This window comes from Ruegeria sp. O6 (genome assembly GCF_056535045.1).
This window is the reverse complement of the sequence record NZ_JBQERM010000006.1, coordinates 54,008-109,222: the sequence shown is the minus strand read 5'-3', so window position 1 is coordinate 109,222 and position 55,215 is coordinate 54,008. Positions and strand designations below refer to the sequence as shown.

General features: G+C 58.5%; 56 protein-coding genes and 2 pseudogenes (1 of these 58 running past the window's edge). 25 read left to right on the top strand and 33 right to left on the bottom strand.

The window, feature by feature from the left end; translation table 11 throughout:
- Window positions 1-200 precede the first annotated feature (200 nt).
- Entirely contained in the window at window positions 201-860 is a 660-nt protein-coding gene (gph, locus tag ACR0DY_RS10135) for a phosphoglycolate phosphatase (RefSeq protein WP_480482160.1), read from the top strand.
- 327 nt (window positions 861-1,187) lie between these two features.
- Window positions 1,188-2,891: a SulP family inorganic anion transporter gene (locus ACR0DY_RS10130; RefSeq protein WP_480482162.1), complete on the top strand. Its 1,704-nt coding sequence runs from the start codon at window positions 1,188-1,190 to the stop codon at window positions 2,889-2,891.
- A 17-nt stretch (window positions 2,892-2,908) separates the two neighbouring features.
- Here the strand turns inward: ACR0DY_RS10130 and ACR0DY_RS10125 are convergent.
- The 4 genes and pseudogenes from ACR0DY_RS10125 to ACR0DY_RS10110 form a co-directional block, all read right to left on the bottom strand.
- A pseudogene (locus tag ACR0DY_RS10125) lies at window positions 2,909-3,082 on the bottom strand (D-lactate dehydrogenase); the annotation flags it as partial.
- 22 nt (window positions 3,083-3,104) lie between these two features.
- Window positions 3,105-3,557, bottom strand: a pseudogene (locus ACR0DY_RS10120) (integrase core domain-containing protein); the annotation flags it as partial.
- A gap of 113 nt (window positions 3,558-3,670) precedes the next feature.
- Window positions 3,671-4,237: a tetratricopeptide repeat protein gene (locus ACR0DY_RS10115; protein ID WP_480482164.1), complete on the bottom strand. Its 567-nt coding sequence runs from the start codon at window positions 4,235-4,237 to the stop codon at window positions 3,671-3,673.
- A 30-nt stretch (window positions 4,238-4,267) separates the two neighbouring features.
- Window positions 4,268-4,750 (bottom strand): Lrp/AsnC family transcriptional regulator, encoded by a 483-nt coding sequence (locus tag ACR0DY_RS10110; RefSeq protein WP_480482166.1) that lies wholly within the window; start codon window positions 4,748-4,750, stop codon window positions 4,268-4,270.
- A 108-nt stretch (window positions 4,751-4,858) separates the two neighbouring features.
- Between ACR0DY_RS10110 and putA the strand changes: the two genes are divergently transcribed.
- Window positions 4,859-8,257, top strand: coding sequence for a bifunctional proline dehydrogenase/L-glutamate gamma-semialdehyde dehydrogenase PutA (gene putA / locus ACR0DY_RS10105; protein ID WP_480898199.1), 3,399 nt, complete (start codon window positions 4,859-4,861; stop codon window positions 8,255-8,257).
- A 42-nt stretch (window positions 8,258-8,299) separates the two neighbouring features.
- Window positions 8,300-9,043 carry a rhomboid family intramembrane serine protease gene (locus ACR0DY_RS10100; RefSeq protein ID WP_480519086.1) on the top strand — a complete coding sequence of 248 codons (744 nt, stop codon included), beginning with the start codon at window positions 8,300-8,302 and terminating at the stop codon, window positions 9,041-9,043.
- An 18-nt stretch (window positions 9,044-9,061) separates the two neighbouring features.
- Here the strand turns inward: ACR0DY_RS10100 and ACR0DY_RS10095 are convergent, their stop codons facing one another.
- Together ACR0DY_RS10095 and ACR0DY_RS10090 are read right to left on the bottom strand one after the other, a co-directional pair.
- The gene (locus ACR0DY_RS10095) at window positions 9,062-9,847 is read right to left on the bottom strand and encodes an inositol monophosphatase family protein (protein WP_480482172.1); all 786 of its coding nucleotides are present in this window, start codon (window positions 9,845-9,847) and stop codon (window positions 9,062-9,064) included.
- 98 nt (window positions 9,848-9,945) lie between these two features.
- A complete protein-coding gene (locus ACR0DY_RS10090) occupies window positions 9,946-10,851 on the bottom strand; it encodes a LysR family transcriptional regulator (protein ID WP_480482174.1) in 906 nt (301 codons plus the stop codon).
- A gap of 94 nt (window positions 10,852-10,945) precedes the next feature.
- On the opposite strand from ACR0DY_RS10090, the gene metF reads away from it, so the two are divergent.
- Window positions 10,946-11,812 carry a methylenetetrahydrofolate reductase [NAD(P)H] gene (gene metF, locus ACR0DY_RS10085; RefSeq protein WP_480482176.1) on the top strand — a complete coding sequence of 289 codons (867 nt, stop codon included), beginning with the start codon at window positions 10,946-10,948 and terminating at the stop codon, window positions 11,810-11,812.
- 229 nt (window positions 11,813-12,041) lie between these two features.
- Window positions 12,042-12,707 carry a DnaJ domain-containing protein gene (locus ACR0DY_RS10080; RefSeq protein ID WP_480482178.1) on the top strand — a complete coding sequence of 222 codons (666 nt, stop codon included), beginning with the start codon at window positions 12,042-12,044 and terminating at the stop codon, window positions 12,705-12,707.
- Between the two features lie 49 nt (window positions 12,708-12,756).
- Here the strand turns inward: ACR0DY_RS10080 and ACR0DY_RS10075 are convergent, their stop codons facing one another.
- A complete protein-coding gene (locus tag ACR0DY_RS10075; RefSeq protein ID WP_480482180.1) occupies window positions 12,757-13,275 on the bottom strand; it encodes a YHS domain-containing (seleno)protein in 519 nt (172 codons plus the stop codon).
- 248 nt (window positions 13,276-13,523) lie between these two features.
- On the opposite strand from ACR0DY_RS10075, the gene yghU reads away from it, so the two are divergent.
- The gene (gene yghU, locus ACR0DY_RS10070; RefSeq protein WP_480482182.1) at window positions 13,524-14,402 is read left to right on the top strand and encodes a glutathione-dependent disulfide-bond oxidoreductase; all 879 of its coding nucleotides are present in this window, start codon (window positions 13,524-13,526) and stop codon (window positions 14,400-14,402) included.
- Between the two features lie 59 nt (window positions 14,403-14,461).
- Here the strand turns inward: yghU and ACR0DY_RS10065 are convergent, their stop codons facing one another.
- Window positions 14,462-15,250, bottom strand: coding sequence for an SseB family protein (locus ACR0DY_RS10065; protein WP_480487630.1), 789 nt, complete (start codon window positions 15,248-15,250; stop codon window positions 14,462-14,464).
- A complete protein-coding gene (locus ACR0DY_RS10060; protein ID WP_480487628.1) occupies window positions 15,243-15,830 on the bottom strand; it encodes a uracil-DNA glycosylase family protein in 588 nt (195 codons plus the stop codon). The genes ACR0DY_RS10065 and ACR0DY_RS10060 overlap by 8 nt, the downstream gene beginning before the upstream one ends.
- 249 nt (window positions 15,831-16,079) lie before the next feature.
- Here ACR0DY_RS10060 and ACR0DY_RS10055 point away from each other — a divergent pair, with 249 nt between their 5' ends.
- Genes ACR0DY_RS10055 through ACR0DY_RS10040 form a run of 4 tightly spaced genes read left to right on the top strand, consistent with a single transcriptional unit; the run spans window position 16,080 to window position 20,651 of the window.
- Window positions 16,080-16,739, top strand: a complete 660-nt coding sequence (locus ACR0DY_RS10055) for an ABC transporter ATP-binding protein (RefSeq protein ID WP_209504732.1) — start codon at window positions 16,080-16,082, stop codon at window positions 16,737-16,739.
- Entirely contained in the window at window positions 16,717-18,300 is a 1,584-nt protein-coding gene (locus ACR0DY_RS10050; protein ID WP_480539274.1) for a capsule biosynthesis protein, read from the top strand. The genes ACR0DY_RS10055 and ACR0DY_RS10050 overlap by 23 nt, the downstream gene beginning before the upstream one ends.
- Window positions 18,301-18,305: 5 nt before the next feature.
- On the top strand, window positions 18,306-19,139 hold the full coding sequence (kdsA, locus tag ACR0DY_RS10045; RefSeq protein WP_480546123.1) for a 3-deoxy-8-phosphooctulonate synthase: 834 nt from the start codon (window positions 18,306-18,308) through the stop codon (window positions 19,137-19,139).
- A gap of 15 nt (window positions 19,140-19,154) precedes the next feature.
- A complete protein-coding gene (locus ACR0DY_RS10040; RefSeq protein WP_480487623.1) occupies window positions 19,155-20,651 on the top strand; it encodes a phosphomannomutase/phosphoglucomutase in 1,497 nt (498 codons plus the stop codon).
- A gap of 47 nt (window positions 20,652-20,698) precedes the next feature.
- Here ACR0DY_RS10040 and ACR0DY_RS10035 read toward each other — a convergent pair whose 3' ends face one another.
- On the bottom strand, window positions 20,699-22,654 hold the full coding sequence (locus ACR0DY_RS10035; protein WP_480898196.1) for an AsmA family protein: 1,956 nt from the start codon (window positions 22,652-22,654) through the stop codon (window positions 20,699-20,701).
- Window positions 22,655-22,749: 95 nt separating this feature from the next.
- On the opposite strand from ACR0DY_RS10035, the gene rimO reads away from it, so the two are divergent.
- Window positions 22,750-24,138: a 30S ribosomal protein S12 methylthiotransferase RimO gene (gene rimO, locus ACR0DY_RS10030; protein WP_480546125.1), complete on the top strand. Its 1,389-nt coding sequence runs from the start codon at window positions 22,750-22,752 to the stop codon at window positions 24,136-24,138.
- Between the two features lie 137 nt (window positions 24,139-24,275).
- On the opposite strand, the gene ACR0DY_RS10025 is transcribed toward rimO, so the two are convergent.
- Window positions 24,276-24,464, bottom strand: a complete 189-nt coding sequence (locus tag ACR0DY_RS10025) for a hypothetical protein (RefSeq protein ID WP_209504738.1) — start codon at window positions 24,462-24,464, stop codon at window positions 24,276-24,278.
- Between the two features lie 226 nt (window positions 24,465-24,690).
- On the opposite strand from ACR0DY_RS10025, the gene ACR0DY_RS10020 reads away from it, so the two are divergent.
- A complete protein-coding gene (locus ACR0DY_RS10020; protein ID WP_480539280.1) occupies window positions 24,691-24,933 on the top strand; it encodes a CDGSH iron-sulfur domain-containing protein in 243 nt (80 codons plus the stop codon).
- Here ACR0DY_RS10020 and ACR0DY_RS10015 read toward each other — a convergent pair whose 3' ends face one another.
- The 5 genes from ACR0DY_RS10015 to ACR0DY_RS09995 all read right to left on the bottom strand — a co-directional run bounded on the left by ACR0DY_RS10015 (window position 24,934) and on the right by ACR0DY_RS09995 (window position 26,870).
- Window positions 24,934-25,194 (bottom strand): DUF6455 family protein, encoded by a 261-nt coding sequence (locus ACR0DY_RS10015; RefSeq protein WP_480539282.1) that lies wholly within the window; start codon window positions 25,192-25,194, stop codon window positions 24,934-24,936.
- Entirely contained in the window at window positions 25,194-25,463 is a 270-nt protein-coding gene (locus ACR0DY_RS10010) for a DUF6455 family protein (protein ID WP_267366459.1), read from the bottom strand. Before ACR0DY_RS10010 ends, ACR0DY_RS10015 begins: the two co-directional genes overlap by 1 nt.
- Before the next feature lie 14 nt (window positions 25,464-25,477).
- On the bottom strand, window positions 25,478-25,729 hold the full coding sequence (locus ACR0DY_RS10005) for a DUF6455 family protein (protein WP_267366457.1): 252 nt from the start codon (window positions 25,727-25,729) through the stop codon (window positions 25,478-25,480).
- Window positions 25,730-25,797: 68 nt separating this feature from the next.
- Window positions 25,798-26,166 carry a YigZ family protein gene (locus tag ACR0DY_RS10000; protein ID WP_480546126.1) on the bottom strand — a complete coding sequence of 123 codons (369 nt, stop codon included), beginning with the start codon at window positions 26,164-26,166 and terminating at the stop codon, window positions 25,798-25,800.
- Window positions 26,163-26,870 (bottom strand): M48 family metallopeptidase, encoded by a 708-nt coding sequence (locus tag ACR0DY_RS09995; protein WP_480487611.1) that lies wholly within the window; start codon window positions 26,868-26,870, stop codon window positions 26,163-26,165. Before ACR0DY_RS09995 ends, ACR0DY_RS10000 begins: the two co-directional genes overlap by 4 nt.
- 121 nt (window positions 26,871-26,991) lie before the next feature.
- Here ACR0DY_RS09995 and ACR0DY_RS09990 point away from each other — a divergent pair, with 121 nt between their 5' ends.
- Window positions 26,992-27,231 (top strand): hypothetical protein, encoded by a 240-nt coding sequence (locus ACR0DY_RS09990; RefSeq protein WP_480487736.1) that lies wholly within the window; start codon window positions 26,992-26,994, stop codon window positions 27,229-27,231.
- Here the strand turns inward: ACR0DY_RS09990 and ACR0DY_RS09985 are convergent.
- A complete protein-coding gene (locus tag ACR0DY_RS09985; protein WP_480487609.1) occupies window positions 27,228-27,503 on the bottom strand; it encodes a DUF167 domain-containing protein in 276 nt (91 codons plus the stop codon). The genes ACR0DY_RS09990 and ACR0DY_RS09985 overlap by 4 nt on opposite strands.
- Window positions 27,504-27,637: 134 nt before the next feature.
- Between ACR0DY_RS09985 and ACR0DY_RS09980 the strand changes: the two genes are divergently transcribed.
- Both ACR0DY_RS09980 and ACR0DY_RS09975 read left to right on the top strand, forming a co-directional pair.
- Window positions 27,638-28,216, top strand: coding sequence for a nitroreductase family protein (locus ACR0DY_RS09980; protein WP_480487608.1), 579 nt, complete (start codon window positions 27,638-27,640; stop codon window positions 28,214-28,216).
- A complete protein-coding gene (locus ACR0DY_RS09975; protein ID WP_209504748.1) occupies window positions 28,213-28,911 on the top strand; it encodes an EI24 domain-containing protein in 699 nt (232 codons plus the stop codon). The genes ACR0DY_RS09980 and ACR0DY_RS09975 overlap by 4 nt, the downstream gene beginning before the upstream one ends.
- A gap of 6 nt (window positions 28,912-28,917) precedes the next feature.
- Here the strand turns inward: ACR0DY_RS09975 and ACR0DY_RS09970 are convergent, their stop codons facing one another.
- Together ACR0DY_RS09970 and mce are read right to left on the bottom strand one after the other, a co-directional pair.
- Window positions 28,918-29,190: a DUF1467 family protein gene (locus tag ACR0DY_RS09970; protein WP_480487606.1), complete on the bottom strand. Its 273-nt coding sequence runs from the start codon at window positions 29,188-29,190 to the stop codon at window positions 28,918-28,920.
- 24 nt (window positions 29,191-29,214) lie between these two features.
- Window positions 29,215-29,619, bottom strand: coding sequence for a methylmalonyl-CoA epimerase (mce, locus tag ACR0DY_RS09965; RefSeq protein ID WP_170346086.1), 405 nt, complete (start codon window positions 29,617-29,619; stop codon window positions 29,215-29,217).
- A 136-nt stretch (window positions 29,620-29,755) separates the two neighbouring features.
- On the opposite strand from mce, the gene ACR0DY_RS09960 reads away from it, so the two are divergent.
- Entirely contained in the window at window positions 29,756-30,475 is a 720-nt protein-coding gene (locus tag ACR0DY_RS09960; RefSeq protein WP_480546127.1) for a response regulator, read from the top strand.
- Window positions 30,476-30,655: 180 nt separating this feature from the next.
- Here the strand turns inward: ACR0DY_RS09960 and aspS are convergent, their stop codons facing one another.
- The 4 genes from aspS to ACR0DY_RS09940 all read right to left on the bottom strand — a co-directional run bounded on the left by aspS (window position 30,656) and on the right by ACR0DY_RS09940 (window position 34,908).
- Window positions 30,656-32,431: an aspartate--tRNA ligase gene (gene aspS, locus ACR0DY_RS09955; RefSeq protein ID WP_480546128.1), complete on the bottom strand. Its 1,776-nt coding sequence runs from the start codon at window positions 32,429-32,431 to the stop codon at window positions 30,656-30,658.
- Between the two features lie 79 nt (window positions 32,432-32,510).
- Window positions 32,511-33,182 (bottom strand): CPBP family intramembrane glutamic endopeptidase, encoded by a 672-nt coding sequence (locus tag ACR0DY_RS09950; RefSeq protein ID WP_480482216.1) that lies wholly within the window; start codon window positions 33,180-33,182, stop codon window positions 32,511-32,513.
- Window positions 33,179-33,826 (bottom strand): aminotransferase class IV family protein, encoded by a 648-nt coding sequence (locus tag ACR0DY_RS09945; RefSeq protein WP_480482218.1) that lies wholly within the window; start codon window positions 33,824-33,826, stop codon window positions 33,179-33,181. Before ACR0DY_RS09945 ends, ACR0DY_RS09950 begins: the two co-directional genes overlap by 4 nt.
- Window positions 33,781-34,908: an aminodeoxychorismate synthase component I gene (locus tag ACR0DY_RS09940; protein WP_480546129.1), complete on the bottom strand. Its 1,128-nt coding sequence runs from the start codon at window positions 34,906-34,908 to the stop codon at window positions 33,781-33,783. The genes ACR0DY_RS09945 and ACR0DY_RS09940 overlap by 46 nt, the downstream gene beginning before the upstream one ends.
- Before the next feature lie 178 nt (window positions 34,909-35,086).
- On the opposite strand from ACR0DY_RS09940, the gene carB reads away from it, so the two are divergent.
- The gene (carB, locus tag ACR0DY_RS09935) at window positions 35,087-38,440 is read left to right on the top strand and encodes a carbamoyl-phosphate synthase large subunit (protein ID WP_480546130.1); all 3,354 of its coding nucleotides are present in this window, start codon (window positions 35,087-35,089) and stop codon (window positions 38,438-38,440) included.
- A gap of 65 nt (window positions 38,441-38,505) precedes the next feature.
- Here carB and ACR0DY_RS09930 read toward each other — a convergent pair whose 3' ends face one another.
- From ACR0DY_RS09930 to ACR0DY_RS09920, 3 genes are read right to left on the bottom strand one after another with little or no spacing between them, the layout of a single operon-like run.
- Entirely contained in the window at window positions 38,506-41,553 is a 3,048-nt protein-coding gene (locus ACR0DY_RS09930; RefSeq protein ID WP_480898191.1) for an efflux RND transporter permease subunit, read from the bottom strand.
- An 11-nt stretch (window positions 41,554-41,564) separates the two neighbouring features.
- The gene (locus ACR0DY_RS09925) at window positions 41,565-42,602 is read right to left on the bottom strand and encodes an efflux RND transporter periplasmic adaptor subunit (protein WP_480505940.1); all 1,038 of its coding nucleotides are present in this window, start codon (window positions 42,600-42,602) and stop codon (window positions 41,565-41,567) included.
- On the bottom strand, window positions 42,599-43,066 hold the full coding sequence (locus ACR0DY_RS09920; protein WP_480831313.1) for a MarR family winged helix-turn-helix transcriptional regulator: 468 nt from the start codon (window positions 43,064-43,066) through the stop codon (window positions 42,599-42,601). The genes ACR0DY_RS09925 and ACR0DY_RS09920 overlap by 4 nt, the downstream gene beginning before the upstream one ends.
- Window positions 43,067-43,225: 159 nt before the next feature.
- Here ACR0DY_RS09920 and ACR0DY_RS09915 point away from each other — a divergent pair, with 159 nt between their 5' ends.
- Entirely contained in the window at window positions 43,226-44,350 is a 1,125-nt protein-coding gene (locus ACR0DY_RS09915) for a beta-ketoacyl-ACP synthase III (protein ID WP_480557788.1), read from the top strand.
- Window positions 44,351-44,376: 26 nt separating this feature from the next.
- Here the strand turns inward: ACR0DY_RS09915 and ACR0DY_RS09910 are convergent, their stop codons facing one another.
- Both ACR0DY_RS09910 and ACR0DY_RS09905 read right to left on the bottom strand, forming a co-directional pair.
- Window positions 44,377-46,179, bottom strand: a complete 1,803-nt coding sequence (locus ACR0DY_RS09910; protein WP_480546134.1) for a hypothetical protein — start codon at window positions 46,177-46,179, stop codon at window positions 44,377-44,379.
- Between the two features lie 159 nt (window positions 46,180-46,338).
- A complete protein-coding gene (locus ACR0DY_RS09905) occupies window positions 46,339-46,800 on the bottom strand; it encodes a hypothetical protein (protein WP_480475505.1) in 462 nt (153 codons plus the stop codon).
- Between the two features lie 355 nt (window positions 46,801-47,155).
- Here ACR0DY_RS09905 and ACR0DY_RS09900 point away from each other — a divergent pair, with 355 nt between their 5' ends.
- On the top strand, window positions 47,156-47,734 hold the full coding sequence (locus ACR0DY_RS09900; RefSeq protein WP_480475503.1) for a thymidine kinase: 579 nt from the start codon (window positions 47,156-47,158) through the stop codon (window positions 47,732-47,734).
- On the opposite strand, the gene ACR0DY_RS09895 is transcribed toward ACR0DY_RS09900, so the two are convergent.
- The 5 genes from ACR0DY_RS09895 to ACR0DY_RS09875 form a co-directional block, all read right to left on the bottom strand.
- On the bottom strand, window positions 47,731-48,681 hold the full coding sequence (locus ACR0DY_RS09895) for a 2-hydroxyacid dehydrogenase (protein ID WP_480546135.1): 951 nt from the start codon (window positions 48,679-48,681) through the stop codon (window positions 47,731-47,733). The two genes, ACR0DY_RS09900 and ACR0DY_RS09895, sit on opposite strands and share 4 nt — an antisense overlap.
- Window positions 48,681-49,019 (bottom strand): tRNA-binding protein, encoded by a 339-nt coding sequence (locus tag ACR0DY_RS09890; protein ID WP_209504763.1) that lies wholly within the window; start codon window positions 49,017-49,019, stop codon window positions 48,681-48,683. Before ACR0DY_RS09890 ends, ACR0DY_RS09895 begins: the two co-directional genes overlap by 1 nt.
- Window positions 49,012-49,827, bottom strand: a complete 816-nt coding sequence (gene proC / locus ACR0DY_RS09885; RefSeq protein ID WP_480505932.1) for a pyrroline-5-carboxylate reductase — start codon at window positions 49,825-49,827, stop codon at window positions 49,012-49,014. The genes ACR0DY_RS09890 and proC overlap by 8 nt, the downstream gene beginning before the upstream one ends.
- 39 nt (window positions 49,828-49,866) lie before the next feature.
- Window positions 49,867-50,367, bottom strand: a complete 501-nt coding sequence (locus tag ACR0DY_RS09880) for a type III secretion system chaperone family protein (RefSeq protein ID WP_209598027.1) — start codon at window positions 50,365-50,367, stop codon at window positions 49,867-49,869.
- 321 nt (window positions 50,368-50,688) lie between these two features.
- Window positions 50,689-50,937: an accessory factor UbiK family protein gene (locus tag ACR0DY_RS09875; RefSeq protein WP_050604795.1), complete on the bottom strand. Its 249-nt coding sequence runs from the start codon at window positions 50,935-50,937 to the stop codon at window positions 50,689-50,691.
- Between the two features lie 97 nt (window positions 50,938-51,034).
- On the opposite strand from ACR0DY_RS09875, the gene lgt reads away from it, so the two are divergent.
- The 5 genes from lgt to ACR0DY_RS09850 all read left to right on the top strand — a co-directional run.
- Window positions 51,035-51,925: a prolipoprotein diacylglyceryl transferase gene (gene lgt / locus ACR0DY_RS09870; RefSeq protein ID WP_480546136.1), complete on the top strand. Its 891-nt coding sequence runs from the start codon at window positions 51,035-51,037 to the stop codon at window positions 51,923-51,925.
- A complete protein-coding gene (locus ACR0DY_RS09865) occupies window positions 51,922-52,989 on the top strand; it encodes a class I SAM-dependent methyltransferase (RefSeq protein ID WP_480546137.1) in 1,068 nt (355 codons plus the stop codon). Before lgt ends, ACR0DY_RS09865 begins: the two co-directional genes overlap by 4 nt.
- On the top strand, window positions 52,986-53,744 hold the full coding sequence (gene pgeF, locus ACR0DY_RS09860) for a peptidoglycan editing factor PgeF (protein ID WP_480546138.1): 759 nt from the start codon (window positions 52,986-52,988) through the stop codon (window positions 53,742-53,744). The genes ACR0DY_RS09865 and pgeF overlap by 4 nt, the downstream gene beginning before the upstream one ends.
- A gap of 270 nt (window positions 53,745-54,014) precedes the next feature.
- Window positions 54,015-54,143, top strand: coding sequence for a hypothetical protein (locus tag ACR0DY_RS09855; protein WP_267362961.1), 129 nt, complete (start codon window positions 54,015-54,017; stop codon window positions 54,141-54,143).
- A 330-nt stretch (window positions 54,144-54,473) separates the two neighbouring features.
- Window positions 54,474-55,215: the 5' portion of a Hint domain-containing protein gene (locus tag ACR0DY_RS09850; protein ID WP_267362963.1), read on the top strand. It continues 41 nt past the right edge of the window; the window shows 742 of its 783 coding nt (coding positions 1-742); it begins with the start codon at window positions 54,474-54,476; its stop codon lies off the right edge, out of view.

Sequence of the window (55,215 nt, the reverse complement as noted above, 5' to 3'; positions counted from 1 at the left end):
GAGTCGGCATGGTGCCATACCTGTTGCGTTTCGTTTTATCTGGCTGACCCGAGAGGGTTGGCTTTCCGTTCCTGTCATTAAATCTGATTATTTTAGTAAGGAATGTCAAGCGCTGTTTCAAATCAGGCGTCATTGAGCCGATTGCGCCCCTGAAAACGACGGGTTAAGACTTGGGGCGGGTATTGAAAGGCAAGCAAAACGTGACCGCAGCAGTTGTTTTTGATCTGGATGGAACGTTGGTCGACAGCGTCGGGGACCTGGCAGCAGCGGCCAATAAAACGCTGAACGGTCTGGGTCACGATCCTGTGCCCGTTGATGTGATCAGAGGGTTTGTTGGCAATGGCCTTCCCAAACTGGTCGAGCGTTTGATGCGACACTGTGATTTGCCCATGGATCGCCACGCGGAACTGACCCAACAGACACTGAAGCATTACAATGCGGCGGTCAGTGCAACGACAGTGCCTTATCCCGGGGTTCTGGAGGCCCTGGAAACACTGAAACAGATGGGTTGCGTTCTTGGTATCTGCACCAACAAACCCGAAGCACCCGCACGTCACGTGCTGGAGGCGCTCAACTTATCCCGGTTCTTCGACGTTGTTTTCGGCGGTGATACATTGCCAATTCGCAAACCGGATCCGGGCCACCTGCTGGAAAGCTTCAAAGCACTTGGGACCTCGGGCACACGCTTGTATGTGGGTGACAGCGAGGTCGACGCAGAAACAGCTGTAAACGCCAGGATACCGTTTCTGCTGTTCACGGAAGGGTACCGCAAAACCCCGGTGGCCAATATACCGCACACCGTTGCTTACAGTGCGTCCGAAACACTGCCGACACTCGTGACCAAATTGATCCAAAACTAAGTAAGTTCACTCGACACGAGTCATAAAACGAATGACTTGGGCTTTCGCAAACCCCAAAAAGTTAAGAGGGGCCGGCCGAGGGGGTGTGACCAGCCCCTCATCGGGGAAAGTAAATACCGTGTTTGTGTGTGGTAAGTACGGTAGGTCATGTTTACCCCTGATCGGCAGTTTGCGAAATTGGGGGATTCCCGTAGTTCGGCGAAAATAACTGAAAAACTGGAAAAAGAGGCACGTCAGACCACACAATTTACCTGTGATAATTTGCCTGTAAGATAGCCCGACGGTTCGAACATTCGGTTCGCTGGTTGAATGGGTATAGGGTAACCCATGAAAAAACAGGACAGAAATCAGAGAGCGGCGCGTCTGCAAATCCTGCAGGGCATTCTGCCTGTTGACCGCGCGCGCCTTCCGGCGGAAATGCTGGCTGGTCTGAGTTTTGCCTGCCTCGCGATCCCCGAAGTCATGGGTTACACCAAAATCGCCGGCACTCCGGTCATGTCCGGGCTGTATACGATCCTGATTCCCATGGCTCTGTTTGCGCTGTTCGGATCGTCCCGACACCTTGTTGTCGGTGCCGATTCGGCGACAGCAGCCATCACCGCCTCGGGACTGGCGGGCTTGGCGATGTCCGGAACGTCTGAGTATCTGGCACTGGCGTCCTTGCTGGCGCTTATGGCTGCCATGCTTTTGATTGCCGCGCGTGTCATCGGGCTGGGGTTTCTGGCTGATTTTCTGTCCAGAACGGTATTGGTCGGCTTTCTGACCGGCGTGGGCATTCAGGTTGCAACGGGTCAAATCCCCGGATTGTTGGGCATCGAATCCGCTGGGCACGGAACACTTGCAAGGTTGAAGGACGTTTACTTCAACATATCCAACGTCAACTGGCCAACCGTGATCGTCTCATCAGCCGTGTTAGGCATTGTCCTGGGATGCACAAGACTGTCGCGCAAAATCCCGGGGCCATTGGTTGCCATTGTCGGGGTGATCCTGTGCAGTTGGGCCTTTTCATTCAACATTTCCGGAATCTCGGTGTTGGGAGAGGTTGTCGGCGGTTTGCCCTCGTTCTCGATCCCGGACGTGCAGTGGAGCTGGACCTTGTTCAAACAATTGCTCCCCACGGCCTTGTCTATCTTCGTTGTTATTCTGGCACAAAGCGCCGCAACATCACGGGCATACGCCTCGAGATATGATGAGACTTTCAACGAAAACACGGACCTGATCGGACTGGGTCTTGCGAACTTCGGAGCCGCATTCACGGGGACATTCGTGGTCAATGGCAGCCCCACAAAGACCGAGATGGTCGCCAGCGCCGGAGGGCGCAGCCAGGTGGCGCAACTGACAACAGTGGTAATAGTCCTGTTGGTTATCCTGTTTCTGACCAAGCCTTTAGCCTATCTTCCCACAGCAGCACTTTCGGCCATCGTTTTCCTGATCGGTCTCAAGCTGATCGACCTGCACGGAATGGCAACAATTTACAGGCAGGCCCGGTCCGAGTTCTGGGTTGCCACGGCAACCGCCACCGTGGTTGTTCTGGTTGGTGTCGAGCAAGGCGTCATTTTTGCCATGGTCCTGTCTTTGGTCGACCACACACGCCGGGGATACCACCCAAAGAATTCGGTAGTATTGCGTACCGAGTCCGGTGGCTGGCGTTCAAAGGGATTGGAAGCACCAAACCAATTCGAGCCCGGTCTGGTAATCTACCGGTTTTCCCACGGCATGTACTACGCGAACATGCAGATATTCACCGAGGAAGTCACAACAATCGTTCAGAACGCAGACGGAAAACTGACATGGTTCTGCATCGACGCCTCGGCAATTGACGTTGTCGATTTCACAGCCGGGTTCACGTTGCGCAGTATCGCCAATTTCCTGCAATCCAAGGGGATACGGCTGGTTTTCACGCTGGTCGAGCCAGACGTGAAAGCCGAGTTGGATCGCTACGGTGTAACAGAACTGGTTGGCGAAACTGCGTTCTATGAAAACGGCAAAGCTCTGCTGGATGCCTATCACATGCGCCCAAGTCCCATCTGACATTGTCACCGGTAGGTTCACGCCTTGGACATCTTCCCGACCCCCGGATTGAAAGAGTTGGTCGGATCACAGGATTTGTAATGCGCCGCCAAATCGGGTTTGGCTTTGTACAAGTGGCCCACATTGTGTTCGGCAGGATATTCAAAAAGGGTCAGCATAGCCGCCTTCAGCGCCTTCGGCGGCGTGCCCCTATCGGGTGGTCCGGTTTGTTTGTTACTGCACCGTGGGCCTCTGGTCTATTGGGACGATTATTTCGGGCGCAGGCCGGCGGTAGCCCAACGCGCTGTGCGGCCTGACGGAGTGATAGTGGACACGACATTGCTCAATCAGGATTTGCGCCTTCCTTAGGCTGTAGAAGATTTCACCGTTGAGCAGCTCATCCCGGAACCGGGCGTTGAAGCTTATGCAATGGCCGTTCTCCTAGGGTGATCCCGGCTCGATTTAAGCCGTCTTCGCCCCGACAGCTGTGATCCACCCTCGCAGCTTCTGGGCGACAAATCCCGGCCCATTGTCGGATCTTATGTATTCCGGCGGGCCGCGGAGGATGAACAGGTCAGCCAATGCATTCAGCGCATCGGTTGAGTTGAACTTGCGATCGACACGGATCATCAGCCCCTCGTTGGTGTATTCGCCAATGATGCTCAGCGTTCGATAGACGCGCCCATCAGCCAGAAGTCATGCCATTGGATAGCCAGTGAACAACTCGGGTGGGTCCAACACGACCAGTTTGCTTGCAAATAGGTTCGGTTTCCCATTGCGGTTCTTTCGAAAACCCGGCGTCAGATATCTTGACCGGGCGGTTCCAAAAGACCGCCGGGTTCCAACAATGCCCGCTCTGACAGCCATGGGTTAAGTTCTAGCGCTTCGGCAAGTGCCGCGCGCGCGTCGTCAAGGCGCTTCAGACCCAACAGTGACAAGGCGCGCCCGCTCAGCGCACCTATATGGTTCGGCGACAACTCGATCGTGACATTCAGATCCTGCAAGGCAGCAGCGAAGTCTTGTCGAAGATAGTTCACAAACGCACGCTGATTGTAGCCTTCGGCGTAGTTCGGGCAGTATTCGACAAGCTGGTCAAGCTCGTCCAACGCGCCCGGTAAATCCCAGGCCTCCCGCCGCGCCATTCCTCGGTCCAGCAAGCCTTGTGCACGCGCATCTGGCGCATCGGTCCAAAGCTCCCACATCTGGTTGGAAATAGCGCGCGCATCACTTTGCGATTCTGCCTTCTGAACCTGATTGATTAGCGCATCCACACCTTCTGAATGATCCGGAGAATCAGGGCAGGACTGGGCGTGCGCCGCGCAGGACAAGGCAACAACAGCAAGAGCGGCGAGGAAAGCGTGTATCATGTACCAAGGATGGCTCGTAATCCCGATCCGTCAAGCCTGATGCTCGAACCCACCCAAACTGCCGGTTTCCTTAACCGCCTCCATCGCCACAAAGGTCGAGGTGCTGGCGACATGCGGCAAGGATGAAATCTTTTCGGCCAGAACACGACGATACTCTGACATGGTGGCTGTGCGGACCTTCAACAAATAGTCGAAATTCGAAGCGATCATATGGGCTTGCTCGACCTCGGCAGTTTTTCGGACAGCCGCGTTGAACTCGGCCAGTGCCTTTTCGCGGGTATCGGTCAGACGCACCTCGACAAAGGCAACGTGGTCCAGCCCCAGTCTGATCGGATCCAGCATCGCCCGGTATCCCTTGATCACCCCGCTTGCTTCAAGCCGTTTCAGGCGCGCCTGTGTCGGTGATTTCGACAGACCGATTTCGCGTGCAAGATCGGCGACCGAAATGCGCCCATCCTCGGCCAGAATTCTCAGAATCGACCGGTCAAACCGGTCCAGGTCGGGAAAGTTCATTTGCGCTGCCTTCTGGCGAAATTTCAGGTATTCCGCCTTCAATTACCGTAAACTCAGGCGATTGTCCTGAGTTTTCGCAGTTATATTGGCACAAAGACCGGAGGACCCATGTCTCATACCCTGCGTACATTAATCGACACCTCAACCTATGCTGACCAGTCGGCGATCCTTGAAACCCTGATCTCTCAGGCCAGCCTGAGCGCCACGGACCGCGGCGCCATCAGCGCCGCTGCCGCGCAGCTTGTGCGCGACATCCGATCCAGCACGTCTCCGAGGTTGATGGAGGTGTTTTTGGCCGAATACGGCCTGTCCACCGACGAAGGCGTCGCCCTGATGTGCCTGGCCGAGGCGCTGTTGCGCGTGCCGGATGCCGACACGATTGACGCGTTGATTGAAGACAAAATCGCCCCTTCGGATTGGGGTAAGCATCTTGGGCACTCGTCTTCATCCTTGGTGAACGCCTCAACCTGGGCACTGATGCTGACGGGCAAGGTTCTGGACGAAGGCAAGACCTCGCCTGTTGGCGCCCTGCGCGGGGCCATCAAGCGATTGGGGGAACCCGTGATCCGTACCGCCGTGTCGCGGGCGATGAAGGAAATGGGGCGGCAATTCGTGTTGGGTGAATCCATTCACGCTGCGATGGAACGCGCGCGCGGGATGGAAAGCAAGGGATATACCTACTCTTACGACATGCTGGGAGAGGCCGCGCGAACCGAGGCGGACGCCGCGCGTTATCACCTGTCGTATTCACGCGCCATCTCGGCCATCGCCGAAGCCTGCACCCATGATGATATCCGCGCCAACCCCGGCATTTCGGTCAAGTTGTCGGCCCTGCACCCCCGCTATGAACTGGCACAAGAAAAGCGGGTGATGGATGAACTGGTTCCACGCCTGCGGGCGCTGGCCCTTTTGGCTAAGGCCGCTGGCATGGGGCTAAACGTCGACGCCGAAGAGGCGGATCGCCTGTCTTTGTCATTGCAGGTGATTGAGGCGGTGATGTCCGATCCGGCTCTGGCCGGCTGGGAGGGGTTTGGCATCGTGGTTCAGGCCTATGGGCCACGCGCTTCGCTGGTTCTGGACACGCTCTATGACATGGCTGAACGCCACGATCGCAAGCTGATGGTGCGTCTGGTCAAAGGCGCCTATTGGGACACCGAGATCAAACGCGCGCAGGTCGAAGGCGTGGATGGCTTTCCCGTCTTCACGCACAAGGCGGTCACGGACGTGTCCTATATCGCCAATGCGCGCAAATTGCTGGGCATGACAAACCGGATCTATCCGCAATTCGCCACCCACAACGCCCATACAGTCAGCGCCATCCTGCACATGGCCGAAGGTCAGCCTTTTGAGTTCCAGCGCCTGCATGGCATGGGCGAGACATTGCATCAGCTTGTGATGAACAGGCAGAAAACGCGCTGTCGCATCTACGCACCGGTTGGTGCGCATCGTGACTTGCTGGCCTACCTTGTGCGGCGTCTGCTGGAAAACGGGGCAAACTCATCCTTCGTCAACCAGATTGTCGACGAAAACGTCCCGCCGGAAGTGGTTGCCGCAGATCCGTTTGTTACTGTTCAAACGCCCCCACCCCCTTTGCCCACCGGCCCCGAACTGTTCCAGCCGGATCGCCCCAATTCCATGGGATTCGATCTTCACCACACTCCGACGCTGGACAAGGTTGATGCAGCGCGGGACCAGTTCCGTGCATATCACTGGTATGCACAGCCCTTGCTGGCTGACGCTGCAAAACCCCGGGCGGATGAGCCGGTAGTCAACCCGGCAAATCCTGCCGACAAACCAGGTGCGGTCGCCTCGGCAAGTGACGCGGATGTTGAACTGGCGCTGGCTTCGGCAAAGCCGTGGCAGGCCCCGGCAGCCGAACGTGCCCGCATCCTGAACTCTGCTGCCGATCTTTATGAATCGCATTACGGCGAGTTGTTCGCCCTGCTGGCGCGCGAGGCTGGCAAATCGCTGCCTGACGCCGTGGCGGAACTGCGTGAGGCGGTGGATTTCCTGCGCTACTACGCCGCCAACATACCTGATGCCGAGCCCGCTGGCGTATTCACCTGCATCAGCCCTTGGAACTTCCCGCTGGCGATTTTCTCAGGGCAGATATCGGCAGCTTTGGCGACCGGGAACGCCGTTTTGGCCAAGCCTGCGCCGCAAACACCCCTGATCGCACACCGCGCCGTTCAATTGCTGCATGAGGCCGGTGTGCCGCGCGACGCGCTGCAATTGCTGCCGGGTGGTCCGACCGTGGGCGCGGCGCTGACATCGGATGCGCGCGTTTCTGGCGTGGCCTTCACCGGCTCGACAACGACCGCTCTCAGAATCCGGTCGGCAATGGCTGGGGCCATGCGCCCCGGCACGCCGCTGATCGCAGAAACTGGCGGCCTGAACGCTATGATCGTCGACAGCACCGCACTTCCCGAACAGGCCGTGCAATCGATCATTGAAAGCGCTTTTCAGTCCGCGGGTCAGCGGTGTTCGGCACTGCGATGCCTGTACCTGCAACAGGATATCGCAGATGACGTGCTGACCATGCTCAAAGGGGCAATGGATGCCCTGCGCATCGGGGACCCCTGGCTGATCTCTACCGATTGCGGCCCGGTGATCGACGCGCAGGCCCGGCAGGTCATCGCTGATCACGTCGCCACGGCACGGGCCGAAGGGCGCGTTCTGAAAGAGCTGCCGCTACCACCCGAAGGTATCTTTGTTGCCCCCACGTTGATCGAAATCTCGGGCATTGCCGCGCTGGAGCGCGAAATATTTGGCCCCGTATTGCACGTGGCAAGGTTCAAAGCGCAGGAGATCGACAAGGTCATCGCGGATATCAACGCCACCGGATACGGGCTGACCTTTGGCCTGCAAACCCGGATCGACGACCGGGTGCAGCATGTGACCGAAGCAATCCATGCCGGAAACATCTATGTAAACCGCAATCAGATCGGTGCCATCGTTGGCTCCCAACCTTTTGGCGGTGAAGGGCTGTCAGGCACCGGCCCGAAGGCGGGCGGCCCGAATTACATGGCCAGGTTCTGTGCACCGGATCGACAAACCACAGATGAGAATTGGAAAAACTTAGCAGACCTACCTGCCCCTCAAGGCCAGCCTGCCCCAATCCAAACCCGTTCTCTGCCCGGCCCAACCGGAGAATCGAACCGGCTAAGCGAATATCCCCGCGCGCCTCTTCTGTGCATGGGGCCGGGGGAAGCAGCAGCGCGCGCGCAGGCTGACGCCGTACAGGCGCTGGGTGGAACGGCCATTCAGGCAACCGGAATGCTTGACCTTCATCGGTTGGAGAACCTGACCGATATCTCTGGTGTCCTTTGGTGGGGCGACGCTGAAACCGCGCACCAGATCGAACAGCATCTGGCCCGCCGGGACGGCCCCATTCTGCCCCTGATTCCCGGCAGACCCGACCGCGCGCGCGTGTTGGGTGAGCGCCATGTGTGTGTCGATACGACCGCAGCTGGCGGAAACGCTGCGTTGTTGGGAGGTGCGGCATAAGCTTGCCTTGACGCTGGGCGCGCAAAAGCCCAGCGTCACCTCATGTTTCCGATACGTGACCATAACCCCTCGGGGCGCACGCCTTATGTTGTCTACGTCTTATTGGCGGCCAACATCCTGATCTTCCTCAGCTATGTGGGGATCATGAATGATGCGCCACTTATCAACCGGCTGTTCTTCGACTATGCCATCATCCCGGCGCGGGTCAGCGACGGGGTTGGTCTGGAAACCCTTGTGACGTCCATGTTCCTGCATGGGGGATGGATGCATCTGGCCGGGAACATGCTGTTCTTGTGGATATTCGGCGACAATCTGGAAGACGAAATGGGCCATCTACCCTTTTTGCTGTTCTACCTGGTCGCAGGTATCGGCGCAGGTCTGATCCATGTGGTTACAGGGCCGGACTCTCAGGTGCCTACCGTCGGCGCCTCGGGCGCGATTGCGGGTGTCATGGGGGGATACCTGCTGCTGTTTCCCAAGGCGCGTGTCGATATTCTGCTGATCCTGGTTGTCTATTTCAGGGTCTTTACCATCCCCGCCTTCATCATGCTGGGCGTATGGCTAGCGATACAGTTCTTTGGCAGCGTCACCAGCAACCCGGACGAAGGCGGTATCGCCTACTGGGCCCATACCGGCGGGTTTGCCGTGGGGTTGATCCTATGCGTACCATTGTGGCTGCGGCGCGGTGGAGTGCAATTCTGGAACCGCACGCACGGGCACCCGCCCCACCCAGAGACAAAGTACAAGCTGTCGCAGTCTCGTATACCGCGCGTTCCGCGTCGATAAAGCTGGGCTAAGGGGCGATCAGCCCCGGATGACTTTGGCGAATTGATCAAAGATCGGTTCATTCGAACAGATCACTTCACCATCTTCCAGCGCGTTACCCTCGGGGTTCAGGGCCTGGACGAAGCCGCCCGCCTCTTTCACGATGATGATACCGGCGGCGACATCCCACGCGTTCAGGCGGCGTTCCCAGAAGCCTTCGTACCGGCCCGCAGCCACATATGCCATGTCAAGCGCCGCAGCACCCCAACGGCGCACACCGGCGCAAGCGGGCATCAGACGCGCCAAATCCTGCAGGGTTGCAGGCAGGTCAGAACGACCCCCAAAGGGCAGGCCGGTTGCAAAGATCGATTCTATCATGCGGTGACGCCCCGACACTCGAATTCGGGTGTCGTTCATCCACGCGCCCTCGCCTTTTTCGGCAAAGAATATCTCATCCTTGGCGGCGTCATAGATCACGCCGGCTACGATCTTGCCTTTGTGCTCCAGCGCGATGGAAATCGCCCAGTGCGGCAGGCCATGCAGAAAATTGGTGGTGCCGTCCAACGGGTCAACGATCCAGCGGCGGGTCGGGTCTTCTCCGTCGATGGAGCCACCCTCTTCAGCCAGCCAGCCATAGGTCGGGCGTGCGCCCAGCAACTCGTCCTTCAGGATGGCTTCGGCCGCGATATCGGCCTTAGACACAAAGTCACCAGCGCCTTTCATCGACACCTGCAGATTCTCGACTTCACGAAAGTCCTTGACCAAAGAACGCCCCGCCTTGCGCGCGGCCTTGATCATGATGTTGAGATTTGCACTGCCAACCATTGTAAAAAGGCTCCTGTCCGGTCAAACCGCGCGTATACTGCCGCAAGGCTTCCTTGCCAAGAGGAATGATGTGCATAACAGACCCGCAGAAAACGCCTCTACCGGGATTGCAGCTTGCGCGCCTCTTCGCGGGCCAGTTTCACCAGTTCCTGCACATAGGGCTTGTCCAGATCTTCTGATCGGACCGCTGCATAAAGGCGACGCGTGATCCCCTCTTTGGTCAGGGGGCGGGTCACATAGTCCGAGTTGTATTTGACCTCGCGCACGACCCAATCCGGCAGAACCGAGATGCCTCGGTTTGAGGCCACCAGAAGCAGGATGACAGCTGTCAGTTCCACCTGCCTGATTGAGGCGGGTTCGACCCGTGCAGGGATCAACAATTGGCTGAACACATCCAGACGTGTGCGTTCCACCGGGTAGGTGATCAGGGTCTGGCCTCGGAAATCCTCAGCCTCGACATAGGCTTTTTCCGCCAGTGGATGGGCTGATGCAGCGACAAAGACGGGGTTGTAGTCAAACAGCTCCACAAACTCGACACCCGGCAGGTCTTCGGGATCGGATGAGACCACCAGATCAACCTCTTCCTTCTGCAAGGCTGGCAGGGCGTCGAAGGCCAGACCGGGTCGGATATCGACATCCACGTCGCCCCAGGATTTCCTGAAGGATTCAAGAACCGGAAACAGCCATTCGAAACACGCGTGGCATTCGATGGCGATATGCATCCGCCCGGTACGCCCGTCCCGCAGCGATGAAAACTCATTCTGTGCCGCCTCGACCTGCGGCAGGATCTGTTCGGCCAACCGCAGCAGGCGCAAACCGGCGGCTGACAGCTTCATCGGCTTTGAACGTCGCAGAAACAGCTCGACCCCGGCCTGATCCTCCAACCCTTTGATCTGATGACTCAATGCGGATTGAGTGATGTTCAACTGGTCGGCAGCACGTGCCAACCCACCGCATTCATGGATCGCCTTGATGGTACGCAGGTGCCGGAATTCAATGTGCATCTCAAGTATCGTTCATGTTGTTGTTGAATAATATGAGTTTGTCTCACAATGCCCGTCATGGCACAAGATAGTCAGTTGATCCAGTGAGGCAGCCATGTCCAAACCCGAAATTTCATTCGAGTTCTTTCCGCCCAAGACTCTGGAGGCTTCTTTCCGCCTTTGGGATACGGTCCAGACATTGGCACCGCTGGAGCCCCGTTTTGTTTCCGTCACCTACGGTGCAGGCGGTACGACCCGGGAACTGACGCGCGACGCGGTCGCAACCCTGCATAAATCCTCTGGCCTGAACGTCGCTGCGCATCTGACCTGTGTTGACGCTTCGCGGCAGGAAACGCTGGAAATCGCCGACACATTCGCACGTGCGGGCGTGCAGGACATCGTGGCCCTGCGGGGCGACCCGCCGAAAGGGCATGATCGGTTCGTACCGCACCCCGAAGGCTTTAACAGTTCGATTGAGTTGATTGAGGCGCTGGCTGAAACCGAAATGTTCAGCATCCGTGTCGGGGCTTATCCTGACAAGCACCCTGAAGCTGCGGACATGTCAGCAGACGTGGATTGGCTGAAGGCCAAACTTGACGCGGGCGCTGACGAAGCGCTGACGCAATTCTTCTTCGAGGCCGAAACCTTCTTCCGTTTCCGTGACGCCTGCGCCAAGGCAGGTATCGACAAACCGATCGTGCCGGGCATTCTGCCTATTGAAAACTGGGCAGGTGCGCGCAAGTTCGCCAAAAGCTGCGGCACGCATATTCCCGATTGGGTCGAACACGCCTTTGAAAAGGCCGTGCGCGACGGGCGTGAGGATCTGCTGGCAACTGCGATCTGCACCGAGTTGTGCTCGGACCTGATCGAAGGTGGCGTGGACAAGCTGCATTTCTATACCCTGAACCGCCCGGAATTGACGCGCGATGTGTGCTTTGCCCTTGGGATCACGCCGCAGGTCGATCTTCAAAACGTCGCCTGACAACTGAAAAATCCAATGATTCGCCCGGGTTACTAACTTGTCCGGGCGTTTTCCTTTTCTTGTGCGTGACCTGTATCACAGTTACATCCGTGAATTCACGCCTTTGCGGAACAATGGATTCTTCGCATCGCGATTGTTGTCAGCTTCCCTCTCAATCAACAGTGAAATTTGACAAAACCATGCCCTCGGCAACACTAGGGGTGTGTAGTTTTTAATGAGTGTTTTGAGTATGGAACCTGTCGATAAGGTCAGGGCACGCACGGATGCCCTGGCAGATCTGGGCCTGAACCCGTCTGCCAATTCCAGTGAAATACGAGAGGCGTGGCGTCACATCGCCTTTCACACGCATCCTGATCACAAGGAAGGCGACAGTTCCGGGTTTTCACGCGCCAAGGCAGCCTATGATTTTCTGCGCAAAGAAGGGCTGGCGACAAAGGGCGGTGCCGCTGCTGGCCCGCCACAACCACGTCGGGCACGGTTGAAGAAACGAATCATCGAGCTTCCGCAGGAGGATATTGCCGCATGCGAGGCGATGCTGAATCCCGGGCAGGCGCTGTCGCATATGAACAGTCAGACTGGTATTCAACCCAAATGCGGCAGTGATGTTGCTGACCATGTTCCCGACGCGGTCGGATGCTATGGGCGGCACCTGACTTACTTTGTCACGACACCGGTCAATCAGGGCGCAAATCGTGTGGCTTTGCCAACGACCGTTCTGACCAGTGCGCGGCACACCACAGCGGAAATCCTGAGCTTTCAATCCAGCGATACGGGCGCCGGGGAAGTTGTCATTCCCGATACTATCCGCGAAAGCAAGTTTCCGGGTGCCAAGAGCGTCAGGATCCGGTTTGACGCGGATCAGGCGATACGGGATCAATTCTGGCTTGCAGGCTGAACGAAAAAGCCCGGCTGGTTAAGCCGGGCTTTGTGCATTTGCGGCCAGGTCAGTTTTTCACCGGACCTTCCGAGGTAAATTTCGGGATCACGCTGGTCGAGGCGTCAGACGGCTCGATACCCGGCCAGTTGCCTTCAGCAAGGTTGATGTTGCCCGGAATGTCTTCTTCGAAGAACCCGACGACCACATCCGTGATGTTGAGATACAGCTTGTCGTCAACGATCCGCCACAAGTTCGGGTTTGCCGGAACCTTGCCACCGCGCGACACGCCATAGGCGCAGTGCCCATCATATTGCGGCGCATAATAGGCCGGGTTTTCCAGAAATTTGTCGCGGTTTTCCTCGGACGAGAATGCCCAGGTTGCACCATTGTATTCGGCAGTAATGCTGGCATTGCCACGCACGCCTTCGTTCTGTGGCTGACCTACCGGTACCTGATCCAGGTTGCGATAGGCGACAACATCATACCCCGAGACGGCAAACCCTGTGCCGTCAATATATTGCGGCCCGGCAAATGCCGGAACGGCCAGGGCCATGGCCGCAGCAAAGGTCAAAGCAAAGCGTTTCATGTAGTTTATCCTTTTCGTTCCAGCGGTATCGGTGACGCCGTGATGGCAGGTCTGGCAAAACAATATGCGATTCCCATTCTGTTCGTAGCCCTCCTCGCGCCGCTGTGACCCCTCTCGAGCAAACGTGAGAGTTTGGTCGCGGATTATTACAAATTATGCCGGAAAAGCTGGGTTGGACTCGGCGGATTGCAACACTACCTGTAAGACTGCATCGAACGCGGCCCGGACAAAGGCATGAAAGGCAAGAAATGAGCGACCAATCTTCGTATACCCCACCAGCAGTCTGGACATGGGACAGTGAAAGTGGCGGACAGTTCGCCAACATTAACCGACCTATTGCCGGAGCAACCCATGACAAGGACTTGCCGGTTGGACGTCACCCTTTGCAGTTGTATTCCCTTGCCACGCCCAACGGTGTCAAAGTCACGGTAATGCTGGAAGAGTTGCTGGCATTGGGTCACGAAGGTGCTGAATACAACGCCTGGCTGATCAACATCGGCGATGGCGACCAGTTCGGTTCAGGGTTTGTCGAGGCCAACCCAAACTCGAAAATTCCGGCCCTTTGGGATCGCTCTGGCGACAAGCCGGTTCGGGTGTTTGAAAGTGCCTCGATCCTGTTTCATCTGGCTGAGAAGTTTGGAGAGTTTCTGCCCGCGTCCGGGCCGGAACGGACCGAAGTCATGAACTGGCTATTCTGGCAAATGGGCAGCGCCCCTTATCTGGGCGGCGGGTTTGGCCATTTCTACGCCTACGCGCCCGAAAAGTGGGAATACCCGATCAACCGCTTTGCGATGGAGGCAAAACGCCAGCTGGACGTTCTGGACAGGGAACTGGCGAACAAGACCTATATCGCGGGCGAGGAATATACGATTGCCGACATGGCGATCTGGCCGTGGTACGGTCAACTGGTTCTGGGCCGTCTGTATAGCGCGGCAGAGTTCCTTGACGCGGAATCCTACAAGAACGTGGTGCGCTGGGCCAAGGCGATTGACGCACGGCCTGCGGTTCAGCGTGGCCGTATGGTCAACCGCGCCTTTGGCGAGCCGCACACGCAGCTTCACGAGCGTCACGACGCCAGTGATTTCGAAACACGTACGCAGGACAAACTGGAAGCTGCTGCGGAATAGCAGAGTCCCATCCTAGTGACACGCGGTGCATTGTGCGCCGCGTGTTTGCGTTTTGGCCGTTACTTCAGAATTGGCGGTTTCGCGGGATTGCTGCCCGGAACCTCGCGCACCAGATCTGCAACCTGCGGTTCGGGCAGGTCAAAGCGAAGCCCCGTCTTCGCCAGCAGCGCGGCAGCGGCGTCATCTGTGGCAAAGAACCCGACATCCATCGCCCCCGCTTCGATCCCCGAAAACGTCAACGCCTCTGAAGCTGCCTTGGCCAGCGCTGGCTCGGCCCCCTCGACCGCACCGACAAACCCCAGCAAATGACCCTGAGCGCCCGCCTCGGATTTCGTGGCGACCAGATAGGCTGCACTGGCAAGCCCACCAGCAGTTGCCAGTTTTGCATCAAGGGCGGTCAACAGGCTGTCCGGCAAACCGGCGGGAGGCATGAACTCGGCCAGCTTTTCCTCGACCTCTTTGGGGCCATGCTGCAACGTTTCGGCCAGCCAGCCCAAGGCCTCGGCAGGCACCAGCATGGATGATGGCGCAGTTTCCAGGTTCAGGCCCAGCCCGATACCCTGCCCTGCCAGCATCCCCGACAACACGCGCCCCGACAGCGCAACATAAGGCACGGGCCGCCCGGCAAACCGCGCCAATCGTTCCTCGCGGTCGAAAGCCAACACAAAGCGCCCGTCGGCCACATCGAACACTTCGGGCGAGATGTTTTCGCCCACCGCTTCTTCGGTCAGCATCAAGAACAGCTCACTATCAGCAAGCCGTTCAAAAAACTGCAGACGGGCAGCATCGTTCTGCGGATCTGCCAGCATCGCGGCATGCGCCGTGTCCAACGCTGTGGTTTCAGTCATTCAGCACCTCTTGGACCCGCGCGCGCAGAACCGGCAGCAGTTCTGCCTCGAACCACGGGTTTTTCTTTACCCATGCCGTATTCCGCCAGGACGGATGAGGCAAGGCAAAGACCCGCGGCGCATGGTCCTGCCAGTTCCGAACGGTGTCCGTCACCGACCCCCGCGCACCCAGATGATATTTATGCGCATGACTACCGACCAACACCGTCAACGGCACCTGCCCCAGTTCCTGCATCACCCTGTCATGCCAGGTTTTACCGCATATCGCGGGCGGAGGAAGGTCCGCGCCGCGGGCATCATAGCCGGGGAAACAGAATGCCATGGGCACAATCGACACGAGGTCACGATCATAAAAAACAGGTTCATTGACCCCAAGCCATTGGCGAAGCCTGTCGCCTGACGGGTCTGTAAAGGGCCGCCCTGACTCGTGCACGCGCGCACCCGGTGCCTGCCCCGCGACCAGGATGGGTGTTCCGCGCCGAAACCAAACCACCGGGCGGGGTTCATGGGCTGTTTTGGTTTGCGCAAAGGACGCGGCGCACAGGCGGCACGCACGGATTTCGCCATCTAAATCTTTCATCTTGTTGCAAAACCTCCCAAAGCTGCTTTGCAAGGATCGGGTGTGAAACCACATAATAATGGTGCGGTAGATTTCTAGAAGTGCAGCGGAATTGCCGACAACCGATCAGTTGTTTGAGGGGTCGGCAGCAATGCATTGAACATTTGTTTCATAATTCGACATAATGTAGCCAACATGGAACGGTAAAAACCATCCTTTCTGACCGCCTGAAAGCGCGGCGACACAACGGAAACGAGCAGCAGGCCCCGAATGCTAGAGTTCGACAATGTCAGCAAGTCCTTCTGGACCGGGACGCGCCGCAAGGTGATCCTGGACCGGGTCTCGTTCCGTGTCGAACTGGGCACGTCGCTGGGCGTTCTGGCCCCGAATGGTACTGGCAAAACCACGCTGATCAACATGATGGCCGGTCTGGAAAAACCCGACGAGGGTGTGATCCGCCGCGAATGCCGGGTCTCGTTCCCCATGGGTTTCACCGGGGGTGTAACCGGCAAGTTGTCGGCGCTTGAGAACGCGCGATACATCGCCAAGATTTACGGCATGGACCCGGACTATGTTGAGGCGTATTGCAAATGGCTCTGCGGTTTGGGTGAATATTTCGAACAGCCGCTGTCCACCTATTCTTCGGGGATGCGGTCACGATTCACGTTTTCTTTGATGCTGGCGCTGGATTTCGACATGTATCTTGTCGATGAAGGGATGCCAGCGTCTACAGATGTTGAATTCAACGAAAAAGCAGGGGCGATCCTGAAGGAAAGGTTGCGCACCACGACATTGGTGATCGTGTCGCACAGCCCGACTGTTTTGGAAAAATTCGCTCAGCAGGCCGCCGTTCTGCTGGACGGGCAATTGTACATGTTTGACTCCTTGGAAGAGGCAAAGCAGCTATATGACTACGAAACCCAAGGTTAGAAAGTACAACTGGCGCAGCAATCGACAGGTGGACGATTCGGCCGAGGCGCGAGCGGATGCAATCTCGCGCATACGGGGCGCGACGCAAGGTCAGGCGCCGGCGGCCGAGGCCCAGCCAGGCACGCAAATTGACGACATCAAGCGCGAAGGCCTGACAGGCCGCCAGTTGCGTATTGCGCGTAAACTCGCGCAGAAACACGGACTGGCAGCAACATCGGACTATGATGCGGTGCGCTTGCTGCGCAAGAAAGGCATTGATCCGTTTCAGCGCACGAACCTTCTTGATCTTGCCGCGGCAAAGCCCTCGGCACAGGGCGACAGTTCGAAGGTCAAAGACAAGATCAGCATTCAGTTGCCGCAATCCGTAGGCGCAAGCACGCCAAACCTTCCGGGACCCGAGCTCAGCCCGGCTGAGCGGCGGAACCTTGAAATCGGTCAGATTCAGAAGGACATCGCGCGCCGACGCAGGCGTAAACTGTTTGGCCTGTTCGCGCGTCTGGCCGCCTTTGTGTTTCTGCCGACCTTTGTTGTGGGGTTCTATTTCTATCGCATCGCCACCCCGATGTATGCCAGCGATTCCGAGTTTCTGATCCTGCAAGCCGATGGCGGGCCGGGTTCCATCGGCGGGCTGCTTGCCGGGACGCAATTCGCCACCACGCAGGATTCAATCTCGGTTCAATCTTTCCTGGAATCGAAAGAGGCCTTGTTGCTGCTGGATCGAGACGCCGGTTTTTCTGATGTCTTCAAGCAGGAAGTGATTGATCCGATTCAAAGGCTATCACCCGACGCCACGCTGGAAGACGCATACAAGCTGTTCAAACGCATGATTACAATCGGGTATGATCCAACCGAAGGGGTCATCCGGATGGAGGTTGTTGCACCAGACGCACAGACCTCGACCGAGTTCTCGGAGCGTTTGATTTCTTACGCCGAAGCCCGGGTGAATGCCCTGTCCGGCAAGAAGCGCGAAGACCAGATGCGCGACGCATTGGAAAGCTTTGAAGCGGCGCAGGAGGCGCGGCGGCAGGCGCAGGAGGAATTGATCGAACTTCAGCTTCAAGGGGCGGTACTGGACCCCGAGAATGTCATTGCCAGCCTCCGCGCCCGCATCAACGAGATCGAGATATTGGTGCAGGACAAAGAGCTTGAACTTGCCGCCCTGCAAGACAACCTGCGTCCGAACAAAGCCAAGGTCGACGGCGTCAAGGCTGACATTGCCCGGCTTGAAAAGGTGCTGGAACAACTAAATGCCGAGATGCAGGATGCTTCCGATGGCGAAAATTCGCTGGCGCGGTTGAGCGTGCGCATCCAGATCGCTCAGGCGGATCTGGCGGCACGGGACATGATGCTGCAAACGGCAATGCAGCAAATGGAATCGACCCGATCCGAAGCTAACCGGCAGGTGCGTTACCTGACCGTCTCGGTGAACCCGATCCCAAGTCAGGAACCCAGCTATCCGCGCAAGTTCGAAAATACGATTTTGGCATTCCTGTTGTTTGCTGGTATCTACCTCATGATCTCGCTTACCGCGTCGGTCCTTCGTGAACAGGTATCCTCATAAGACTCATGAAACATGTAAAAATCTCCGACCTGACAGTCGGCAACGACCTTCCGCTGACCATCATTGCAGGCCCTTGCCAGCTTGAAACGGCAGACCACGCACAGATGATTGCTGGCAAGATGAAAGAGGCCTGCGATGCAGCCGGTGCGCAATATGTCTTCAAGGCATCTTATGACAAGGCGAACCGGACCTCGCTGTCCGGCAAGCGCGGCATGGGCATTGATGCGGGGTTGCAGGTTCTGGACGGTATCCGCAAGACAATGGGCATACCGGTCCTGACCGATGTTCATACCGAAGCGCAGTGCGCCATCGCTGCCAAGGCGGTAGATGTCCTGCAAATCCCGGCGTTCTTGTGCCGCCAGACGGATATGCTGCTGGCTGCGGGCAATACGGGAGCAGTGGTCAATGTGAAAAAGGGTCAGTTTCTCGCGCCGTGGGAGATGCCCAATATCGTGTCCAAGATCGAAAGCACGGGGAATCATAATATCCTGCTGACCGAACGTGGCACTTCGTTCGGCTATAACACACTGGTGGCTGATATGCGGTCCCTGCCGCAAATGGCCCAGACCGGGTATCCAGTAGTGATGGATGCGACCCATTCCGTGCAGCAACCGGGCGGAAAAGGTGGCTCCTCGGGTGGGCAACGCGAATTTGCTCCGGTCATGGCGCGCGCCGCCGTGTCGCTGGGTATTGGCGCGGTGTTCATTGAAACACACCAGGATCCGGACAATGCTCCTTCGGACGGGCCCAACATGATTCCGTTGGATCAGATGCCCCAACTCATTGACACTTTGATGCGCTTTGATGCGCTGGCCAAAGCTGATCCTATTCAGATTTAACGACTGAGACTTGTTATGACCAAACCAATTCCCGAGGTAACACCAAATACCTGGAGCTTTCTGCGTGACGCGATGATCAAACCCACCGGGTTTCGCGAATATGACGCCCGCTGGAAATATCCGGAAGAGATCAACCTGCCGGGCATGACGGCGCTGGGCCTTGGGCTGGGTACTCAAATGCGCAGGCGCGGGATCGAGCCCGTGATCGCTGTCGGCAATGACTACCGTGATTACTCATTGGCGATCAAAAACGCCCTGATCCTGGGATTGATGCAGGCCGGTATCCGCGTGAAAGATATTGGCCCTGCGCTTAGCCCGATGGCCTATTTCGCACAGTTTCATCTGGATGTACCGGCCGTGGCGATGGTTACGGCCAGCCACAATCCAAACGGCTGGACCGGTGTAAAAATGGGCTTTGACCGTCCTTTGACACACGGCCCCGACGAGATGTCTGAATTGCGCGACATCGTTCTGAACGGCGAAGGTCAGACGCATGAGGGTGGATCTTGGGAATTCGTCGAGGGCGTGAAAGAAGCCTATATTGACGACCTCGTCGGCGATTTCAAAATGTCCCGCCCGCTAAAGGTTGTCTGCGCAACCGGAAACGGCACCGCTTCGGCCTTTGCGCCCGAGATCTTCGAACGTATGGGGGTTGAGGTCGTCCCCAGCCATAACCGGCTGGATTACACTTTCCCAAACTACAACCCGAACCCCGAAGCGATGGAAATGCTGCATGACATGGCGGCAACGGTAAAATCCAGCGGTGCCGATCTGGCACTTGGGTTTGATGGTGACGGTGATCGCTGTGGCGTCGTCGATGATGAAGGCGAAGAGATCTTTGCCGACAAGGTGGGTGTGATCATGGCCCGCGATCTGGCCAAGCTGCACCCCGGATCGACCTTTGTCGCTGATGTGAAATCCACCGGCCTGTTTGCCAGCGATCCCGAGTTGCAGGCCCTTGGCGTCAAGGCGGATTACTGGAAAACCGGCCACAGCCACATGAAACGGCGCGTCAAGGAAATCGGTGCGCTGGCTGGGTTCGAAAAGTCAGGCCACTACTTTTTAGCCGAACCGGTGGGGCGCGGTTATGACTGCGGAATGCGCGTCGCGGTCGAGATCTGCAAGCTGATGGACCGCAACCCGGATCAAAGCATGTCCGACCTGCGCAAGGCGCTGCCCAAGACATGGTCGACGCCCACCATGTCACCTTATGCAGCAGATACCGAAAAATACGATATCCTGCAGCGTCTGGTCGACAAGCTCGTTGCCAAAAGCGAAGCTAGTGAGACATTTGCTGGCCGTGCGATCAAAGAGGTCGTTACGGTGAACGGCGCACGTGTCATTCTGGACAATGGCAGCTGGGGGCTGGTGCGGGCTTCATCCAACACACCCAATCTGGTGGTCGTCTGTGAAAGCAGCGAAAGCGAGGCTGAGATGCGGGCGATCTTTGCCGATATCGATGCGGTGATCCGAACCGAACCCGGTGTTGGCGATTACGACCAGACCATCTGAAGAAAACTGCTTGGGGCATATCTGATCGCCCCAAGCGCAACACTTGCTCAGTTGCCGCCAAACAGTTTGAGCAGCCCTTTCTTCGCCTCTTCTTCAAGCTTGTTCTTAAGCGCATCTTCGATCTGATCGCTGTCCGTGATGGTGGTATCCAGCTCGTTTCCAACCTTTTCGAAAACTTTCTGTTTCGCGTCGTTTTCCAGCTCCTTGACCTTCACATCTGCCGCTGCTTCGATGACCTTGGTCAGATCCGGCTTGATTGACGGGTTGCTCCACGGGCCAACGATACGCACAGGCACCGATATGCCCTGCCCCGAATTGGCCCGCAAAGCTACGGGCGTGAACAGATAATCGATATTGCGCGCACCCAGACCCACGACCCCCTGACCATCGGCGCGGAAATTCTTAAGCGACATAAGCAGATCGTTATTTGTCAATACACCCTGATCGATGGTAAAGTTGGCCGACAGGCTGTTGAACACCGTTGTTCCGCCAGATCCGGTCCCCTGCCCCATAAGTCGATCCAGATCGAAACCGGATATTACCCCCGTCCCGACATCCAGATTTCCCTTACCGCTGAGAGACCGCATGATCTGATCCTCAGACCGACCGACACCCAGAAACTCAATGGTTCCTGCCGCGGTTCCCGACAGGCGTTCGACACCGGCCAGTGTCGACAACGCCTGTTTCAGATCAATCTCACTTGCCGTCACCTTGCCGCCCACGGACAGGCCATTGCGATTGTTGGCAACCACCTGTCCGTTCAACTGACCCGAAAACAACGTCGCCGGATGCATCGCAAGAACCGCCCGCGCGCGATCCAGTGTCAGTGTCAGGTCACTTTTCCCAAACGTCATGCCGGGAACGGCGATTGAGTTGGCCGTCAGGCGAATATTGCCATTCGCCAAAGCCAACGCGGATGCGTCGATTGGGTCTTTTGACCAACCTTCCTGAGCTGGTGAGGCAGGTTGAGACGCGCCACCCGACCCGGTGCCGGTTTCGGATATCTTCGACAGGTCCAGATCGCCCGCATCCAGGCGTGCGACGATCTGAGGGGGATCGGAAATGGTGATATCCGCCTCTCCGACAAACCGGTTGCCATCCAACTGCGCTGTCATATTTCGCAGGGAAATCCGACCGTCCCGCGTATAGGTCATTTGCGCAGAGATATCGGCAACGTTACCCAATCCAGACGGCACAGTCACGCCCGCCTGACCGAAGGCCGCCAGCATCTTTTCTGTATCTTGGGTGATGATCTTTGTGGTTCCGTCCATCTCTCCGGCCAGATTGACGTGGCCGTCAAAGCCGATCTTGCCGCCCGGTGCAGTCAGGGCCAATTCAAGCGCGGTTACGGACCCTGCGGCAAAGGCTGGCAAGTCCGGAATCTTCAGATCGACCTGAACAGCACCTCCGGGTACAGGCATTGATGCCTCCATTACCATCGGTGCAGTGACCTGAGGCCAACTGGCCGACAAGGTTACATCAGGAAAGTCCATCTGCGTGGCACCGTCTTCCACATAGATCAGTCGCGCATTATTAAGCTGCAACTCTTCCAAAGTTACGGCCGACGATGCGCTGGCCGGAACCGTCCCTGCAGACGGTGTGGCCGTCGCGGTGGTCACAGGCGCGCTCAGCTCCCAGTTTCCGCGCCCTTGCGAACGCTCCAGCCGCAGCACCGGGTTTTCCGCGAAAACGCGTTTGATCCGCAGATCCCCATTCAAAAGCGCAGCAGCATCCACGCCCACGGCAAGGCTATCAGCGCTCAGCATCGGCTCTGGCCCGGCCCAGCTGGCGTTCCCAAAACGCACGGGCCCGGTTTCCATCCCCAGCACCGGCCAGAACGACAGGCGCACGTCGCCGCTCAATCTCAGTTCGCGCCCGGTCTGGGCTTTGACCTGCTCAGCCAGAATCGCGCCAAGCTTGTCTCCGGGCATCAGCAAAAGCGCGCCAATTACCAGCGCAATCACTGCCACAACAATAAACAGGATGCGTATCAGCCATTTCATGATCTGCTCTCCGCCTTTTGGCTTGTCTTTGCCGCGATCATTCAAATCGCACGTCACATTTGCAAGAGGAAGCTTTCCCCACTATATGCCGCGCCATGACGACGAACCCGCCAAACCTCCGCCCCGACCTGGCTCCGGCCGCCCGGATCACCGAGACACCCCGTTCAAACCAGCCGACGATCGGCATGGTGTCGCTGGGCTGTCCAAAAGCTTTGGTCGACAGCGAACGCATTCTGACCCGGCTTCGTGCTGAAGGATACGGCATTTCGCCCGATTATGCCGGGGCCGATGCCGTCATTGTGAACACCTGCGGGTTCCTCGACAGCGCCAAGGCGGAATCGCTGGACGCAATCGGAGAGGCGCTGGTTGAAAACGGCAAGGTCATCGTCACCGGCTGTCTGGGGGCCGAACCGGATTACATCCGCGAGCACCACCCCCGCATCATGGCGGTCACCGGTCCGCATCAGTACGAACAGGTACTGGATGCGGTTCACGCCGCCGTTCCCCCTGACCCTGACCCGTTCGTCGATCTGCTGCCCGCCAGCAGTGTTCGACTGACCCCCCGCCACTACAGTTATCTGAAGATCTCAGAGGGCTGTAACCACAAATGCAAGTTCTGCATCATCCCCGATATGCGGGGAAAACTGGCCAGCCGTCCGGCCCATGCGGTTCTGCGCGAGGCGGAAAAGCTGGTCGAAAATGGCGTGCGTGAACTGTTGGTGATCTCGCAGGATACTTCGGCCTATGGGCTGGATCGGAAATACGATGTGAACCCGTGGAAAGACCGCGAGGTGCGCAGCCACATCACCGATCTGGCCCGAGAACTGGGTCAGATGGATGCCTGGGTACGGCTGCACTATGTCTATCCCTATCCGCATGTGCGCGAGTTGATCCCGCTGATGGCGGACGCCGGGTCCAACATACTGCCCTATCTGGATATCCCGTTCCAGCACGCCCACCCGGATGTTCTGAAACGGATGGCCCGCCCCGCCGCAGCGGCCAAAACTCTGGACGAAATTCAGGCCTGGCGCGCAATCTGTCCCGATATCACCCTGCGTTCGACCTTTATCGTCGGTTACCCGGGTGAGACCGAGGCCGAATTCCAAACCCTGCTGGACTGGATGGACGAGGCGCAACTGGATCGTGTCGGCTGTTTTCAATACGAAAACGTGGATGGTGCGCGCTCAAACGACCTGCCTGATCATGTCCCGGCCGAAATCAAGCAAGAGCGGTGGGATCGCTTCATGGAAAAGGCTCAGGCCATTTCAGATGCCAAGTTGCAAGCTAAAGTCGGACAAACGCTTCAAGTAATCGTTGACGAAGTGGATGACGAAGCCGCCACCTGCCGCACCAAATCGGACGCGCCCGAGATCGACGGTAACCTGTTCATTGACGAGGGCTTCGAAGGCCTCAAACCCGGCGATATCGTCACGGTCGAAGTGGACGAGGCGGGGGAATACGATCTGTGGGGGAAACCCGTTTGACGCCAGTAACCTGCCCATAATGCCCTCGGGTGAATAGTTACCCCGTACAGCGCAGGTAGAAAAAAACCGCCATGAATGGCGGCGATAATTCCTGAAAATGGTGCAGGCGGTCCGCAATCAGACCGCCTGCGATAAGCTTACTGAGAAACCGGGTTGCAGACAGTCTGACCTGCTTCGGTTGTTGCCAGTTCATAGCCTGCCGAGCAGCTGGCCGAGCCATACTTGTCGTAGTCGGGTTGTACGTAAACAGGGGTCGGTTCTTCCTGCTGCGCACAAGCGGTCAGGACCAGAGCAAATGCGCCAACGGCTGCAAGTTTCAGTTTCATGTCCGTCAATCCTCTATTACTTTTCTGATATTGCCCAGCTTTTCGGGCTGTTTCCAGAGTACGGGCTGAACGGCAATCTGGCAACTGAAACGGTCACTTCCTTGTGAGGAAGAGCGATTCCATGCCAGTTCGAAGCCCAAATGATGATCCTTGCGGCATTACAGCTACCTTTTTGTCTGCATCGTCCTAAACTGTGCGACGTTTCAGCTAAAGACGGAGAAGCCACATGTCAGACACACCCGTTATTGCCCAGAAAACCCCTTTTTCAGTCGAGGTTGTCGAAGGGAAAACCTATTTCTGGTGCGCGTGTGGAAAGTCGAACCGGCAACCCTTTTGCGATGGCTCACATAAAGGTAGCGGGTTCGAACCGGTGAAATACACGGCCGAGACCAGCAAAAAGGTCTACTTTTGCGGGTGCAAACACAGTGCAAACGCGCCGCTATGCGATGGAACGCATAAAGACCTTTGATCAACCTTTTAATCTGTTCAGTGTCTCTGAATTTGCACAGAAATCCGGGGCCGTGTCCGCTGGATGCTGCCGCTGAGCCAGCCAGCTGGTGCATTGCGCATCACAACCCGATGCGCGACAGCGCGTGACCAGTTCGGCGTATTCTTCGGGCGACAGCCGCCCTTCGGCCATGGCTTCGCTCAGTGAAATTCCCATGCTTCGCGAGACAGAGCGCGTCAACCAAAAGTGCTTTTCGACCTCACCCAGAATATCCCGAGGCATCACGCGTCCTCCGCTTGCAAAGCTTTGATGGCCTTGAAACGCTCACGGTTCGGGCATGTGCATGGGGCATGATCAATCTGTTCGCGCCGTTCCAGCCACTCTGGGCAGGTTCTGGCCCAGGCACAGCCTCGGCATTGCTGCACGATCTCGGCCCAATCCTCATGTTTCAGGTGACCGTCCCGATAGGCTGCGGCCAGGTCGGTTCCTGTGACCTCGCCCATCCGCAGTACCAAGCGCAGGTGGGCCATGATTTCACCGAGACGTGGCATGGCGAACCTGACAGTTAAGGCATCAATTTGTGCAGTAACTCCTGGTTACGGCAATATTCAGGTGTCCGCCCAGCGGTCGCCATTTTCTTAAGCAGATCCTGACAATGATCCGGGTTCGGACAATCGGTACATCGCAGAACTGCGTCAGAAATCTGGTCGACAGATAGCTTGCCGCCAATGGCTGCTTCCTCAAGATCGATGTCCAGCATTCTGGCCATATCGTCCACCAATCCGGCATGAAGCCGCAAGGACTCTCGGGTGGGCATGCTGTATCCTTTCCCTTTCGCGCTTTACGAAATCCTAGCGCATCCGGAAGGTCAGACTTTGATACAGGTCAAGATTGGGCGCCGATGTGGTCCAGATAGGCCCGGGTTGCATCCTGAATGCGGCGAAAACGGTCCCCACCCAGCTTTTTGCCTCCGTACCAGCGGGTGACGATGATCACGTGATTGTCCAGCCCTGCACGCTCGATCATCCGCAGGATTACCATACCGGCGCCACTTTCCCCATCATCGGCCTTCAGCGCGCCGGTCGGCAAGGAGGCGGCCCACGTGTTATGTGTGGCCTTGGCATAAGATTTATCGGACTTCAGTTGGTCCAAAACCGCGTCGACGTCCGCGCGTGACGCCACAGGCGCGCCAGATACCGCATATTTCGACCCGCGATCCGTCAAAATCACGCCAAGGCGCACAAGATCGGTCATTGCGTCAGTCCCAGTTGCGTCGCGGTTTCAAGCACGATGTGAACGCGCTGCGCGTTTGGCGGGTGGGTGCCCAGAAACCTGTCACCGGGATCCGGAATGCGATCAAAGAACTTTGCCCCGATCAGCGGGTTGTAGCCCGCATTATGTGTAATGATCGTGCCCATCTGGTCAGCCTCAAGCTCAAAATCCTTCACATAAGCCTGAACACCAACCTGCGCCCCAACTTTCTGGGCCTCTTCTATGTCGGCGGCGTCGCCCCCGCGCAGCTTTTCCGCCTTTCCGAACTCAGTTGCGCTTGCGCTGGCATTTTCGCTTTGCCGTGCGATGTGGCCCAGCACGTGATGGGCCGCCTCGTGCCCCATGACAAAAGCCAGTTCATCTGCATTTTGTGTGGAACGGATCATCGCAAGTGTAAAGATTATGGTGGGTTGCTTCTGGTCGTCCAATGTCTGAAACGCATTGGCCGGCGCACGTGGGTTCAGATCAACGAGAATCCGGAATTCGCATTTCTGAGGCCTTGATTGTTTCAAACACTGGCTGCGAGCCTCGGCCCCAATGTTCTGACTGACTTCGCGAAAGGTCTGGGCAACATCCTCAGAACCCGGCCCTTCACCCAGCCAATCCGCAGCAGGTTGCACGCGCAGTGCACCTTCCGCACAGGCCGCAAGCAGCAGGGGAAGCACCAAAACAAAGCGTCTGCGCATGTTACATCCTTCGGCTCGGTCTGACCGTGATTTCAACATAGTACGTGCTGTTCAGAGTGACCACACAATGCTTTGAAACGAACGTCTTGCATTGCGCATCGACGGCTTGCACTCTGTCCTTATGTTTTCGATTGAGCATGAATTCGACTCGACGGTCATAACGCTTGTGGACGAAGGTGAAAAACCTTTGCAGGAAGATGTTGTGATCAACAATTTCGCCGAATGCGTCACGCTGGAACAGTTTGATCCGCGAACCGACCAGGTGCAAAAGATCACCTTGTCGCCCGAACAGGTCCGCGATCTGGCCGCAGCGCTGGACCTGCCCGAGGGAGTTTACCAGATCCGTGAAACGGGATCTTAGGGCGCATAGACAAAAACCTTGCTGCGCGAAGTTTGCCCCTGCTTGAGTGACAGTGTCGAAGGCGCGACGCCAAGACATTTCGCAAGAATTACCTGAACCGCATGGTTGGCTTTACCACTGTCAGGCGGTGCCGTGACAAATACCCTGATCTGCCCGTCTTCCACAACCACCCGGTCGCGTACAGCCTTGGGAGTTACTTTCAGATGAAACGTTGTCCCGGCGTGCGCCTGCGCGCTGAGATCCGGCAGATCACGTAGTTTGGATTTCGCCATTGTCGCCCCTTCCCTCAATAGTCTTGCATGATGGGCGGTGGAATGAAATTGATCCACGCGATCCGTCGCCGCGCCCTTGAAACCCTCGGCATGCCGACCAAGATACAGAGACGTGATGTAAAGGAAGTTAACATATGTCCATGAAAAACCCCGCTGCTCTGGAGTTTTTGCAGTCGCGCCGGTCCCGACCTGCCAAGACACTGGTTGCCCCGGCCCCGACACCGGACGAGTTGCGCCCCTTGTTGATCGCAGCTGCACGCAGCCCCGATCACGGAAAACTGGAACCCTGGCGATTTATCGTTCTGGAACAGGGGGCCATGGCAAGACTGGCAACCCTGACCGAAACCTGCGGGCAAAGGCTGAAGAAAAGTCCGGAAGATATTGCAAAAGCACGCAGCCAATTTGACATGGGACATCTGGCCGTAGCGGTGATCGAAGTACAAAAACCGTCCGAAAAAATACCTGCAATCGAACAAACCTATTCTGCGGGCGCGGTCTGTCTTGCCTTGCTGAATGCCGCGCTGGCCGCAGGCTGGGGTGCAAACTGGCTATCGGGTTGGCAAACCCATGACCACGACTTCTGCGTCGACGCCTTTGGACTTGCTGACAACGAACGCGTAGCCGGGCTGATACATATCGCCACCGAAGGAACAGCCCCACCCGAGCGCCCGCGGCCCGATGTGGCGGCCATAACGGAATGGATCACAGAATGATCATCCTGAACGCCTTCTTCAGCGCGCTAAGCCAGATCGGAGATCCCAAGTTCCGCGCCGTTCTGCTGCGCGGTGTAGGTTTGACCATCCTTTTGCTGGGTCTTGCCTGTGCGGGTGCGATCAGTTTGATCAACTGGTTGTCGGGCAGTGAAATCTCTCTGCCGTTCGTCGGCGCAGTGCCATGGCTGAACGACGTTCTGAACTATTCAGGTATCGTTCTCGTCCTGATCCTGCCTGTTTTCCTGATGGTGCCGGTGGCGTCAGCCATCACATCGATCTTTCTGGACGAAGTGGCACAAGCGGTCGAGGACAAGCATTTTCCGGCCTTGCCACCTGCACGACGCATCCCGGTGTCAGAGGCCCTGATGGACGGCCTCAGCTTTCTTGGCGTGCTGATTGTCGCAAACCTGCTGGCGCTGATCCTTTATGCGATCTTCACCCCGTTTGCGCCCTTCATCTTCTGGGCCATGAACGGGTTCTTGTTGGGGCGAGAATACTTCACGCTGGCTGCAATGCGCCGGATCGGGCGGGATGGCGCACGCCAGTTGCGGGCCAGGCATTCGACCACGATCTGGGTCGCTGGAACGCTGATGGCCATTCCGCTGTCGATACCGCTGTTGAATCTGGTGATCCCGATCCTTGGCGCGGCGACATTCACCCATATTTTTCATGCTGTGTCAGGCCAAAAGGTCTGACACAGATTAGCGCGGCTCCAGTTGGTTCAACCAGTCGAAGTCCCGCACTGAAATTGCACCAGATATGATGATCCCGGCAATGATAGCCCACAAAACCACTGCAATGGCGGTGGTGATCCACATCTTAGCCTTCAGATGATGGACTTCCGGCGCGCCCGCATGGGTGCCCGGAACGATATCGTTCAGGTCACCCTGAGTTTTGATGCGAATGGGCAGAACCACAAGCAACGTCATGAACCAGATGACGGCGAACAACACCAATGCAGCGGTAATGGTCACTTCAGGCCCTCCGGGTTTTGCGGATCATACCTGTTCCAGCTCGACAAGGCAGCCGTTGAAGTCCTTAGGATGCAGGAACAGCACCGGTTTGCCATGCGCGCCGATCTTGGGCTCACCCGACCCCAGAACACGGGCGCCAGTCGCTTTTAGATGATCACGGGCGGCGATGATGTCTTCGACCTCATAGCATACGTGATGAATACCGCCTGCCGGGTTCTTTTCCAGAAACCCGTTGATCGGGCTGTCGTCGCCCAGCGGGTACAAAAGTTCGATCTTGGTGTTGGGCAGTTCGATGAACACAACCGTGACGCCATGATCCGGTTCGTCCTGCGGCGCGCCAACCTTGGCGCCCAGCGCATTGCGGTATTGCTCGGATGCCGCCTCAAGGTCGGGTACGGCGATGGCAACGTGGTTCAGACGTCCAATCATGTCTCACTCCTGATGTCCTGCGTTGCGTGGGTTATGGGGGCTGCTCTGCGAAAGAACAAGTGCGCCAAATCGCGCGTTAACGTCGTGTTAGCCAGAAGTTCCTAGCGTGAAGCATCTGCTGGATAGGAGAGCTGCCATGGACGATTCGGGCCTCATTGCCACCACCGCCGCCACGCCCACCGCAACGCGGCCCTTGCTGGGACAGACAATTCTGGTTGTTGAAGACAGCCGATATGCCTGCGATGCGATCCGCCTGATGTGCCTGCATAGCGGTGCACGTATCCGACGCGCTGACTGCCTGAAATCGGCACGGCGACACCTGCAGATCTATCGCCCGTCGGTCATTCTGGTCGATATGGGCCTGCCTGACGGATCCGGAGCTGACCTGATCGCCGAACTGGCCGACGCTTCACCACGGATCAGCGTAATCATGGGCCTGTCGGGCGATGACGCCACCGAAGGTCTGGCCCACGCAGCCGGGGCGGATGGTTTCCTGTCCAAGCCGATAAAATCATTGTCTTATTTTCAGAAGTCCATCCTGGAGCGCCTGCCCGAAGATCGACGCCCAAGCGGGCTCCACTCGGTTCGAGATGAAGTCATCCGCCCCGACCCGATGGCCTATCAGGACGACATGGCGCACATCGCCGATGTCCTTACCGGGCCCAACGATCATCGCACATGGGATTACGCCGCCCAGTTCCTGCAAGGGGTCGCACGGGAAGCCGATGACAGACCCTTGGCAGAAGCCGCCCGAAAGCTGGCGCTGTCACGGGCGAACGGCGCACCGATCACGGCGCAGGCAGCGCAGGTCGCTGGCATAGTGCAGAACCGCCTGGAACAAAGAAAGGCGATTTGACGTGATTGCAGCCTACTTCATCACTGCAACGCTTCTGTGCATCTGGGCCTATCGCCAAACACGGCATGCTGCACGTTCAATTCGTGTCAACCGAGGTGATTTAAACAACCCGTTGGACTGACCCGCGAATACTCGCTGGCATCAAAATGAAACCGCCCGCTTGATGCGGGCGGCTCTCGTTCAGTCCTGCGGGATGAGGCGCAAGCCCAGTTCCATCAGTTGATCTGACGTCGGGTCCGACGGCGCATGCATCATCAGGTCTTCGGCCCGCTGGTTCATCGGGAACATCATGACCTCGCGGATATTGGCCTCATCCGCCAACAGCATCACGATCCGGTCGATCCCAGCAGCGCAGCCACCGTGCGGCGGCGCACCGTAGTGGAAGGCGTTGAACAGGGCACCAAAGCGGGATTTCACTTCATCCTCGCCATAGCCCGCCAGTTCAAAGGCTTTCAGCATGATCTCCGGCTTGTGGTTCCGGATCGCACCCGACACCAGCTCGTATCCATTGCACGCCAGGTCATACTGATACCCGCGCACATCCAGTGGGTTGCCCTGTAGCGCTTCCATGCCGCCCTGCGGCATCGAGAACGGGTTGTGCTCAAAGTCGATCGCGCCGGTTTCTTCGTCTTGCTCGTAGATCGGGAAATCAACAATCCAGGCAAAGGCAAAGCGGTCTTTCTCGGTCAGCCCAAGCTCGTCGCCGATCACATCGCGCGCCTTGCCTGCAACCTTTTCAAAGGCTTTCGGCTTGCCGCCCAGGAAAAACGCCGCATCGCCGACACCCAGACCCAATTGCTGACGGATAGCCTCGGTCCGCTCGGGGCCGATGTTCTTGGCCAGCGGGCCTGCGGCTTCCATCCCTTCGCCCTGATCGCGCCAGAAGATGTAGCCCATACCGGGCAGACCCTCTTTCTGGGCAAAGGCGTTCATGCGGTCACAGAACTTGCGGCTGCCACCGGTTGGCGCGGGGATAGCGCGAATTTCGGTGCCTTCTTGTTCGAGCAGCTTTGCAAAAATCGCAAAACCAGACCCGCGGAAGTGGTCGGAAACCACCTGCATCTTAATTGGGTTCCGCAGGTCGGGCTTGTCCGTGCCGTACCACAGAGCCGAATCCTTGTAGGAAATCTGCGGCCAGTCCTGATCGACCTTGCGACCGCCACCGAACTCTTCGAACACACCGGTCAGAACGGGCTGGATCGTGTCGAACACGTCCTGCTGCTCGACAAAGGACATCTCGAGGTCAAGCTGGTAGAAATCGGTGGGTGAGCGGTCGGCGCGCGGGTCTTCGTCGCGGAAGCAGGGCGCAATCTGGAAATACTTGTCGAAACCCGACACCATAATCAGCTGCTTGAACTGCTGCGGGGCTTGCGGCAACGCGTAGAACTTACCCGGATGCAGGCGCGACGGCACAAGGAAGTCACGCGCGCCTTCGGGTGAGGACGCGGTGATGATCGGCGTCTGGTACTCGCGGAACCCCTGATCCCACATACGCTTGCGCATGGAGGCCACCACGTCCGAGCGCAAGGTCATGTTGCGCTGCATCGCCTCGCGTCGCAGGTCGAGGTAACGATAGCGCAGGCGGGTTTCCTCGGGGTATTCCTGATCGCCGAACACCATTAGCGGCAGTTCCTCGGCGGCCCCCAGAACTTCCAGTTCGCGCACGTAAACCTCGATCTCACCGGTGGGCAGTTTCGGGTTCACCAGTTCGGCGGCACGCGCCTTGACGGTTCCGTCGATGCGGATGCACCATTCGGAACGCACCTTTTCAAGCGCAGCAAAAGCGGCGCTGTCGCCGTCACACAGGATCTGGGTTACGCCGAAATGGTCGCGCAGGTCGATGAACAGGACGCCCCCATGATCTCGGACCCGATGCACCCAACCGGACAGGCGAACGGTTTCACCGACATTAGCGGCGGTCAGTGCGGCGCAGGTGTGGCTGCGATAGGCGTGCATGGATCATATCCCTTCGGGCGCAGAATTCGTCGCGCCGATACACCCTGTCAGGCCCGGAAAGTCAAGGCGGGTCGCCCTGTCAAAACGGCCTTTGCACGTTGCCTGAGTAGAAATAGACACCCAGCCCGACCGCAAAGATGATATTGCCCGCAATCGCGTGCAGCAGCACCGCGTAGAAGAACGAACCGCGCTGCCTGTAGGCCCATGTAAACAGCAGCCCGCCCGCAAATGTCATGAGGGCGACAGTCCAGCTCCAATACATCAGATGCGCGAACGAGAAGATGGCAGCATTCAGCACATAAGCCGCACGCCCCTCTGGCAGGATCGAGTGATAACGCCGGAAGAACAGTGGGCGGAACAACAGTTCCTGAGGCAGTGCAGACAAAACAGGATAACCGATCCAGATAAGCGCCAGCATCTCAGGGCGGTGTACTAGCAGAAAAAACGCGGCGTCGGGGCGTGTCACCTGAATCAGCCCAACGCAAAACACGGACATGAAAGCGGTAAACAGCACAACTTCGCGAAGCGACCAGTTGGCCCAATCATAGCGCAACTCGGCCCATTGAAAGCCCGGTGTCCAATGCAGCAGCGTGATCCCCAGCCCGGTCAGGGCAAACAGAGCCGGAAACATCCAGTTCGGTGGAAACAAAACCGCGATGATCAGCGGCAGGACAACATAGAACAAGCCGAACTCAACCCTTAACCGCGGCAATGCATCTGGCGGTCCGACCATCGTGCTGTCTTTGGTCACGTGTCTATCAGCTCCACCCGGATCAGCCCGCGCAATGAATTGCCCATGTAGGCAGTTTGTGCGTTTTTTAGATCGCTCAAGGTCAGCACGGCCTCAGACACCGTTCCTTTATCCAGTAATTCTTCGCGCAATATGCCAGGCAACAGACCGCTGGACAGCGCAGGTGTCAGAATACGACCGTCCTGTTTTTCGACGAAAAGGTTGCTGATGGTGCCCTCACACAGCTCATCAAGCTCATTCAGGAATAACACCTCGTCTATGCCATCCGTCAGCGCGGCGCGAGTATTGTCATAAAGGGCGCGGCGGCTTGTCTTGTGACGCAGCCAAAGATCATTGGAAGCCAGTCGCTGATCAGACAGGGCGATGCGCCAGACCGGAGGGTTGCTGGCCAGAACCCCGGTGGTCAATTCGAATGCACCCGATGCGTCCAGTGTAAGGCGGCACCGCAAGGGGGTGTCGCCCAACGCGCCATCCAGCGCGGCGGTCGCTAAATCCGGGTTGAAGGGAAGGCCAAAGGCCGCAGCGGTTCGGGCCATGCGCGCAAGGTGACGGTCTTTTCGGACAAAGCCCTGACCTGGCCGAAACGCCAGTGTTTCGATCAGGCGGAAATCAGGCTCAGCTGGCGGGCGAAGCGGGCTTTCCATAGCGCCTCCTCATATTCTGCCGGGGCGGTGCTGTCCCAGACAAGGCCCCCGCCCACGTTCAGGGTGGCCTGATCGTCTTCCAGCATCAGCGTACGGATGGCCACGTTGAACTCGGACCGCCCATCAGGCGCGGCCCAGCCGATGGTGCCACAATAGATGTCGCGCGGCCAGGGTTCCAGCCCGGCCAGAATTTCCATGGCGCGAATTTTGGGGGCGCCCGTGATCGAGCCGCAGGGAAACAACGCCGTCAGTATATCGCTGAGCCCTGCGCATTTGAGCAACTGGGCACGGACAAGTGAAACCATCTGATGCACTGTCGCATAGGTTTCCACCTTGAACAGTTCAGGGACATGAACGGAACCGGGCAATGCGACACGGCTGATATCGTTGCGCAGAAGATCGACGATCATCAGGTTTTCCGCCCGGTTCTTTTCGTCCGTGGTCAGAAACGCCCGGCGCCGCATATCCTCGTCCGGGTCTTCGCTGCGCGGCTGGGTACCCTTCATCGGTCGTGTCTCGATCTTTCCATCCGCGTCTGTGCGGAAGAACAACTCTGGCGAGCGGCTGAGCAAATCCGGTAACCCGACCTGCTGCACCAGCGCGCCATGCCCAACGGGCTGCCCCGCTGCCAGTGCCGCATAAAGGGTTTCACTGCTGCCCGAGACGGTCAGGTCAATCGGAAAGGTCAGGTTCGCCTGATAGATATCACCGGCACCGATAGCATCATGCACCACTTGAAAGGCTTCGCCATAGCGCGCCTCGTCCCAGCGCGGCTGAAACGCGCGCACCTCGCCTGCGGGTGTCGGTAAAGAAACCCGATCCGGCGCGCCGTAAACTCCAAAGCACAACAAGGGAAGCCGACGCGAGTCCCGCAAAAGATTGATCAGCCGAGGTTCAAGCACATATCCCAGTTCATAACTGGCATAGCCAGCCAGCCAGGCCCCGCCCGCGCGCGCCTCATCCAGCGCCGCCAGAGCCTGGGGCACGTCCTCCGCCGTATCCGCGCGGATAATCCGAGACGGGCGCTGAAACCGGGTTCCGCGACCGGCTGGTCCCTGATCAAAACGAATACGCAACTGCATCCTCTTTTGCCGTGAAGGGCGATATAGAGAATACTCTGGCAGGGGAAAGGGGGGAAAGCGGCAATTTCGCTTCTGTTTCCGATACCCCTTGAACCTTTCTGCGTGGTCCCTATAACGCACGACAATTTGGGCGCTTGGGCGGCGCCCGCGACTCGTGCAAAATCGAAGGGGCCAGACCATGCCGAAGAGAACCGACATCAAGTCGATCATGATCATCGGGGCGGGTCCCATTGTTATCGGTCAGGCCTGCGAGTTCGACTATTCCGGCGCTCAAGCCTGCAAGGCCCTGCGCGAAGAAGGTTACCGGGTTATTCTGGTCAACTCGAACCCGGCGACAATCATGACTGACCCCGGACTTGCCGATGCCACCTATATCGAGCCGATCACGCCCGAGGTCGTCGCCAAGATCATCGAAAAGGAACGCCCTGACGCCCTGCTGCCCACAATGGGCGGGCAAACCGGTCTGAACACCTCGCTCGCGCTGGAAGAGATGGGGGTGTTGGACAAGTTCGGTGTCGAGATGATCGGTGCCAAACGCGACGCCATCGAGATGGCCGAGGATCGCAAATTGTTCCGCGAGGCGATGGATCGGCTGGGGTTGGAAAACCCCAAAGCCACCATCGTGACCGCCCCCAAGAAGGCCGACGGCTCTGCCGATCTGGAAGCAGGTGTGCAGATCGCTCTGGACGAGTTGGAGGAAATCGGCCTGCCCGCCATCATCCGCCCGGCCTTTACCTTGGGCGGCACAGGCGGCGGCGTGGCCTATAACCGCGAGGATTATATCCATTTCTGCCGCTCGGGCATGGATGCCTCGCCTGTCAACCAGATCCTCGTCGATGAAAGCCTGCTGGGCTGGAAAGAATACGAGATGGAAGTGGTGCGCGACACCGCCGACAACGCCATTATCGTCTGCTCCATCGAAAACGTCGACCCAATGGGCGTGCACACGGGTGACTCGATTACCGTGGCCCCTGCCCTGACGCTGACCGACAAGGAATACCAGATCATGCGCAACGGCTCGATTGCCGTCCTGCGCGAGATCGGGGTGGAAACCGGTGGCTCGAACGTGCAATGGGCAATCAACCCCGATGATGGCCGCATGGTTGTGATCGAAATGAACCCGCGCGTGTCGCGTTCATCGGCGCTGGCCTCCAAGGCGACGGGTTTCCCTATTGCCAAGATCGCCGCGAAACTGGCCGTCGGCTACACGCTGGACGAGCTGGACAATGACATCACCAAGGTCACGCCTGCGTCGTTCGAACCTACCATCGACTATGTCGTCACCAAGATCCCGAAATTCGCGTTTGAAAAATTCCCCGGCTCTGAACCCTACCTGACCACTGCAATGAAGTCAGTGGGTGAGGCGATGTCCATCGGGCGCACCATCCACGAATCCATGCAGAAGGCGCTGGCATCGATGGAATCCGGCCTGACCGGGTTTGATGAGATCGAAATTCCGGGGTTGAGCATCGGCCTGTGGGATGAGGTCGAAAGCAGCGACGACAAAGCGCATGTCATCAAGGCGATCAGCAAGCAGACCCCCGACCGCCTGCGCACCATCGCCCAAGCCATGCGTCATGGCCTGAGCGACGATGAAATCTTTGGCGTCACCAAGTTTGACCCCTGGTTCCTGGCCCGCATTCGCGAGATCATCGAAGCAGAACGCACCGTGCGTAAGGATGGTCTGCCAGTGACCGAAGAAGGCATCCGCAAGCTCAAGATGCTGGGCTTCACCGATGCGCGTCTGGGCAACCTGTCAGGCCGCAGCGAAGATAACGTGCGCCGCGCCCGCCACAATCTGGGCGTCACCGCGGTCTTTAAACGCATTGATACCTGCGCTGCTGAGTTCGAAGCGCAGACACCCTATATGTACTCGACTTACGAAGCCCCGATGATGGGAGATGTCGAATGCGAGGCACGCCCAAGCGACCGCAAGAAGGTCGTTATTCTTGGTGGTGGTCCGAACCGGATCGGTCAGGGGATCGAGTTCGATTATTGCTGCTGCCACGCCTGTTATGCGCTGACCGAGGCCGGGTACGAGACCATCATGGTCAATTGCAACCCCGAGACGGTTTCGACCGACTACGACACCTCGGACCGTCTGTATTTTGAGCCGCTGACCTTTGAACACGTCATGGAAATCCTGACGAAGGAACAGGAAAACGGCACGCTGCACGGTGTGATCGTTCAGTTCGGTGGTCAAACACCGTTGAAGCTGGCCAACGCGCTTGAGGCCGAGGGTATTCCGATTCTGGGTACCACACCGGACGCAATTGACCTGGCCGAAGACCGTGAACGGTTCCAGGCGCTGGTCAATGAACTGGGCCTGAAACAGCCCAGAAACGGTATTGCCTCGACCGATGAAAAGGCGCTGGAGATTGCCGAAGAGATCGGTTTCCCGCTGGTCATTCGCCCCTCTTACGTTCTGGGCGGTCGTGCGATGGAAATCGTGCGCGATATGGATCAGCTGCGACGCTATATCAACGAGGCCGTTGTGGTCTCGGGCGACAGCCCCGTACTGCTGGACAGCTATCTGGCGGGCGCGGTCGAGCTGGACGTAGATGCGCTGTGTGACGGCACCGACGTTCACGTGGCGGGCATCATGCAGCACATCGAAGAAGCGGGCGTTCACTCGGGCGATTCCGCCTGTTCGCTGCCGCCCTATTCGCTGTCGAAAGAGATCATCGGGCAGATCAAGGAACAGGCATTCAAACTGGCCAAGGCGCTGAATGTCGTTGGCCTGATGAATGTGCAATTCGCGATCAAGGATGATGAGATCTATCTGATCGAAGTGAACCCGCGCGCCTCGCGCACCGTGCCGTTTGTTGCCAAGGCCACCGACAGTGCAATTGCGTCGATTGCGGCGCGCGTCATGGCGGGCGAGAAACTGGCCGATTTCCCGATGCGCCCGCCCTATCAGGAAGGCAAGGACACCAAGATCGCGGACCAGATGACGCTGGCCGATCCGGACATGCCGTGGTTCTCGGTGAAAGAAGCTGTCATGCCATTCGCCCGTTTCCCCGGCGTCGACACCATCCTTGGCCCGGAAATGCGCTCGACCGGCGAGGTGATGGGCTGGGACCGTGACTTCCCACGCGCGTTCCTCAAGGCGCAGATGGGCGCGGGCATGGTGCTGCCGTCCTCTGGCCGTGCGTTCATTTCGATCAAGGATGCCGACAAGGGCAAAGCCATGCTGGAAGCGGCGCAGGTTCTGGTTGATCAGGGTTTCACGCTTGTGGCCACGCGCGGCACGCAAAGCTGGCTGGACGAACAGGGTGTTGCCTGTGACGTGGTGAACAAGGTGTACGAAGGTCGCCCGGATGTTGTGGACATGCTGAAAGACGGTCAGGTGCAGCTGGTGATGAACACCACCGAAGGTGCGCAGGCGGTTGAGGACAGCAAGGCCATCCGCTCGATCGCGCTGTATGACAAGATCCCGTATTTCACCACCGCAGCAGGGGCCAACGCCGCAGCACTGGCGATTAAGGCACAAGCTGAGGGCGACGTCGAGGTGAAATCGCTACAGGGGTAAAGACCCCTGACCCAAATGAAAAAGCCCCAGAGGAAACTCTGGGGCTTTTATTTATTTTCAATGCCTTACGCAGGCGCCTCCGTCGTTTTCTTTCGTTCGTCACGGGCGAAGAACAGCAGGTAAAACACCGGTGCCGCAACCATTGTCAGCACGGTGGCAAATGCCAGACCGCCCATGATCGTCACTGCCATCGAGACGAAGAACGCATCCGTCAGCAGTGGCGCCATGCCCAGAATGGTCGTGACAGCCGCCAGCATGACGGGCCGCAAACGCGACACGGATGCTTCGATGATTGCCTCGCGCAGGGGCTTGCCGGTGGCGCGGACCAGATCGATTTCCTCGACCAGAACAATGCCGTTCTTGATCAGCATACCCGACAGGCTGAGCAGGCCCAGAAGTGCCGTAAAGGTGAAGGGCAGTCCTGTTCCCAGCAGGCCGATCACCACGCCGTTCACGGACATCGGCACCAGCAGCCAGATGATAATCGGCTGGCGGATTGCGTTGAACAACAGGACCGAGATCAACACCATGATCAGCAGGCTCAGCGGCAATTGTCTGCCCAGGCTTGCCTGCGCTTTGCGCGAGTTTTCGAACTCTCCACCCCATTCCATCTTGTAGCCGGGTGGCAGGTCGATGGCCTCGATGGCGTCGCGCACTTCGGCGTGGACCTGTGCCGCTGTCAGGTCGGGCGGGATGTCGGCGCCGACGGTGATGGTCAGAACCCGATCACGACGGTGAACCAGCGTATTGAGCGTTTTGTACTCGAATCCATCCACCATTTGTTCAATTGGTACAAACTTTTCCGACTGGTCCGAGTACACGACCTGATCGACGATCGAGTAATCTCCGTCCGCAGGTCGGCGCAGGATGATCGGGATCAGGCGGTCGCGCTCGCGGAACACACCACCCGTGATGCCGTCGGTCGAGAATTGCAGAGTGGCGGCGATATCTTCGCGTGTGACACCTGCTGTCTGCGCCCGTTCGGTGGCATAGATCGGTTGCAGCGCCAGTTCCTGTTCGCGCCAATCGTGGTGAACCAGCAGCGCGTTCGGGGATGCGGCTGCCATGCGCTGCACCGCCTCGTCCGCGAGCTGGCGCAGCACGACCGGATCGCTGCCCGAGAAGCGGGCCTGAATCGGATCACCACCGCCGGGGCCAAAGACCAGGCGCTTGGTGCCGAACTCACCTTCGGGGAACTGGACGGACCCGAACGCCTCAAGGTCCGCTTGCAGCGCCGGGATGTCGTCCAGGCTTGCTGTGCGGATGACCATGTGCCCATAGCTGGGATTCGGCTTTTCGGCGGAGTAGGTCAGCATGAAACGGGTAGCCCCCTGGCCGACAAAGGTCGTGACCGAGACGACGTCGTCGCGTGCCGCCAGCCACTCTTCGAATACCGCCATGTCTTCGGTGGTTCGTGCAATCGGTGTGCCCTGCGGCAGTTTGTAGTGCACGAAGAACAAAGGCGTGTTGGAGTTGGGGAAGAACTGCTGTTTCATCAGCCCAAACCCGGCATAGCACACCACGGTTACGCCGACGAGACCAGCAACAACCAGCCATCGGAAGCGCAGCGCAAAGCGCAGGATCGCACCATAGGTGCGGAACAGGAGGCCGCCGTAAGCGTCGATCTCGCCTGCTTTGCCCTGTTTGAAGAAGTAATGCCCCAATAGCGGCGTGACGGTGATCGCCAAAACCCAGCTGAGCAACAGTGAAATGCCGATCACGGCGAACAGAGAGAACAGGAATTCTCCGGTTGCATCCGGGCTGAGGCCAATGCCCGCAAAGGCCATGATACCGATCACGGTCGCACCCAGCAGCGGGATCTGGGTTTTTGACGCCACATCCTCGGCCGCATCGCGCGAGGACTGGCCGCGCAGCATGGATATCTGCATTCCTTCGGCCACAACGATGGCGTTGTCCACCAGCATCCCCATGGCGATGATCAGGGCACCCAATGAGATTCGCTCCATCTCGATTGAGAAGAGCGACATGAACAGAAGCGTGCCGACAACGGTCAGCAGCAGGGTCGAGCCGACAACAATGGCCGCGCGCCAGCCCATGAAGATGCCCAGGACGGCGACCACGATGGCCACCGACATGGCAAGGTTCACGAGAAAGTCGTTCGAGGCCTGTTCGACCACCACATGTTGCTGATAGATCGGCAGGATTTCGACACCGAAGGGAATGCTTGTGTTCAATTCCGCGAACTTTGCATCAGCACGTTTGCCAACTTCGACAATGTTTTCCGTGGCCAGACCCGCGATACCCAAGGTGAAGGTCTCGGTCCCGTTGTAGCGGATAATGATGTCGGGGTCGTTCTGACGGGCACGATAGACATCGGACATGTCAAAGAGGTTGATCACCTGCCCTTGTGAACCAACAGACAGGCCCGCAATGGCCGACACGCTGTCTGACCCTTCAGCCGTCAGGATGGTGGTCCGGTCATTATCAGAGCGTAAGGACCCTGAGGAATTGACCGAATCCGCATTGGCGATGGCCTGGTTGATTGCTTGCAGCGGGACATTCTGGTTCACCGAAATAGCCAGATCGGGTTCGACAAAGATCGCCTCGTCCGGCAGGCCCTGAACCTCGACATCCGCAACCCCGTCCACGGTCAGCAGTTCCCGCCGCAGGAACGTTGCCAGTTCGTGCTTTTCGGCGTCCGAGAACCCTTGGGCGGTCACCGCATAGAACAGGCCGAACACGTCGCCGAACCCGTCATTCACAAACGGCTGGCCGACGCCCGATGGCAGGCCGCGCGCGGCGTCGCGCACCTTGGCCCTGAGCCGGGTCCAGATGGCAGGCAGTTCGGTGCCGTCATATGTCGACTTGATCTCGACCTCGATCAGGGACCGTCCGGGTTGATTGACAGAGGTGATGACATCCACCTCGCCCATCTGCTGTATAGCGGATTCCAGCGGTTCCGATACTTCCAGCGCCACCTGTTCGGCAGTGGCACCGGGGTATTGCGTGGCGATGACCGCGTTTTTGATTGTGAAGGCCGGGTCTTCCAGACGGCCAAGCGATGTGAACCCCCAGATGCCCCCAACAAGGGCAATGAGGATGACCAGCCATGTGTAAAGCGGCCGGTCGATTGAGGCGCGGGCGATGTTCATCTGTCAGCCCCTCAATTCGCGAAACCGGCGAACCGGCGCACCGTCTGACCATCCGTCAGCACAGCGCCTCCGGCAACAACGACCTCATCCCCGTCAGACAGGCCCGTCAGCACCCGGACATCGCCGGTTTGCGTGGGCTCGATGGTCACCGGGATGCGGCGCACGGTGCCCTCATCCGCCCCGACCGGGGAAAACACCATGACGTTCAGCGCGCCGTTTGCGTCGGCGATCACAGCGGTTGCTGGCACGATGATGCCAATGCGGTTGTCCTGCACCTGAACATTGACGGTAACGGACGAGCCGGGAAGGATCAGCAACCCCTCGGGCGGGGTCAGGCCGAACTGGATGCGGAAGGTTTGACCGACGCTGGAGGTTTCCGCGTCGAATTCTCGGATTTCCAGCGGGAAGACTTCGTCACTGGCAGGGAATTTGGCGGTGATCGTTCTTTGATCAGTCTGGCCAGAGCGTTGAAACAGGATCTCGGGCACGTCGACCACGATGCGCAATTCGGACATGTCGTGGATGCGGACGATGGGCGTGCCCGCCGAGACGGTCGTAAACGCCTCGACCGAGCGGCTGGAGACCAGCGCGTCAAACGGCGCGGTCAGCGTGGCGTGTTCCAGTTCATATTCCGCGTCGCGCAGGGCGATCGCGGCCAGTTGCGCCTCGGTCTCGGCATCGTCCACGGCCACCTGGCTGGCGGTTGTACCGCGCAGGCGCGACAGGCGGGCGACGGTGCGGTCGGCCTGTTCCTTTTGCAGCCGCGCCCGATCAAGGCGCAGCTCGAACGGTTCCTGATCCAGACGGGCAATCAGGCCATCCTTGGGAATCACGAAGCCTTCGTTGATGGGCATTTCGACAATCTGCCCCGCAACCTGAAAGGCCAGATCAACGGTCTGGCGCGCGGCGACGCGGCCGAAAAACTGCCGCGTGAAACCGGGCGCGGTTTCACGCACCTGCATGAGTTTCACCGGTTTCGGGGTCTCTTGAGCGGCAATCGGGGTTGCCAGAATGGCCAGTGCAAGGCCCAGAGAGGTCAGGAGTTTCATTTCTTCAATCCCTCGGGAATTCCCGTTTTCAATACGTTGTCGCGGATTTTGCGCGCCAGTCGCGCGAATTCGGCAGTTTCTTGTTCGTTGAGGCCCGAGGCCCGGTGAAACAGGTCCCCGGCGGCGGCGACCAGCATGTTGCGGGCCTCTTCGCCCTGCTCTGTCAGCACCAGCAACCAGGCGCGGCGGTCTTCGGGGTCACGCCGCCGCATCAGATAGCCCGCTTTTTCAAGGGCATCAGCTGTGGCGGTGATCGTTGATGGTACGCTTAACATATCGGCGGCCAGAACGCCCATGCGCTTGGGCTGATCCAGCTTGATCAGCATGTGGCATTCCGGGTGGCTCAGGTCTGTTTCGATACAGTCGAAGGTCTCTTCCAGTTTCCAGTACAGGGCATAGACGCCCATGATCGCCTGAATCTCGGGGCTGAGGCGGCCCAGTCTGGCACTGATATCGTCTGGCATTGGGGGTCTCCGCGCGGGTTACGGAGCGATATACTTCAATTTCTGAACTATTCAAGATATGAAACTGTGCCCCGAAAAGAATTCCCTTGGGTCAACATATCTTGATCAAATCACGCCATGACTGCATTTTGGGCGAATCCGAAACATTCAGGACCCGCCATGTATACCCCCGCCATCACCGGTACCGGTGTCTTCACGCCGGAGAACGTCATCACCAACGCCGAGCTTGTCGAAGCGTTCAACGCTTATGCCGACAAGCAGAACGCGAAGAATGCCGAGGCCATCGCAGCCGGGCAGATGGAGGCGATGCAGCATTCCTCGGAAGAGTTCATCGTCAAGGCTTCGGGCATTCAGAACCGCTATGTGATGGACAAGGCCGGGGTGCTGAACCCGGACGTGATGCACCCGACGCTGCGCCAGCGCAGCGATGACGAGCCCGGGATCATGACCGAGATGGCAGTGGATGCCTGCAGGAAGGCGCTGGCGCAGGCGGGGCGTACGGCGGCGGATGTCGATCTGGTGATCTGCGCGGCCTCGAACCACGAGCGCGCCTATCCGGCGATTGCAATCGAGATTCAGCAGGAACTGGGCATCGACGGGTTTGGCTTTGACATGAATGTCGCCTGTTCTTCGGCCACGTTCGGCATTCAGGCGGCGGCGGATATGGTGCGGTCCGGGTCGGTGCGCGCGGCGTTGGTGGTGAACCCTGAAATCTGCTCGGGCCATCTGGAATGGCGCGACCGGGATTGTCACTTTATCTTTGGCGATGTGGCGACGGCAACGTTGATCGAGCGGATCGAAGACGCCAAAGGCCCGCATTTCGAAATCCTGTCGACCCGCTGTGCCACCGCCTTTTCAAACAATATCCGCAACAATAACGGGTTCCTGCGCCGGTCGCGCCCCGATGGCGTGATTGACCGCCGCGACATGCAGTTCATGCAGAATGGCCGGAAGGTGTTCAAGGAAGTGTTGCCGATGGTCAGCAAGCATATCAGCGACCATATGGAGGCCGAAGGGGTCAGCAATACCGACCTCAAACGCCTGTGGCTGCATCAGGCCAACAAGACGATGAACGACTTCATCGGCAAGAAGGTTCTGGGCCGCGAACCCGAGGCGGGCGAGCAACCCAATATCCTTCAGGATTATGCGAACACCTCATCCGCAGGGTCGATCATTGCGTTTTCGAAATACTCTGACGATCTGCAAGAGGGCGATCTGGGCCTGATCTGTTCTTTTGGGGCCGGGTATTCGGTTGGATCGGTGATCGTGAAGCGTCACGCCTGATCGACATTCCGCAAAGCGCTTACGGCCTAGAGATCGGCCGCCAACTGAAAAACCTGAAACGCTGCCCCTTCCCCACCATCAATCCGGCTGAGATAGGCGGGGGTTTCACCCTTTGCCAACTGGGATTGCAGCCCGCGCCCCTGAGATGCCCAATCCCAGAATTCGGCACGGGGCGCAGCGGTGCAGAGCAGCACATAGCTTACACCCAGCGCAGCAAGACGCGGACCGGCCTGAGGCGCGTCCATACGCAAAACCGCGATCTGCGCCTGAATTCCGGCCCGGTTGCGGTGATAATTCCCCGCCAGAACCGAATGATCGGTATAGCGCAGCACCTCTGCCGCATAATCGAAATCGACCAGAACCATTCCGGCTGGCAGGTTTTTCAGGGCCGCGTAGGCCTCGGGCGCTTTGCAGGGGGCGCCGATGTTTTGCGAATCCTGCACAACCTCGGCGACGGGTGCCGCAAGGGAGGGGCGCGCAAACCGTTCCAACTGTTTTTCCACGCTGCTACCAATCTTTGGCGAGACGCAGACGATAAAGCCTATCATAGCCAAGCCGGAGAGCGTGCGGCCATGGGTTCTGTAACTGACGTAAAGGGTCCGCAGCACCTGAGCCTGAACAGCCACAAGAGACACGCCCAGAAACGTCATCATCCGGGACTGGTACAGAAACATGGAAAACCCGGTCACAATCAGCGCCAGAAACAGAAGGTAATCCAGTTTGTCTTGCGACTGGCGGGCAAAGAACAAGGCTGCAACCGCCGTGATGACGGACATGGCGATCAGGGCCGCAGCCTCGCCCCGATGTCGTTCCAGCACGACGGTTATATTCTGTGCTTCGGCAACCTGGCTGAGCCAGAAGTCGCGCATGTCCTGAGGCAGGTCCGCAATCGGGTTTTCAAGGCAATGCGGTGCAAATGCGTAAGCGCAGCCAAGTGTTACAGCGCCTGTCGCAAGACACGCGCCGATGCGCCCCCAATAGGACCAGCCCGACCCGACCCAGGCTGCTGCACACAGGCACAGGGCCGCGATCCCGGCCGGCAGGGCCACACTGATCGTCAGGGCATCGCAGCTTGGGAACAGAAAACCCTGACGCCCCGTTGTTGCAATGCTGGCCAACAACAGGGTCAGCGCCAGCCCGGTTCCAAACACTATGGTGCGGCGGCGGGCGGCTGTGCCGGTCACGATCCAGTCAATCGTGAAGAACACCGCGATAATCGCGACCTGCACGATCGATTCGGTTCCGATGGACACCGAAAGGGCCAGACAGACACCCAGCCATCCCGCAGCAGAGGGTTTGGCCTTGCGCAGGACAAAGAACATGAGGGCCGCTGCAAACAGCAGAATCTGAACATTGTGGTGGTCAAACGAGAAATAGTCGAACTTCCGATAATGTTCGAGCGTCAGCGCACCGACCACCAGTGCCGAAATCGCGCCATTTCGCCCGCCCAACGCTGCGCCGGTGACAGCAAAGGCCCACAGGGTCAGCCCCGCCAGAAGCACCGGCCACACAAACGCGGTCACTTGCAAGGCGGTGTCGGGCGGCACGACCATCGCGGACAGCGCGTAGATCCCGGCAATCGGTGCATCGACAAGCCGGGACCAGTGCATCAGCGTGCCGTCACCGGGGCCCAGCCGATGCTGATAGGCGTCAAACCAGCCCTGTCCCGCCAGCAGGTCCTGTACCATGACCCAGCGCATCGCGTCATCAGGGCCTTCCTGATAAGCGCCAAACAGCACCGTGGCCAGAAAGAGCGCATAGACAAACAGGAACGACCGCCAAACCATACGGTCTGCGAGAATGCTGTAATTTCCCTGCATTTTCTGCATGGTTTACTGCCCTTGACGATCTTGCCTGCGCCACAGCTTATCTGAAAGACGTGACTGAATTGAGGCGCAGAGTCCGGTTGATGATCATGCCACAAAGCGCACGACATCTGCGGCGATCCGGGCAGGCGGTTTTTGGCCGATAGCTGGCCGCCACCAAGCCTAGCTGACGCTTTCTTCTTCCAGGTGCAGTTTCATTTCTATCAGGACCTGCTGAAGCAAACTGGTTTCTTTCAGCAGCCTTTTGGCTTCGTTCACCGTGATGATGCCATCTTCGATAGCGGACTGATATTCAGTCATCAACATTGCAAACCGCTGGCTGAGCGCGATGACATCCGAATTCACCCCGCCTGTGCGAGGATCCTCGGTGTTGCGTTCGCTGTAGGACAAGGTGATGTTTTTCAGATCCGCCAGCGCGGATGTCACATGCGGATAAGTTGCTGCGTTTTCAAGCCGGGCCACCGCATCCACGGGCATGAACCTGTCCGCGTGTTCGGCATTGTCCGAATAATACCGGCCCAGGGTCGCCTTGGATTTTCCGGTGATTTCACAAGCAGCTTCTATTCCGACATCTTTGACCAGCGCTTCTGTGTGTTTCTTCAGATAGGCCCCGATATCTGCCATTGATTTACCTTTATTACCTGCAAACGCCCGCCCGGTGTCCAAACCGGGGAAAGCGTCGGGAAATTTCCCATACCTGAGTCATAATTGAAATGTCATACATTGACTATCCCTCAGATAAGCGGGGGATTTTGTGAGTGAGTGGCGGCAGTTCAAGCCGGTAAAGAGTGATTGCGGGGCGGTATTGTTGGGCCTTGCTTTGTTTTGGCCACATGTTGGCCGACGGCGTCGCTGTTGCAGACGCGGGGGTTCCATCCCCTACGAGCCCAGCTCGGCCTCTGCACACGCAATGGCGACGTCGCTTCTTACATCCCTTTGCTCTCTTGTTCCTTTTGGCCGGGCGTTTTAGACCCACGCCATGGCAAAGCTGTATTTCAACTATTCCACCATGAACGCGGGCAAGTCGACTGTGTTGCTACAGGCGTCGCACAACTATCGCGAGCGCGGGATGCAGACCTATCTGATGACCGCCGCCCTTGACGGGCGGGCGGGTGCGGGGCGGATTGCATCGCGCATCGGCATATCGGAGCAGGCTGACACGTTCACACCCGAAGATGATGTCTTCGCCATGATCCGGTCCCGGCTGGACAAAGGTTCCGTGGCCTGCGTTTTCATTGATGAGGCGCAGTTCCTGTCCGAGGCGCAGGTCTGGCAACTGGCCCGTGCGGTGGACGATCTGGATGTGCCGGTGCTGGCCTATGGGCTGCGCGTGGATTTTCAGGGCAAGCTGTTCCCCGGTTCTGCCGCCCTGCTGGCCCTTGCCGACGAAATGCGCGAGGTGCGCACGATCTGTGAATGCGGCCGCAAGGCCACGATGGTGATTCGTCGCGACGAGACCGGCAAGGCCATCACTGAAGGGGCGCAGGTACAGATCGGCGGGAACGAGACCTATGTCTCGCTCTGCCGCAAACACTGGCGCGAGGCGGTGGGCGACTAGACCAGGTTGGGCAGCGCCCTGCCCGCGACAAAGGCCGCCACGTTATCCAGCGCCATGTGCCCCATGCTGCTGCGCACCTCTTCGGTGGCGGTGCCCAAGTGGGGCAGCAGGGTGACGTTTTCCATTTCGCACAGGGATTGCGGCACTTTGGGTTCGAATTCGTAGACGTCAAGCCCCGCCCCCGCGATCTGACCGGTTTGCAGCGCCGTGATCAGCGCGACCTCGTCCACCACCTCGCCACGGGCGATGTTGACCAGAATAGCCGAGGGGTTCATCGCCTCAAGAATCTGCGCATTGATCAGGTGGCGGGTTTCCGCACCGCCGGGAACCGCAAGCACAAGGAAATCGACCGAAGCGGCGAGTGTTTCAAGGTCAGGTGTGAATTCCGCCGGGAAATCCAGTTGCTTGGCGCTGCGGGACTGATAGGCCACCTGCATGGCAAACCCGAAATGACAGCGGCGCGCGATGGCCTGTCCGATGCGGCCCATGCCGACAATGCCCACGCGCTTGCCGGTCACATGATGGCCCAGCATCTGCGTCGGGTGCCAGCCCTGCCACTGACCCGATCGCACCAGCCGCTCCCCCTCACCGGCCCGCCGGGCTGTGGTCAGCAGCAGGGTCATGGCGATATCGGCTGTGGCATCGGTGACCGCGCCGGGCGTGTTGGTTACGTCAACCCCGGCCGCGCGTGCGGCATCCACGTCGATATGGTTGAAGCCAACACCGAAATTGGCCAGCAGCTTGCAGCGCGGCTGACCGACCTCGGCAAAGATCCGAGCCGAGAACTGATCGCCCAATGTCGGCACAACAACGTCGTATCCGACCAGAGCGGCCAGCATCTCCTGCCGCGCCATGGGCAGGGTGTTTTCCCGGATGGTTACATCGAAATCGGCGCGGGCGCGCGATTCGACTGCCGGTGTCATCGGACGCGTGATCAGCAGTTTCATCAGTGCATCCGCCCGCCGGTTGGTACCTTGCCGTCAGGGCCGATCAAAACGATCTCGCCGTTGTCATCGGGCAGACCCAGCACCAGAACCTCGGACATGAACTTGCCGATCTGGCGCGGAGGGAAGTTGACGACAGCCATGACCTGTTTGCCGACCAGAGTGGCCGGATCGTAATGCGCGGTGATCTGGGCCGAGGTCTTGCGCTCGCCAATCTCGTCCCCAAAGTCGATCCACATCTTGATCGCGGGTTTGCGGGCCTCGGGATAGGGTTCGGCGCGGATCACCTCGCCCACGCGAATATCGACCTTGAGAAAGTCGTCGAACGAAATTTCACTCACGCGAGAGCTCCTTGGATCGGTTGGTTGCGGCCTTGACGGCACGGTGCAGCAGGTCGGGAAAGCCGGTTTCCTGATGCATCAGCACCTCAAGCGCGGCCTGTGTGGTACCGTTCGGAGAGGTCACGTTGATACGCAGCTGCGCCGGGTCTTCGTCGGACGCCATGGCCAGCGCCCCGGCACCGGCCACTGTGGACTTGGCCAGTGTCATCGCAAGCTCGGCAGGCAAGCCATGCGCCGCGCCCGCAGCGGCCAGGGTTTCGATCAGATGGAACACGTAGGCCGGGCCGGACCCGCTGAGACCGGTGACGGCGTCCATCTGTGCCTCATCCTCAAGACGAACGGTCTGACCCACTGCCGCCAGCAGGTTTTCGGCCTGTTCCATATCGGTCTCGGAGGCGTGTGCGTTGCCGATCAGCGCCGTGATGCCCTGACGGATGGCGGCGGGCGTGTTTGGCATGGCGCGAATGATCGGGGTGTCACGGCCCAGAACGGATTCGAAGGTGGCAATCGAGGTGCCAGCCGCAACGGAAATGAACAGGCTGGACCCACCGCCCAGTGCCTGAATGGCAGGCAGGGCTTCGCCCATCATCTGCGGTTTGACCGCAACCAGTACCACGGCGGGGGATTCGGGCAACGGTGCGTTGATATTGACGCCCTGCGCCTTCAGCCAATCTGACGGGTAGGGATCGATGACCCAAACGGAAGCTGGCGGAAGGCCGTGTTCCAGCCATCCCGCCAGCATTGCGGACCCCATCTTTCCGCACCCCAGAAGCACAAGCCCCTGTTCGGCCACGCGCGTCATGTCCATTTGCCCCTCCCGCTTTACATATCGGTTCGGGGCAAAGGTTTACGCGCGGCCGTAGGCCTCTGCAATGGCCACTTGCATGGCTTCTTCTGGCCCTCTGTTGCCCCAGGTCACCAATTGGATCGCGGGGTAGTACCGCTCGGCGCTCATGACGGCGGCATTGATCATCGTGTCGATCTGGTCAGCGCTGGCCGTTTGCCCGCCTGCAAGGACCAGACCATAGCGATAGACCATCAGCTTCTGGTTTGCCCAATAGGTAAACGCGCCTGCCCAGCACTGGTCGTTCATCTTGTTGAGCAGCTCATAGAGCTGCATTTCACGCTCGGCCGGTGGTTCCATTTCGAAGCTGCACACCATGCGCAGCGTTTCGTCATAGTTGGACCAGGCCAGCGTGATCGAGTAAGTGCGCCACTGCCCTTCAACGGCCATGGCAATCTGATCGTCCCCAATGCGATCAAAATCCCAGTCGTGATGTTCGGCCAGATGCTCAACAATGTCGATCGGATGAATGTCTTCTTCGAGATACTGCTCGGAAAGGGCCATAATGCCACCTCACTAATCTCTAGCATTTCGGGGCTGGCAGCGCCCCAGCGCTAGTTGCCTGCTCTACAAACCGGGCTTCCCCCATAGGCCTGTACTAAATATGGTGCGATGTGGCGTAAGTTCTGGCAACCCTAATTATTGGGGATAACAGCAATAAGTTGTGGACAGAAGGCAACGGCGATCAAAATATTGGCGCCAGAGTCAGCTTTGTCTTGAATAAATTCTGCGACACGTCAGAATACACAGCACCGCACAATCCGGGCTGGATTGCGCGGCGGAATGCTTTGTCCGAAAATTGTGAATAAAGGGAACGCCGGGGCGTTATTTGTCCAGTTTCGCCTCGAGCGCGGCGATGCGGGCTTCGAGTGCCGCGTTTTCTTCGCGCGCCTTCTGAGCCATGGCGCGCACGGCGTCGAATTCTTCGCGGGTGACGAAATCGCGGTCGGCCAGCCAGCGGTCGATCATCGACTTCATCGCGTTTTCAGCCTCTTCCCGCGCGCCCTGCGCCACGCCCATGGCGTTGGTCATCAGCTGGGACACGTCATCCAGGATTTTGTTGCGGGTCTGCATATCTGTTCTCCGATCTCGCGGTTTACCTGTATATGGGCAAAGAATGGCGCGGGCTCAAGGTTGACTTGACCTGCAAACCCCGGGCAATGAGACGCACATGCAGGCTGTTCTGAATTTCCCCGATCTGTCGCCCGAACTGTTCTCGATCCCGCTGTTCGGGATGGAGTTCGCGTTAAGGTGGTATGCGCTGGCCTATATCGCGGGCATCCTGATCGCGTGGCGGCTGGCTGTTGTGGCGTTGCGCCGCCCGGCGCTCTGGCCTGCGGATGGCCCGCCGATGAAGCCCGAACAGCTGGAGGATCTGGTTACCTGGATCATTCTGGGCGTGATTCTGGGAGGGCGGCTGGGCTTTGTGCTGTTTTATCAACCGGGTTATTACCTGTCGCACCCGCTGGAGATCGTGAAGGTCTGGCAAGGCGGCATGGCGTTTCATGGCGGCCTGCTGGGCGTAATCCTTGCGTCGTACCTGTTTGCACGACGGCACCGGATCCCTGCCCTGTCGCTGGGGGATCTGGTTGCCTACACCGTTCCGCCCGGATTGCTGCTGGGGCGGCTGGCCAATTTCGTCAACGCCGAGCTGTGGGGCCGCCCGAGCGAGCTGCCCTGGGCTGTCATCTTTCCTGGATATGCTGCGCAGGATTGCCCCGGCGTGGTCGCAGGCATGTGCGCCCGGCACCCGTCGCAGCTGTATGAGGCCGCGCTGGAGGGGGTGTTGCTTGGGGCGGTATTGCTGTGGCTGGTCTATCGGCGCGGCGGTTTTCGCACACCGGGCCTTGTCATGGGGACGTTTCTTGCGGGCTACGGCGCGTCGCGCTTTATCGTCGAGTTCTTTCGCCAGCCGGACGCACAATTCGTATCGCCCGGCAATCCGCTGGGGCTGGCCTGGCATGTGGGCGGGTACGGGCTGACCATGGGGCAGTTCCTGTCGCTGCCGATGATCGCGCTTGGATTGTGGTTTGCCCAGCGCGCGCGGCGGCAGGCAGTATGAGCCTGACCGATCATCTGGTCGCCCGCATCCGGCAGGATGGACCCATGAGCGTGGCGGATTACATGGCTGAATGCCTGCTGCATCCGACGCTGGGCTATTACACGACCCGTGATCCGCTGGGGGCTGCGGGGGATTTCACCACAGCGCCGGAAATCAGTCAGATGTTCGGAGAGCTGGTCGGGCTGTCTCTGGCGCAGAGCTGGATGGATCAGGGACGGCCCGCACCGTTTACCCTGTGTGAGCTGGGGCCGGGGCGCGGTACCCTGATGGCCGATATTCTGCGCGCTACACGAACGATTCCCGGATTTCACAAGGCGGCGCAGGTAGTTCTGGTCGAAGCATCGCCTGTATTGAAACAGGTGCAAGCTGAAACCCTGAACGAATACGAGGCGGCCTGGATCGACATGATTGCCGACCTGCCCGACCAGCCGCTGTTGCTGGTTGCCAACGAGTTCTTTGATGCCCTGCCCATCCGCCAGTTCCAGCGTGACGGTACGGGCTGGCGCGAGCGTCTGGTGGGCGAGCGCGACGGTGGGTTGACGTTCGGACTGGGCGCGATCGGGCCGCAGGTGGCGTTGAATGATAGGCTGTCGGACACCAAGGACGGTGATCTGGTCGAACTGTGTGCTGCTGCGATTCCCGTTTTGACCGTGATCGCGGGGCGGGTCGCCAGCCATGGCGGCGCGGCATTGATTATGGATTATGGCGACTGGCATTCGCTGGGCGATACTTTGCAGGCTCTGCAAAACCACGAACATTCCGATCCTCTGGCATCGCCCGGTCAGGCCGATTTGACCGCGCATGTGGATTTTGAGCCTTTGGCCGTTGCGACCCGCGCCTGTGGGTGCAGGCATACACGCTTGACACCGCAGGGCGTCTTCCTTGAACGGCTGGGGATCACCGCCCGCGCGCAAGCCCTGTCCAAGGCATTGAGCGGTTCCGAGCTGGATGCGCTGATTGCCGCGCATCGGCGGTTGACGCATCCTGATGAAATGGGAAATCTGTTCAAGGTGATGGGCCTTTTCCCGGCCTACGCAGCCCCACCACCAGGATTGGAACCATGACGCTGGAAATTCTGACCTCGGATCTGCTGTCGCCATTTCGCCATGGGTTCTTTACCCGTCGCGGCGGCGCGTCTTCAGGAATTTTCAGCGGGTTGAACTGCGGTCAGGGGTCCTCGGATCAAACCGAGATTGTCGCGCTGAACCGGCGGCGGGTGGCCGACGCGATGGAGGTGGACCCCGAGGCAATGGTCGCGGTGCATCAGGTTCATTCCCCAACGGTTCTGACAGTCCAAGCCCCGGTTGACGGTGAAAAGCCCAAAGCGGATGCCATTGTCACAGCAACACCCGGTCTGGCCCTGACGATCCTGACGGCCGATTGCCAGCCGGTTCTGTTCGCCGATCCCGACGCGCATGTGATCGGTGCGGCCCATGCCGGGTGGCGCGGCGCGCTGGACGGTGTTCTGGAAGCGACGCTGGACGCGATGGAGGCGCTGGGGGCCGACCGCAGCAATATCTGCGCCGTGATCGGACCCAGTATTTCCCAACGCGCTTACGAGGTGGGGCCAGAGTTTCTGGACGCGTTCCTGACGGATTCGCCGGACAACAGCCGCTTTTTTGCCAATGGTGAAAGTGACCGCCTGCAATTTGATCTGCCCGCCTTCGGGCTGCACCGGCTGCGGCAGGCGGGAATCGGACAGGCCGAGTGGACCCGGCACTGCACATATTCCGACCCTGACAGGTTCTATTCCTATCGCCGATCAACGCACGCGAACGAGGTCGATTACGGGCGGTTGATTTCCGTCATAAGATTGTGATCTTCGTCCAGATTTAGGTGCCCTGCCACTTTTCCGCCACATTTGTTGTGTTGATTGGGCATCAGAATCGTAACGAGTTTTTGCCAGTAATCAGATCGGTATCTGACGTTCGAAAATCGGGCGCTGGCGTGTTGAGTGGGAGGTCCGTCTGACTTCATTTTTCTGTCCGCAAATCATCCCGGATAAGCCTTATCCCTGCCGCAAACCCGCGTCACAAAAGGTTCACAGAGGATGTGGGGAAATACACCCCGTTCAGAGCAGGACCAAAAAATGAAGACCAAATCACGCTTTCTGAAAGCCATGGTCGAGGCCACTCGGGACCAGAACCTGGAAATGCCGTGGAAGCGGGTAACAAGCAATTCTGTCAGGGTCGCCAGTCGCATCGCGGCACGACGCTGAGACAGAAAACCCAGAGACCAAGCTGCCGGTCTTATTTGGGTCAACGCGTATCAGGTTCGCTCCGGCCTGATGTATCGCGCGTCACGAGCGAGGGGTTCGTGACTTTTTAGGAGTTGTGTGTGTGCGGGCAATTTCGCCCGTGAAGTACGAGTTTGTCTGGGGGGTCAATGTGTTGACCATTGGAAAGCGAGATTTAGTCGCGTCGCGGGACCGTACCGGTTGCCGCCCGAGGGTCACCCATTTGTTTCAAGGCAAAGAACCAGTTCGCCGGGCGCGTCTGTACGGGGGTACGCCGCGCCTGACCGAACATTTTGAGGGGACGGAATATTAATGACTATTCCTAATTCACTGGCCCGCGCGGCCAGAAATGCTATCGAAACGTCTGTTATGCTGCGGGACGCGCCGCGGCCGGTTTCCAAGCCAAAAGCCCAGCTGCGCCGCTATGAGGTCAGCAGCCTGTTGAAGAACGGAGATGTGGTTCAGACCCGCCACATCGCACCTGCCCTGCCGATGTTTGAAGACGCGTTTTGCGCCTTCACACGTGGATCTTTGGTAGAAACGGAACATGGACCGATGGCAATCGAGGATCTGATGCCGGGGGATACGGTCCTGACGCAGGATGGCGCATCGGAAACCGTGTTGTGGAAGGGATCTGTCACGTTGATCCCCGGACGCGCGGATTCACGTGGCCGGACGCGACCGCTGACGCGGATCATGGCGGATACGTTCGGGATGCAAAAGCCAATGTCGGGTGTCATTGCTGGCCCGGCGGCGCGAATCGTGGGAACACCTGCGCATTTGCGGCACCTGCATGGGGGGCAGCCGATTCTTACACCCGTGTCCGAATTTCAGGACGGGATGGGTGTCATTGAAACAATGCCGCCCACCCCCGTTGAACTGTTTCACATTTGTTTAAAACGCCATTCCGTTATTCGCGTAGATGGATTACAGTTCGAAACATATCATCCAGGTGTGAATGCGGTTCGCATGATCAGCCACTCGCTTCGGTCGATCTATCTGAACCTGTTCGCGCATATCGAGTCGCTGAACGATTTTGGCCCGCTGCTGATGC

Excerpts from the sequence above, each read along its gene's own strand:
- ACR0DY_RS10130 (WP_480482162.1), top strand. The coding sequence starts at position 1,188 with ATGAAAAAACAGGACAGAAATCAGAGAGCGGCGCGTCTGCAAATCCTG.
- ACR0DY_RS10115 (WP_480482164.1), bottom strand. The coding sequence starts at position 4,237 with ATGATACACGCTTTCCTCGCCGCTCTTGCTGTTGTTGCCTTGTCCTGC.
- ACR0DY_RS10110 (WP_480482166.1), bottom strand. The coding sequence starts at position 4,750 with ATGAACTTTCCCGACCTGGACCGGTTTGACCGGTCGATTCTGAGAATT.
- putA (WP_480898199.1), top strand. The coding sequence starts at position 4,859 with ATGTCTCATACCCTGCGTACATTAATCGACACCTCAACCTATGCTGAC.
- ACR0DY_RS10100 (WP_480519086.1), top strand. The coding sequence starts at position 8,300 with ATGTTTCCGATACGTGACCATAACCCCTCGGGGCGCACGCCTTATGTT.
- ACR0DY_RS10095 (WP_480482172.1), bottom strand. The coding sequence starts at position 9,847 with ATGGTTGGCAGTGCAAATCTCAACATCATGATCAAGGCCGCGCGCAAG.
- ACR0DY_RS10090 (WP_480482174.1), bottom strand. The coding sequence starts at position 10,851 with ATGCACATTGAATTCCGGCACCTGCGTACCATCAAGGCGATCCATGAA.
- metF (WP_480482176.1), top strand. The coding sequence starts at position 10,946 with ATGTCCAAACCCGAAATTTCATTCGAGTTCTTTCCGCCCAAGACTCTG.
- ACR0DY_RS10080 (WP_480482178.1), top strand. The coding sequence starts at position 12,042 with ATGGAACCTGTCGATAAGGTCAGGGCACGCACGGATGCCCTGGCAGAT.
- ACR0DY_RS10075 (WP_480482180.1), bottom strand. The coding sequence starts at position 13,275 with ATGAAACGCTTTGCTTTGACCTTTGCTGCGGCCATGGCCCTGGCCGTT.
- yghU (WP_480482182.1), top strand. The coding sequence starts at position 13,524 with ATGAGCGACCAATCTTCGTATACCCCACCAGCAGTCTGGACATGGGAC.
- ACR0DY_RS10065 (WP_480487630.1), bottom strand. The coding sequence starts at position 15,250 with ATGACTGAAACCACAGCGTTGGACACGGCGCATGCCGCGATGCTGGCA.
- ACR0DY_RS10060 (WP_480487628.1), bottom strand. The coding sequence starts at position 15,830 with ATGAAAGATTTAGATGGCGAAATCCGTGCGTGCCGCCTGTGCGCCGCG.
- ACR0DY_RS10055 (WP_209504732.1), top strand. The coding sequence starts at position 16,080 with ATGCTAGAGTTCGACAATGTCAGCAAGTCCTTCTGGACCGGGACGCGC.
- ACR0DY_RS10050 (WP_480539274.1), top strand. The coding sequence starts at position 16,717 with ATGACTACGAAACCCAAGGTTAGAAAGTACAACTGGCGCAGCAATCGA.
- kdsA (WP_480546123.1), top strand. The coding sequence starts at position 18,306 with ATGAAACATGTAAAAATCTCCGACCTGACAGTCGGCAACGACCTTCCG.
- ACR0DY_RS10040 (WP_480487623.1), top strand. The coding sequence starts at position 19,155 with ATGACCAAACCAATTCCCGAGGTAACACCAAATACCTGGAGCTTTCTG.
- ACR0DY_RS10035 (WP_480898196.1), bottom strand. The coding sequence starts at position 22,654 with ATGAAATGGCTGATACGCATCCTGTTTATTGTTGTGGCAGTGATTGCG.
- rimO (WP_480546125.1), top strand. The coding sequence starts at position 22,750 with ATGACGACGAACCCGCCAAACCTCCGCCCCGACCTGGCTCCGGCCGCC.
- ACR0DY_RS10025 (WP_209504738.1), bottom strand. The coding sequence starts at position 24,464 with ATGAAACTGAAACTTGCAGCCGTTGGCGCATTTGCTCTGGTCCTGACC.
- ACR0DY_RS10020 (WP_480539280.1), top strand. The coding sequence starts at position 24,691 with ATGTCAGACACACCCGTTATTGCCCAGAAAACCCCTTTTTCAGTCGAG.
- ACR0DY_RS10015 (WP_480539282.1), bottom strand. The coding sequence starts at position 25,194 with ATGCCTCGGGATATTCTGGGTGAGGTCGAAAAGCACTTTTGGTTGACG.
- ACR0DY_RS10010 (WP_267366459.1), bottom strand. The coding sequence starts at position 25,463 with ATGCCACGTCTCGGTGAAATCATGGCCCACCTGCGCTTGGTACTGCGG.
- ACR0DY_RS10005 (WP_267366457.1), bottom strand. The coding sequence starts at position 25,729 with ATGCCCACCCGAGAGTCCTTGCGGCTTCATGCCGGATTGGTGGACGAT.
- ACR0DY_RS10000 (WP_480546126.1), bottom strand. The coding sequence starts at position 26,166 with ATGACCGATCTTGTGCGCCTTGGCGTGATTTTGACGGATCGCGGGTCG.
- ACR0DY_RS09995 (WP_480487611.1), bottom strand. The coding sequence starts at position 26,870 with ATGCGCAGACGCTTTGTTTTGGTGCTTCCCCTGCTGCTTGCGGCCTGT.
- ACR0DY_RS09990 (WP_480487736.1), top strand. The coding sequence starts at position 26,992 with ATGTTTTCGATTGAGCATGAATTCGACTCGACGGTCATAACGCTTGTG.
- ACR0DY_RS09985 (WP_480487609.1), bottom strand. The coding sequence starts at position 27,503 with ATGGCGAAATCCAAACTACGTGATCTGCCGGATCTCAGCGCGCAGGCG.
- ACR0DY_RS09980 (WP_480487608.1), top strand. The coding sequence starts at position 27,638 with ATGTCCATGAAAAACCCCGCTGCTCTGGAGTTTTTGCAGTCGCGCCGG.
- ACR0DY_RS09975 (WP_209504748.1), top strand. The coding sequence starts at position 28,213 with ATGATCATCCTGAACGCCTTCTTCAGCGCGCTAAGCCAGATCGGAGAT.
- mce (WP_170346086.1), bottom strand. The coding sequence starts at position 29,619 with ATGATTGGACGTCTGAACCACGTTGCCATCGCCGTACCCGACCTTGAG.
- ACR0DY_RS09960 (WP_480546127.1), top strand. The coding sequence starts at position 29,756 with ATGGACGATTCGGGCCTCATTGCCACCACCGCCGCCACGCCCACCGCA.
- aspS (WP_480546128.1), bottom strand. The coding sequence starts at position 32,431 with ATGCACGCCTATCGCAGCCACACCTGCGCCGCACTGACCGCCGCTAAT.
- ACR0DY_RS09945 (WP_480482218.1), bottom strand. The coding sequence starts at position 33,826 with ATGGAAAGCCCGCTTCGCCCGCCAGCTGAGCCTGATTTCCGCCTGATC.
- ACR0DY_RS09940 (WP_480546129.1), bottom strand. The coding sequence starts at position 34,908 with ATGCAGTTGCGTATTCGTTTTGATCAGGGACCAGCCGGTCGCGGAACC.
- carB (WP_480546130.1), top strand. The coding sequence starts at position 35,087 with ATGCCGAAGAGAACCGACATCAAGTCGATCATGATCATCGGGGCGGGT.
- ACR0DY_RS09930 (WP_480898191.1), bottom strand. The coding sequence starts at position 41,553 with ATGAACATCGCCCGCGCCTCAATCGACCGGCCGCTTTACACATGGCTG.
- ACR0DY_RS09925 (WP_480505940.1), bottom strand. The coding sequence starts at position 42,602 with ATGAAACTCCTGACCTCTCTGGGCCTTGCACTGGCCATTCTGGCAACC.
- ACR0DY_RS09920 (WP_480831313.1), bottom strand. The coding sequence starts at position 43,066 with ATGCCAGACGATATCAGTGCCAGACTGGGCCGCCTCAGCCCCGAGATT.
- ACR0DY_RS09915 (WP_480557788.1), top strand. The coding sequence starts at position 43,226 with ATGTATACCCCCGCCATCACCGGTACCGGTGTCTTCACGCCGGAGAAC.
- ACR0DY_RS09910 (WP_480546134.1), bottom strand. The coding sequence starts at position 46,179 with ATGCAGAAAATGCAGGGAAATTACAGCATTCTCGCAGACCGTATGGTT.
- ACR0DY_RS09905 (WP_480475505.1), bottom strand. The coding sequence starts at position 46,800 with ATGGCAGATATCGGGGCCTATCTGAAGAAACACACAGAAGCGCTGGTC.
- ACR0DY_RS09900 (WP_480475503.1), top strand. The coding sequence starts at position 47,156 with ATGGCAAAGCTGTATTTCAACTATTCCACCATGAACGCGGGCAAGTCG.
- ACR0DY_RS09895 (WP_480546135.1), bottom strand. The coding sequence starts at position 48,681 with ATGAAACTGCTGATCACGCGTCCGATGACACCGGCAGTCGAATCGCGC.
- proC (WP_480505932.1), bottom strand. The coding sequence starts at position 49,827 with ATGGACATGACGCGCGTGGCCGAACAGGGGCTTGTGCTTCTGGGGTGC.
- ACR0DY_RS09880 (WP_209598027.1), bottom strand. The coding sequence starts at position 50,367 with ATGGCCCTTTCCGAGCAGTATCTCGAAGAAGACATTCATCCGATCGAC.
- ACR0DY_RS09875 (WP_050604795.1), bottom strand. The coding sequence starts at position 50,937 with ATGCAGACCCGCAACAAAATCCTGGATGACGTGTCCCAGCTGATGACC.
- lgt (WP_480546136.1), top strand. The coding sequence starts at position 51,035 with ATGCAGGCTGTTCTGAATTTCCCCGATCTGTCGCCCGAACTGTTCTCG.
- ACR0DY_RS09865 (WP_480546137.1), top strand. The coding sequence starts at position 51,922 with ATGAGCCTGACCGATCATCTGGTCGCCCGCATCCGGCAGGATGGACCC.
- pgeF (WP_480546138.1), top strand. The coding sequence starts at position 52,986 with ATGACGCTGGAAATTCTGACCTCGGATCTGCTGTCGCCATTTCGCCAT.
- ACR0DY_RS09855 (WP_267362961.1), top strand. The coding sequence starts at position 54,015 with ATGAAGACCAAATCACGCTTTCTGAAAGCCATGGTCGAGGCCACTCGG.